The sequence below is a fragment of the Nitrosopumilus sp. Nsub genome (assembly GCF_001541925.1).
Taxonomy (GTDB): domain Archaea; phylum Thermoproteota; class Nitrososphaeria; order Nitrososphaerales; family Nitrosopumilaceae; genus Nitrosopumilus.
This window is the reverse complement of sequence record NZ_LQMW01000021.1, coordinates 1-56,606: the sequence shown is the minus strand read 5'-3', so window position 1 is coordinate 56,606 and position 56,606 is coordinate 1. Positions and strand designations below refer to the sequence as shown.

Below are 56,606 nucleotides of genomic sequence, written 5' to 3'. Positions count from 1 at the left end.
AATTTTTATTCATCTAAACTTTTTCTAGGTTTTACACTTAGATAAAATGCATGTGCACTAATTATGAATGCTGCAAGAAATACTTTAGTTGCAAAAACCAAGTTCCATGGACGATCAGGATCTGGATAAGCTACTAACAATTTATCAATATCTGGTACTATTCCATTTACTACTCCTGCTGTCATTTGTGCATTTAAAACTGTAAAATTGTATAAAACTTCATAAAAAGAAATTATTGCAAATCCAAGTAACATCAATTGAAGTAAAGCCATTCTTGTTCCAACAATTTTGTCACCAGCAGTTCGTCTCCAACCAATTCTAGTACAACAGTACCATCCAATTATTGTCGAAAAAAATATCCAAGTTGAAACTCTAGCAAAATTTTCAAATGGAATAGTTGTATTGTGAATTACTTCTCCCATTACATACGTTCCATGTTCTAACCATTCTAACATTGTAGCATAAACACCAAAAATTAATGATGAAACCATAATTGCACCACAAATATAGAAAATATACAAATAGACTTTGTAACCTGAATCAGTTTTTTCTAAATGTCGTGGTTTCATTCTATGATTTGCCAAATTTTGAAATATAAAAATTCATACCTATTAAACGAGATTTATAGAGTAGTTATTCTACGGCAAATTATTGAAAATACCCATAAACATTCCTTTTGTAGGCAAGGAAGAAATTTCAGTAGTCACTTCTATTCTTAAAAACAGTGCTTTAACTTCTTCAGCAAATCAAGGCGGAAAACATGTTCAAAATTTTGAAAAATCAGTTTCTTCATTTGTAAATTCAAAATATACGATTGCTGTAAATTCTGGAACTGCAGCATTACAAGCAGCACTTTATGCTTTAGATATCAAACATGGTGATGAAGTTTTAATTCCATCATTCACTTTTGTTGCAACTGCAAATTCTGTACTTTCTACTGGTGCAAAACCTGTTTTTGTCGATATTCTAAAAGATAATTTTACAATGGATCCAGATCAACTTGAGAAAAAAATTACAAAAAAATCCAAAGCAATTGTTCCTGTACACCTATATGGGAATGTGGCTTATTTGGATAAAATTTCTGAGATTGCTAAAAAATACAATATACCAATAATAGAAGATTCTGCTCAATCACTTGGATCTACTTTTAAAAATAAACATACGGGAACATTTTTTGAAATGGGATGCTATAGTATGTACCCGGCAAAAGTGATGACTGCAGGTGAAGGAGGATTTATTGTTACAAACAGCAAAAAATTACGAGACAAATTATTGATGATTAGAAATCACGGAATGGTAAAAGGATATGATACAAGAATCCTTGGTCTTAATTTGAGATTACCTGAAATAAATGCGGCAATTGCACAAGTACAAATGAAAAAATTACCAAAATTTTTGAAAGCAAGACAAAAAAATGCAGAACTTTTAACAGAATTACTTTCCAAATCAAATCTTACTTTACCGATTCAAAGAAAACATGAAAAAGTAAATTGGTATCTTTACACTGTTACTTCACCAAAACGTAATACTCTTTTGAAAAAACTTAATGAAAAAGGAGTGGGTGCAGCCTCGTATTATCCAACACCTGTTCACAAAACCCCCTTTTACAAATCTAAAACAAAATTACCAATAACTGAATGGGCTGCTTCAAAAGTACTTTCTTTACCAATACATCCTAAAGTAACTACAAAAAATATTGAATTTATTTCTAAATCAATTTTTGAAATACTTTGAATAAATTAAGTGACGTAATTGGAAAACTTTGTGAGGTTCTTCTACCTATTCCTGAAGAATTCTATATTGGTAACACTAATTCATCAATTTGTATTTGTACACTTTCTAGTATAAAATTACTAAAAGAATTAAAAAACTCTGAAATTATTGAAAATGTTGCAATAGCTGGAAGATTATTTACTGAAAACAAAGGAATTGATTCAATTATAAAATGTGTTAATCAAAATAAAAAAATTAAAACAATTATTGTATGTGGAAAGGAAGTTTGGGGTCACAAATCAGGTCACTCATTATTTCAATTGCATAAATATGGGGTTGACAAGAATTACAGAATTATCAATTCAACTAGTCCTGAACCGATTCTAACTGTTTCAAATTCCCAAATTCAGTATTTTCAAAAAGAAATTACTCTTGTAAATTTGATTAATGAAACAAATATGCAATTAATTATTAAAAAAATTCAATCAAACTAGTAACCGTTTTTTTGTCTTTCATGATTAATTTGGTTTTTTCTTTTGTATTCATCTAAAATATCATCAGGTGTTAATTTCAATTCTAATGATGCCTGAACTACAAAATGCCATATGTCAATTAATTCTTCTCTAGCCTCATTTTGATTAAATTCAGTAGGTGTTTTCCACCATTTCCAATTTGTAGTTCTTTGTAATTCGACTGCTTCATGCATAATTGCAGTACATAATGCTGATACTCTACCTTCAGTATCTTTAGGATATCTATCTAATTTCATTACTTCAGACAGACCTTTTTGAAGTTTGAAAATTTCATCTAATCGATCTTCATTTTTTTCTGACAAGATATTATTAATTTTAAAAATAATTTAACTTAAGTCTTTTTAGAACTGGATCATTTTTTCATATGATTTTAGACGTTTTTTAATATCGCCATTTTTAATTTTGAGTAATCCATCTAAACCATATCTTTCAACTGCAAATGATCCAAGAACATTTCCGTATACCACAGCCTTTTTAATTTCTGAAATTTTTGTTGTTTTTTTACTAGCAAGATATCCAATCATTGCTCCAGCAAATGAATCTCCTGCACCTGTTGGGTCTACAACATTCTCTAATGAGAATCCTGCAGTAGGAAAAACAACATCATCATAAAACATCAAAGAACCATGTTCACCTTTTTTAATTATAATGTATTTTGCACCCCACTGTCTCATTTTTTTTGCACATTTGATTAAATTATGTTCTTTTGTTAGCAGCTTTGCTTCTTCATCATTGATTACAACTGCATCAACATTTTTTATCATTTTAATTACTGCACTTCTTTTTGTTGATATCCAAAAATCTATGGTATCACACATTGAAAATTTCACATTATCAAATTCTTTAATTAATTTTGTATTTTGTTCTGGATCATTATTTGCAAGGTAAACAAATTGTGATTTCTTATATTCGTCAGGTACAATTGGTTTAAAATCTCCTAACACGTTTAATTCTGTTTTTAAAGTAGATCTTGTGCTTAAGGTATTATCATATTTTCCATCATATCTGAATGTTTTACCTTTGCTAATGGTTAATCCTTGTAAATCTAGATATTTTGATAAAATATTATGATTTTTTCTTGAAAAATCTTCTCCTACAACTGCAATTAATCCTGTTTTTACAAAATTACTTGAAGAAATTGCTGCATATGTTGCTGCTCCGCCTAAGACATTTTTTAGAGTTTTAGTTGGTGTTCTAATTGTATCTAGGGCTGTTGAACCAAAAACAGTAAGCATTAATCAAAAAATAATTTTTATTGTATAAATTTCCTTGTTTGTTCTTCATTTGGATAATGATCAAATGAAACATCAATTGAAGTTATCAATAAATCATATTTTGTAATTCCTGAAATCTTTACAGATTTAGACTCATCTGAAATATTTTTTATTGTAAATGTGCCTTCAACTAAACTAGAACTTAGTGAATATAGTGTAAAAGATTCTAATTTACCCTCTCCAACAACTTCATTGTCATAAGAAACAAAAAATTCTATGTTACCTGCTGGAAGTGTTAGCAATGATGGATTTTTAAATTCTAATTCAATTTTGTAATTCGTTTCTATTTTATTTTCATTAATGATCTCATTTTCAGAAAGATTTACAGATATTTGTGATGCTGATTGAATTTATGAATATCCTATTATTCCAACTAATAAGAAAAATACAATTACTGCACTTTTCTTCTTTAATGATGTCATGATAAATTCTCAAAAAATTTTCTTTTAACTTAAAATTAGTAAAAATTCCTAATTATTTGTGTAAAATTTTTGATTTAATCTTAAATCTCATTAGAGCTATCTCAATAAATCAAAATTAACTCAATTATTCTCATTGGCACGAATAAAGCTTAAACTAGGTGAGAACGAAATTGAAGTTGATTCTAGAGATTTCTACGTTGATAATCAAACATTAGGCGAAATAATTGATAATATTTCTCAATATATGCCAGAAAATCAAGCAAAAATTGTATATGAATCTGATTTTAAACAAACTTCCACTAATAATGATACTGGTTTGGAATCATTAGATGATGCAGAAACATTTGAGCCAGAATTTAATGAACCAAAGCATATTCAATCTAGTGAAATTTTGTCAAAACTAAAAATTTTAGAAACCAGTAAATTTTTTGATTCACCACGATCAGTTGGTGAAACTGTTCAACAACTTAGAGAATATGGGTGGGCTACTAGTATATTAGATGTTTCAAAAGCATTAGCAAAAATGGCTTTAACTAAAAAATTCACTAAAATTTCAATTGAAAACCAAATTCGTTATTCAATTGAATCAATCCCTTTATCTAATTAGAAGAATAGTTGCATTTTGAACAATTAGAAAAAATTTCACCATCTAGATGATCAAAATGTGTATTACATTCCTGACACGTGTGATGCATGTCAAAATATCCATCTTTTTCAGTAATTCCTATTTTATGTGATTCTAGATTTGTGCTTTTACACTTTATACAATGACAACCACATTCCATTTTCATGATTTTTCTCAGATAATGTATGTATAGTTTCTATATCTATACAAATCATTGGATAAAAAACGTGAAGTTCCAATAGAAATAGATGATCATTTCAAACTTTTTGGGAAAGAACCATGGGAAGTTGAATATGGTGAAAAATGTCTCATTTGTGATGTTAGAATAGATGAATATGGTTTTTGTTCATGTGGCTCTAGCGGAGAGTAAATTTTCTCATTAATGGAACAGTCAAAATTATCATAAATCCCATTATTAATGGAATAAACATTGAAAATTCTGGAATCACTGTGGTTCCGACTATTGTAATTTGGCCTGGTGTTTCAGGCTTTAAATTTAGTGAAACAATATTTCCTTCTCTAACAAATTTTGAATATTTTATTTTTTCATCATCTAATAATATAACATATGGGCCACCTAACAATTCTTCTGACATTGAAATAGTTACGAATTCGTTTTCATCATTTACTTGAAAACTAATACTTTTTTCTGGTTGATTAAAATTAAAATATTGAATTTCTGAATTTGTAATAATTTCTACATCAAATTCATTTTCTTCCCATGTAACTTTTTTCATTATTTTTGATTCATCATTATAAAATTCAATTTCTGCAATTCCTCCACCATTAATTGAAATTCCTTTTTTATTATCTAAAAATATTAAATTATTATTCACAAAAATCAATTCAACTGATTCATCAAATAAAACACTAAATTTTTTTGGATAAGAAATTTCAGTACTAAATAAGTTGTCATCTAAACTTGCATTTTCTAAATTGTATTCTATTATTGTAGTTAGTTTTGATGGTAAAACAAGTATGGATTCATTTCCAAGTCCATCATTTCCAATTCCAGATTCTATTTTTTCCCCTAACTCATTTGTTACAATCAAATTTGAAACGTCACCAGTAAATAGTGGTACCGAACCGGGCATTTTTGAAGAACTAATTAAATGTCTAACATCAATTTCTCCATCTAAGTTAATTTTTACTTCAATTGATTCTTGCTTTAATTCAGAACCAATTGTTAACTGTCCATAAACTGTTGGAATTACAGTAATTAATCCAAAAATTAAGATTGCAGAAATTATTTTTGTGTTCATTTATTCTAAAGTAATTTTTGTCATTACAACTTTTTCTAGCGGACAATCATTTCCATCTCTATCCATATTGACAATTTTATCTGCCACATCCATACCTTCTTTGACTTGACCAAATACTGTGTATTGTCTATCTAAAAATGCACTATCTGATGTAACAATGAAAAATTGTGAGCCTGCACTATCTGGATCTTGTGCTCTTGCCATAGATACAATTCCTCGTAAATGTGATCTTGAACTAAATTCTGCTTTAACATTATACCCTGGTCCGCCCATTCCCCAAGAACCCTTATTGTCAGTTTTTGTATTTGGGTCTCCTCCTTGAATCATAAATCCAGGAATTACTCTATGAAATAGTGTTCCATCATAAAATCCATCTTTAGCTAATTTTTCAAAATTTCTTACAGTTTCTGGAGCTAAGTCTGGTAATAATTCAAATGAAATTTTTCCATGGTTAGTTTCAATATTTGCAGTTGTCATAAAGTTGAGGAAATTAAATTATCATAAAAGTCTTTTTGATAATTCATCTGAACTTTTTCTATACTAGATTTTTTTAAAAAAATTACAAATTGTTTTTGTATTAACTGTAATAGAAATTAAGATTTTATTTTTTGTTATTAGAGAAAATTATTTCTGATATCCAATTTTTCTAAATTTTCAAGTTATAGTGTTATATAGATCGATGAGAAATATGATCTATTGAGTCGTACCAACCAAAGCACGATAATTAAAGAAGCAATTAATTCCTATTTAGATAAAGGAGTTACTGACAAACAAGACATCTATACCAAAGTAGTTGATGAACTCGGTGTTCCAAGACCTACAGTACGAAGGGTTGCAAGAGATCTAAGAACTGAATTATTACAAAAGATCCAAATCTTACAATCTGATATGCCTAAAATCTCTAGTACTCCTGAAGAATCAGAGTAAAATCAACTCCTTTTCCTTTTTAATTCTTTTATTTTCTGATAACTAGCATTACTATTATAAAGAATGAATTTTTGCATTAAAATATGGGATATTGGAAAAATCATATGGCAACCATCATTACAGCAGGATTTGCTGCAGTATTAACTGGACTTTGGCCACCATTCTATGATTATGCACCAATTCTAAATTTCGTCTTTATCATGGCAGTTCCAATAACATGGTTTTTGGCTTTAACTTGTTGGATATCTCAAAAAAGTGTAGATTATGCAACAAATCATGGTCATGATCATGTTGTTCACCAAAAAAAAAGCTTGAGTAATTCACAAACTGTTCAAGTAGAAGTTCCAAAACAAATTAACTTATCACAAATTCAACAAATTCAAAACGAATTATCTGGAGAATTAGATGAATTAAAATCATCTGTAGAACTAAAAGATGATGAAATTGAAAGACTAAACCAAGAAATTTCTAACCTCAAAACACTTGTACAAATTGAATCACTAAAAGCTGAATTAGCAAATCTAAAGGCTTTATCATCTAAAAGAAAATAATTTTAATCTTTACAGTGGCAAGTAATTATACCGTGATTTCCTTTACATTTAGGACAGCTTACTGCTCCACCATAATGACATTTACATGAACATAATTCAGTTGGATCTTTTTTTAAACTCAATATACTTAGTTAACAAGAATGGTATTTGACTTTTGCAATATTGGAATAAATTTTAATTTCTATTCTTTTTTTAATTTAGATGCAAGTTGTAATGTTTCATCTACCATTTCTTTTAATCTACTTTTTATATCTTCATCTGAAATTTGATTATTTGTAAATATTTCAGTTGTAAGATATACTGCATTTGGATTTGTAATTACTCGAAAGTATGATAACAATTATGTAATCATTGTTTGAACATCAACAAAACCAATATTTCCAGCAGCTAAAATTACCATTCCTGCAATTTTACCTTCAGTTTTTTTATAATCAACATATTCAAAGAGATTTTTTAATGCAGAGCTAAATAACGAGTTATAAATTGGCAAACCAATCAACACATATCTGCTTCCATTATGTCTTTTGCAGCATTCTTTGTTGCTTCATTATTTTCTACATCATCCTCTATAACATTCAATTTCTCCTTCTGAAAGGCTGATGAATTTTGTCTCTGGATTTTTTGATTTTGTATACTCGTTAACATACTTCATAATTATCTGTGTATTGGCAGTTTTTCTTGGACTACCTGAAATGACTACCATTTTCATAATTTTGACTAATGTTCTTTGTATTTGATATCTGCAATTTTTAAAATTAAACGGGCTTGGAGGGCTTCGATCCCTCGACCTGTAACTTAGGAGGCTACTGCGCTATCCATGTTGCGCGTCAAATTTGACTCTGCGCTACAAGCCCAGCAGAAAAAACCTTCTAAATTATTTAAGCCTAATCAAGATTAGTTTGAATCAAATCTTGAATTTCTTTCCAATCCGAATTTTCTTTATCTTCCCAATTTTCGTAATATACAACATCTTTTAGATCTAATCTTGGTAACCATTTTGCAGTTTCAAGATCTGGTTTGTCTGCAAATTCATTGACATATCCTAAACACAAGTATGCCACAGGAACTACGTGCTCTGGTAACTTGAGAGTATCTTTTAGAGTTTCGTTTGATAAAATACTTACCCAGCCTAATCCGACTCCTTCAGTTCTTGCTGACAACCATAAATTTTGAATTGCACAACATACACTGTATAGTCCAGCTTCAGGAATACTAGATCTACCTATTACAAATGGACCAAATTTTGTTGGGTCATATGTTACACAAAGATTAACAGGTGATTCTAAAATTCCTTCTAGCTTAAAGGATATGTATTTTGATTTTTTGGGTTCTTCAACTATTTGTGAAGAACGTCTTTTTTCCTCATCAAATGACTCTTTGATTTTCTTTTTAGTTTCTTGATCTTTAATTAAAATAAAATTCCATGGTTGAGAAAATCCTACTGATGGTGCATGATGTGCAGCATGAAGAATTTTTGATAATTTTTCATCTTCAATTGGTTTTGATATGAAATGTGATCTTACGTCCCTTCTGGAATAAATTGCCTTGTAAAAGCCTCTTTTTTCCTCATCAGTAAATTCCTCTTTCATGTTTATACCTATTTTCTCTTTTTATTCATCTTTTCTTTTTTTAAACGTTAATAATGTCTGAACCTTGATTTTAACTTCAAAGGGCCGGTGGTCTAGTTTGGTTATGATACTGCCTCGACACGGCAGTGACCGAGAGTTCAAATCTCTCCCGGCCCATTTTATCTATTTTTCAGTTCTGAATTCATTTTCACCAACACTCCATGTTGTTTGAGTGGTGATGATGCCTTCAGCAACAAATTTTGTTACTTTGTTATTTGTCATGTCTTCATAAATCGTTGAACTAACATCAACTTTATTCAAAACAAATGTACTTTTCAATGGAACCTCAGAACCTGCATAAAAAATTGCTCTTCCTGGTAAAGCTATATCTTCTGTAGAATATTCTCCAGACCCTAATAGTTGATCATCTCCAAATAATTCATATGCAATTGATGAAACAGTAAATGTTTTCTCACTAGGATTTTTTACAAGAAATGTAATGTTAAATTTTGATTCATTTTCTCCAGATTCTCTTAATGTGATATCTGTTAATTGTATTTCAACTTGGTTTAATGATTCATTATCTAAACTTGCATAATATACAATTCCTCCCATTAAAGCTAAAACTCCAGCTATTGCTGCATAAACTGTTAGTCTACTTTGTAATGCCAACTTAGTTTGACTTTTCATCTACAAGTAAAAAATGTTGTCAAGATCCAAATACATAATATTTGATAGAGTATTTGGTTAAACATGGCTGCAATAGAACATGCAATTCTTACATGGATTCATCTTGTTTGTGCTGCAATATGGGTTGGAGGTTCACTTTTTATTGGAATTGTTTTTTCACCGCTTCTAAAAACTATGACTAATTCTATACAAGAAAGAATGCAAATAATGATTAAAGTTGGAAAACGATTTAACAAAATTGCTGTACCGTCATTAATTATTATGATGGCAACTGGTTTGTATAATTCACATTTAATTTTAGGTAAACCCAATATTCTTTTTGAAACAAGTTATGGTCAATTCTTAATTATTAAAATAATACTTGTTATTGTATTAATTATTACATATGCTGTACATGTTAGAGTGATTCGCAAAGATGTTGAAGAAAAAATCATGTCAAATCAAATGTCAGAACCTGAAATTCAAACATTACGAAAAAAAATTATTATTCTTGGTGAAATAACTGTGGTTCTCTCACTTGCAATTCTATTTTTTGCATCTTTACTTGATGCTGGTGTTTGATACTCCTTCAATTATTACTTCAAAACCATTTGAAATTTTTCCAATACCATACTTACATCCGGTAATTTTTGATGTTACAAACAAATTTGTTTCTAAATGCTTTGTAATTTCCTTAACTTCAAATTTTGTTTTGCCTGAGCCTAAACTTGCAGGTACTACTAACATATCTGCCAGATTTTTATCTGCCCCCAAAGAATTATCTAAAATTTCTTCAATATCCAAATCAAATTTTTGTGTATTTTTATCAAATAATCCATCAACCCCAATAATTGAATTTTCATCAAGACTGTAAATTAGTACCGAAGCTCCAGAATCACTTGCTTCTTCTTCTTTGATTTCAATTTCAATTTGAAAATTATGCTCTTTAATTTTTTCTTCAATTTCTTTAATTTTTTCTTCAATAATTTGTATTGGAATTTTTGAAAATGTACATTTCAATTTCAATTTCTGTTTTTTTCTTTTAGATAATTTAATTGGTTTTATTTTTGATGGTTCTACTTCTAGTTTTATTATTCCTTGACCTTTTGGATAATATCCCCTTTTTGTTATTTCAATTTGAAATCTTATTCCCATTTTAGAATATGCATCTTTGAGTACATATTTTGTATAATTCATTGTTGGACTCCATAAAACATCTGTACCTCCTTTGATTAGCAAATTTAGTTTTTTTTGTGAAATTGAGACTACGGGGATTAAAACTTGTAAAATTAAAGAAATACTTCCAGCTGTTTTTACATCTTCAATTAATTCTAAATTTTTAATTTCTCCTGGAATAAATTTTAATTCTGTTGAGCCAACTGTGTCGCCAATTACTTTTGCATTTGAAATTTTTTGTAAAATTCTAATTGCTGTAAGATGTTGAGGTTTTAGTCCTCCATTTTTTCTATTCTTTCTGATATTTTCTAAATGAATTGGTTGATTTGTAATGCATGATAATGTGATTGCTGAACGTACAATTTGCCCCCCACCTTCTCCATGAGCTCCATTAATTTTTAAAAAATTCATATTTTTTACTTATTAACACTCTTTATGATAGTTTTTTAAAAAGTCATTTCCTATATTTTCTATGAATGGTTTGTTAATAGGAAGATTTCAACCATTTCATTTAGGTCACCTTGCAGCATTACAATTTGCATTATCAAAAGTTGATAAACTTTGGTTAGGCTTAGGTAGTTCAAATAAACCAATGGAAAAAACCAATCCCTTTACTGTTGAAGAAAGACGACAGATGATTTTGTCTTCTATTGATGATTCAATTAAAAACAAAATTTCAATTTATTCAATTCCAGATTTAGATAATCATGTTAAATGGATTGAAAATATTGATACCATAGTTCCAGATTATCAAATTGTTTTTTCAAACGATCCAATGACTGAACATTTGTATTCAAAAAGAAATGTCAAAGTACTTTCAATTCCTTTTTTAAAAAGGAATCAATTATCTGGAACTAGAATTAGAAATTTAATTTATAACGATCAAAAATGGGAAAATTTTGTTCCAGAAGGTACAAAAAATTTTTTACTTAACACTAGTGCTAAAGATCATCTAAAAAATCTCTAATTATAAATACACCCCGACTACATAATTAGATAGATAATAATGGAATATCTTTCTATGCTCCCTGGTCCAACTAATGTACCAAATCGAGTAATGAGGGCTATGCTTGCACCAATTATTAATCATAGAAGTGATGATTTTGTAGAATTATACACTGATGTAGTTGATAAAACTCAAAAAGTATTTCAAACACAAAATGATATTGTAGCACTTTCTGCATCTGGAACAGGTGCTGTTGAAGCAGGAGTAATTAATGTAGTTAAGAAAGGCGATAAAGTAATAATTCCAGTTAATGGTGAATTTAGTACTAGATTATCTCAATTAATTGAGGGTCAAGGTGCAAATGTAATTAAACTTCAGACTCCACCAGGAGAAAATGCAACTTTTGATCAAGTAAAAGAGGCATTTGATAATAATAAAGATGTTAAAGCATTCTATGTTGTTCACAATGAAACGTCTACTGGAACAATGGTAAATTATCTTGATAAAGTATCTGATTTAACATCTAGAAATGATGCAATGTATGTTGTAGATTCTGTTTCTCTACTTGGTGGTGCTAATCTTGAAGTAGATAAATGGAATATTGATGTCTGTCTAACTGGTTCTCAAAAAGCAATTGCAGCTCCTCCTGGAATTTCTCCAGTTTCTGTTAGTGCTAAAGCCAAAAAATACATGATTGAAAATCCTCCACCTACACACTACTTCAATTTAGCAAGATATTTCAAATATTATGATGAAGAAAAACACACTCCATTTACACCTGCATTACCATTGATGTATGCATATCGAGAAGCCCTATCAATAATGTTAGAAGAAGGATTACAAAATGTCTTTAATCGTCACAAAGTTTGCTCTGATGCCTTGTACTCTGGATTAAGTGCAATTGGATTAACACCATTTGCAAAAGAAGAAGATCGTTCAATTTCTATTGTTGCATTAAACTATCTCGATGGATTAGAAGACAAAATTTTCAGAAGCACGCTAGCTGATAAATTCAAAGTGTTAGTTGCAGGCGGTTTTGGCAATCTTAAAGGTAAAGTATTCCGAGTTGGATGTATGGGTGAAGTAAGTCCATATCATGTAATGAGAACTATTTCAGCAATTTCATCAACTTTAGCAATGATGGGATATGAGACTGATGCAGCAGCAGGACTCAAAACTGCAGAAGATAAACTAAAAGCTCTTCCTAACCCTTCTTAAAATTAAGAACGTTTAACTAATATAAGGAAATTCGAAAACGATCACATTGACTTTTGATAAAGGCTCATTAATCTTAGTTGATTATACTGCAAAAGTAAAAGATGATGATGAGGTATTTGATACCACTCTAGAAGCAGATGCAAAAAAATATTCACTTCATGAGGAAAATGCAAAATATCATCCTAAACTAGTTTCAATTGGTGAAACATCTTATCCTGTGTTAAAAGGATTTGATGAAGCATTAGCAAAAACATCAGTTGGAGATAAGCTTACAATTGAAGTAACACCTGACAAGGGTTTTGGTGCAAGAGATTCTACAAAAGTTAGAATGATTCCACTAAGAAAATTAGGTGAAGATGCAGAAAAAGTTTCAGTTGGTGATACAATTGAAGTTGATAATAAAAGAGGAATTATTCGCTTTATTGGTTCAGGTAGAGTTCAAATTGATTATAATCATAGATATGCAGGAAAAACAATTCTTTATGATGTTAATGTACTCAAAGCTTTAGATACACCAAATGATAAAGTTGATGCAATTCTAAAAGAACGACTCCCAGTTGAAGATAGTAAAATTGCTTTTGATTTGAAAGATAAGGAAGCAAGTATTACAATTCCTGAAGATATTTTACGTGCTGATGGTTTACAAATAATGAAACATTTTATCCAAATGGATATTTTCAAATTTGTTAATACATTAGAAAAAATCAGTTTTGTTGAAACTCACATCAACAAACAAGCTCCTGCCAAGAAACCTGAAGCAAAAGAAAAAACTTCTTAAATTAAATAACTTTTGTTGATTTTGCCAGATTCAATGCTGTTTTTTTAGTCATAATTTTTTCTTTTAAGATTGTGTAACGTTGAGGTCTTAATCCTTGCGCCATTATCAAAGCTTCAATAATTTTATCCGATTCTATTCCAATTTGTTTTGCTGTTGTTGGTGCACCTACATCTTTTAACGTTTTAATAATTTTTTTCCAATCTTGTCCTTGTAATTTTGCTATCATAATAGAACCAATTCCACATTTTTCTCCATGAAGTCCAATTCCTGGAGCAATTTTATCAAGTGCATGTGAAAATAGATGTTCTGCCCCAGAACATGGTCTACTGCTTCCAGCAATACATGATGCAACTCCTGCACTAATTAATCCCTCTACAACTACACGATGATCTATTCCTTTACGTGCAAATTCTGAAGAATTTTCCATGACAATTTTTGCACTCATCATTGCCAAGTCTGCAGCATATCTTCCATAGTATTCTTTTTTCTTTTTATGACCTAATTGCCAATCTTTTACAGCTATAATATTTGCAATAAGATCTCCACAACCACTAGCCAATAATTTTGATGGAGCTTTTTTAATTACATCTATGTCTACAAAAACTCCTAATGGAGCTGATGCTACAATTGAATGAGGTTTATCACTTTTCACAGAAACAAACGGACTTGCCATTCCGTCATGTGATGCAGCAGTTGGTAAGCTAACAAATGGTATGGATAAATTAAATGAAACTAGTTTTGCAGTATCTACCGAACGACCTCCTCCGATTCCTATAATTAAATCTGAATTATCTCTCTTAACAGATTTTTGAATTTTATCAATTGATTTTATTTGATTGTCAATTGATGTATGCCAAATATGTTGAATTTTCTTAATTTTTAGTGATTTTTCTATTTTAGATTTTAAAACATTTTGAACATTTGTTCCACTAATCAATGAAACTTTTTTTGGTTTATTTAATGAATATAGGAATTTTCCAAAGTCTTCGATATTTTTTTCCCCGATCTCTATTAGTCTAGGTAATTCCATTGTGTGTGATTGCATGCGATCCTCCTTTTTCTTCATTATTTATCATTTCAATGGATCAAAAAGTTATTTAAAAGGGTGACATGACATTTACTTTATCTTAAGAGGTATATTTTGTCTACAAACGTTGAAGAAAAAATTTTGCATGGGACTACTACAGTAGGTATTAAGGCAAAAGATGGTGTAGTTTTGTGCGCAGATATGAGGGCCAGTGCTGGATACTTTATTGCAAATAATAATACGATGAAAATTCAGCAAATTGACAAGCATGCAGGTTTAACTTTAGCAGGTGGTGTTGCAGATGCACAAAACATTGTAGATGTTTTACGATATCATTCTAATTTACACAGAGTAGATAAACAAAATTCAATATCTATTCATTCTCTAGCAAGACTCTGTTCATTAATCTTCCATCAAAATAGAGGATATCCTTTCATGGCCGATATTTTACTCGGTGGTTATGATGCAAGTGGTCCTGCATTGTTTAATGTTGATATGTTTGGTTCTGTTGAAGAGAAATCTTATGTTACCACTGGAAGTGGCTCTCCAGTAGCTTATGGTTTATTGGAAGAAGAATATCGAAATGACCTCACAGTTGAAGAGGCAAAAAAAATAGCTTTAAGAGCTGTTAAAGCTGCAATTGTTAGAAACATTGGTACTGGTGATGGAATAAACATCGCAGTAATGGACAAAGATGGATTCCGTCTATTAACCGATGAACAAAAGAAAGCAGTTATCGAACTTTGATTTAATGCAAAAAAAACAACCTCCAAAAGAATTACCTCCTAGTAGCCAGAATATAATGGCAACCATACTGCAAAGTATGCCAAAAGAAGCTAGTATCACAAAAATCGAATATGAAGGACCAAGAATTGCACTTTATACAAATTCACCTAGATATCTTTTAGAAAACAATGAAACAATTTCAAAACTTGTTAATATTATCAAAAAACGAATTGTTATTCGAACTGATGAATCCATAAGAAAACCAGAAGATGAATGTAGAAAAATTATTGCAGAGCATGTACCAGAAGAGGCCAACTTACAAGCTACTCTTTTTGATACATCAACTGGTGAAGTATCAATTGAAGCAAAAAGACCTTGGTTGTTACAAAGAAATGCCAAAGAATTCAATCATGCAGATTTAACAGAAAAAATTGGATGGCGATTAAGAATTAGAAAAGCTACTACCGTTCCATCTAGAACTATTCAAACAATTAATGCAACTCTAAAACAAGCTTCTGGTGAAAGAAGTAAACAAATGAAACAAGTTGGTGATGATATTTTTAGACCTCGCTTGTCACAAAGAACTGAAGTATCTCTTCATACTCTTGGTGGTTTTGGTCAAGTAGGTAGATCTTCAATGCTGTTATCTACACCAGAAAGTAAAATTTTAGTTGATTGTGGCATTAATCCTGGTGCACGTTCTCCAATGGACTCATACCCACGACTTGATTCTTTAGATATCACATTAGATGAACTTGATGCTGTAGTAATTGGACATGCTCATTTAGATCATACCGGATTTTTACCTGCCCTATGCAAATATGGTTACAAAGGTCCGATTTATTGTAGTGAACCAACATTGCCTATGATGAACTTAATTCAACTAGATGCAATTAAAGTTGCAGCAGCACAAGGTAGAACCCCAATGTATGCTGAAAGAGATGTAAAGCAAGTAATGAGACAAACCATTACTTTACCCTATGGAACTGTAACTGATATTTCACCTGACATAAAATTAGTACTTGCTAATGCAGGGCATATTCTTGGTTCTGCATTATGTCATTTCCATATTGGTAATGGTGATCACAATTTTGTATATTCTGGTGATATCAAATTTGGAAAAAGTATTTTATTTGAAGCTGCAAGTTGGAATTTTCCTCGAGTAGAAACATTACTAATTGAAAGTACATATGGTCTTAGAGAAGATGTGCAACCTACAAGACAACAAGTAGAATCTTCTTTTATCAACGCAGTAAACAATACTTTGGCAGATGGAGGTAAAGTCTTAATTCCAATTCCTGCAGTTGGTCGTGCACAAGAAATCATGATGGTCATTGATCATTACATGAAATCTGGTGAAATGGTTGAGGCTCCAGTTTTTACTGAAGGCATGATCTCTGAAGCATCAGCAATCCATGAATCTTATCCTGAATATCTTGCACGAGAATTAAAACAGAAAATTTTAGAAACAGATGATAATCCATTTGATTCTGAGTACTTTACAAATATTGAACATGCTGATGCCAGAGAAGAACCAATGAGAGAAAACTCTCCATGTATAATTTTAGCAACATCTGGAATGTTAGAGGGTGGACCAGTTTTAGAATATTTCAAAAATATTGCTCCTGATCCAAAAAACAAAGTCGTGTTTGTTTCTTATCAAGTTAATGGAACTTTAGGAAGACGTGTACTTGATGGTTCTAAACAAGTTTCTATGTTGGGAAAAGAAGGTAAAGTCGAAGTTGTTTCTGTAAATTGTGGAGTTGAAAAACTAGATGGATTCAGTGGACATAGTGATTACAATCAACTAATGTCATTTGTACAAAGACTACGACCAAAACTTCGTCGTGTTTTAGTTAATCACGGTGAACGCTCAAAATCAGAAAACCTTGCTATGAATATTAGAAGAACCTTCAAACTCCCTGCTCATTATCCTCAAGTTCAAGAAGCTATAAAATTATTTTAAATCGTATTCTGGTTTCCAGATCTTTATGCTAGATGGAGTAACAATAATTCTTTCTTCACCTAATCTTGCAATATCTGCATCAGCTGTTTTAGCAATCGAATACAATTCTTCTACAACTTTACGTAATTGATCCACATCTTTTTGTGCCAATGGTGTAACTCTAAGTATCAAAATTATTCCTTTTTTGATATCCTCCTTAATAGAATGTACGTCGCTACTATCTCTAATTGTAATTGCCTTTAGATATGTAGGATTTTCTTGCTTTTGCATTATGATTAAAAATGAGATCTACTCCCTCAAAAACTCTTCCTTAGTTTTAACTAATTTTTCAAATTTTTCACGCCTACATTCTAAATTGAATGTATGATTCTTCTTTTGCACTTTCTGAAGTAATTTCTTCAACTGAATCATTCTGTTTAATCGAAACAATTGCTGTATTGTCATTTGGTGCATCAGAATATCTTAAAGTGACAGATGCTGCAAATTGAAGATGTTTTTTGGAATTTGTTCCGCGTAAAATTGAAACTGGACCAACGAAATCTTTTGCTTCAAGTAATGTGTCATCTGGTAATGCAATTGCTTTTATCATTTCATTTTCATCTTTATTTCTCCCAACAACAAATTTTGTTTCTTGATCTAATCTGAAATGTCTTCCAATTTTTAATAAATCGATATCATTTATTGTTGGATTTTTTGTATGTTCAAACAAATCTTTTGCTTTAATTCCAAATTGTGGTTCTGTTAACAAACAACCACCTCCAGCATTTGGTGGATTTTCAATTCCATATTTTTTTGCCATGTCTAATTGATTTCTTCTTGTTCTTCCTCTAATCATTCCAAGATTTTCTCTTTTGATCAAACCATCTTTTTCAGGATCTGTTTCTGGTAACAATGCAGCAGATAGTGGTCTTACTATTTTTCCAACTAAATCTGATTCTTTTTCAATTGTACGTAATGCAGGTGCATGTTGGCTCATTGGTCTTTGTCCTAATACTTCACCAGAAATAATAAACTCTGCACCAATTTCTTCCATGTGTTTTTTTGCTGCATCAAACATCATAGATCTACAATCAATACATGGATTAAATCCTGCACCAATTCCATGTTTTGGTTTTTTTAACATTTCAATATATTCATCACCTAGATAAACAGTTTTTAGATTTACATCAAGATCATCTGCTCGTTCTCTAATTTCAAAACCGCATCCTCTTCCACAATCAAAATCACAAAATGGAGTTTTTATTGCAACTGCAGAAACATCAAACCCTTGCTCTTGCATCATCTTAATTGCAAGTTGACTATCCAAACCACCAGAAAGTAATGCAACTACTTTCTTTTTCTTTTCTTCAGTCACGATAATGATTTTCCAAATTTCCTTATACAAACTTTGCATCATACATAAATTAAGAAAATACAATCTTTTGTTATGAAACAACGTAGAAAAAATCTTCTAAAATATGCTAAAAAGATAGATTGTGACACTCTAGTAACATTTGAGCCTGAGAATCTCTTCTATATGACTGGTTTTTGGGGCGAAGCTATAGGATTATTAGAAAAAAATGGAAAAACAACCATTATTGCTCCAGAACTTGAGGTTGGAAGAGCAAAGGATGAGTCTGAAGATTGTGAAGTAATAACTGCTGAACGTGGTTCTGGACTAATTTCTACTCTTATTAATAAAATTAAGAAAAATCATGTATGTACTGATTGTAAGGATTACTCTACAATGCTTAGCTTAAAAAAATCAGTATCTCACATAATATCTTCTACAGAACCATTTTACAATGCTCGAATAATAAAAGACGAAAAGGAAATCAAGATCTTAAAAAAAGCTTCAAAAATAATTGATGAAATGTTTGAAATTTGCTCTAAAAAAATGAAAGTTGGACAAAAAGAATCAGAATTACAAACAATTTTGATGACTTATGCCATGGAACAAGAAATGTTTGACACTGGTTACAAATCAACACTTAATCCATTAATTATTGCTGGTGGTCCAAATGGTGCATTACCTCATGCACAAGTAAGTCAACGTAAATTCAAAAAAGGTGATCTTATAGTTACTGATCTAACATTAAGATACAAAGGATATGTTTCTGATGCAACTAGAACCTTTGCACTAGGAAAAATTTCTTCACAAGCTAATGAGGCATATGAAATTGTTAAAGAATCTCAAAAACTTGGTCTAAAATCTGTAAAACCAAATGTAGATTGTAAAGATGTTGATCATGCATGTAGAAAATACATTGAAGAAAAAAATTATGGTAAATATTTTATTCATTCTACTGGACATGGAATTGGATTAGAAGTGCATGAATTTCCAACTGTTTCTTATCGAAGTACAACTGAATTAAAAGAAAACATGGCAATCACTGTAGAACCTGGAATCTATATACAAAATAAATTTGGAATTAGAATAGAAGATTCTCTTATTGTAAAGAATAAACCAATTGTTATGCATAAATTTACAAAAGAACTACTAACAATCTAAATTTAATCGTAAAAATCTACTATATTTATGATATATTTTGATTCAAGGTTATTTGATTTAATTTCTTTAGAATCTATATTTACATTCCAATCATAATTAATATCATTACCTTTATCCGATTTGAAATTTAATATTACTTGATATTCTTCTAAATTGATATTTGTTACGACTACATGTATTCTAGTATTTCTATCATCAAATATTTTCATATTAGGATATTCATCATTTATTTTATTTTCAATCGCATCTTTTACATTTAATCCTGATTCATTAGGACCGTTATATTGCATTAAAATATCTACTACAATTTGTTCCTCCTCTGAAAGATCAATTAAAAAATCATCCAGATGTTTTTCTGATAAAACACCATTTGCACTAATAACAATTAATGCAATTCCTGCAAGATACAATGGAGCTCTTTTTTTAAGAAAAGCTTTGAAATTCTTCTTCTTTGGCTTTTCTTGTTCTTTTTTACCTTTTTTACCCATTTTAATCCCTTTAAGTTATCATAAATCTAAAGTTATTATTAACTAAACTCATTATCGTGATTTTTTTATGAATATGTTGTTTCAATTATCTTTGATTAATGATTTGATACTTGCAATACTGTCAGAATTTAATTCAATTTCTTTATGTTCTGCTAAAACATGTTCTGTAACTTGTGACATTAATTCTTCCACACTTTCTGCTGATGCTGACCAACTACAATCTTTTCCAGCATCTTTACAACTAATTGATTTTGTCATAATTTGGTAATTTTTTACACTTATTTAGGAAATTCGTTAAATTTCATGCCTAGATTTAAAAATATTTTTAATCTTTTTCCTATTAGAGTTTTTTTACTAGAAAAAATTACTAAAAATATTGAATTTTAATTGTATTTTTTCTTCATGTAATTTTAAACAAAACAATATTGAAGAAAAAGAATTTCTCAAACATTTACAAGATGAACATAAATTAGAAATCATAGAAATTTCTAAAAAAGAAAATATGCCAATTAAGACAGTAGAAATGATTACAATATCTAATTCAACCGTTTTTATTAATTCTAATTGATATTGAAAGGGAAGTAATGAGAAGAGGTAAAGGTACTAAAATGACTCCTGTTCTTCTCATCACTATGATCGGTTATTATGATTAAATTCAATTAAGATAATAAGAAATTGGTACATTCTACAAATAAACTAGATATTTTTTTTAAAAATTAATTATTTTTAGCAGTTAAAATTAATACTTGCCAAGGAAAAACAATCTCACCATTCTTTTTTGTATATTGTAGTGTTTTTTCTCTAACAGAATTCCGAAATTCTTTACGTTTAGAGTAATCTAATGCATTTATTTTTTCTTTTAGAGGTTTTGCAATGTATTTGATATAATTTTTCCAATAATCTTCAAATTTTCCTGGATTATAATTAAAAATAAATTCTTTTACAACAACATTTGAGAATCCTGCTTTTTTAATTTCAGATTTTAATGCAGATTTATTTCCAAATCTGTCCAAATTCGGTGTCCCTGGAGGAACATAATCTGGAATGTATTTGATAGCAGAATCCAAAATACTACTAAAAAATGGTACATTGTCGTTACTTCCATGAACTGAAATTCCTATTTTCCCAGATTTTTTGAGGCTATTTTTCATATTTTTTAATGCCTTTTGGGCATTAGGAAAAAAAAATAATGCATATTGGCAAGTAATTATATCAAATTTTTTTGAAAAAGTAAAATTTTCTGCATCTGTATTTATGAAATCTAAATTATTGTTTTTTTCATTCCATTTTTTTGCAATTTTAATTGCAGTTGTTGATGTATCAATTCCTACTACATATCCTGACTTACCAATTTTTTTTTGAATTTGTTTTGTTACTACACCTGTTCCACATGCAACATCTAGGACTAAATTTTTTTTGCCAATGTTTGCCAAATCAATTAATTTTTTTGTACTTTGAAATGGACCCTTATTCACACTTGCCCATCTTTTATGGTATCTTGGAGCGATCTCGTTCCAAATTTTCATATTTCTTTGCTTATATTTTGAATCAATCACTTTCATTATAATTTTAATTCAATCTGTTTTTTTATAATTTTTGCAATTTTTTCTTTTTTCATCCAACTTGAAGTAATACTTGTTTTTGAATCAACGATTATAATCTGATTGTTTTGAGAATTTGTTTTATATCGTTTTGTTCCAATATCGTTTGCTATGATTAAATCTGATGATGATTCTTTCAATTTTCTTTTTGCTGATTTAATTAATTGAGCATTTGAAACATTTGTTTCGGCTTTAAAACCAATTAGTAAAACATTTTTTTGCATTTTCTTAACTTCATCAATTATTTTAGGTGCTTTTTTGAGATTAATTGTAATACTTGATTTTGAGCTTTTAATCTTCTTTTTACTTGGATTTTTTGGAACATAGTCTGACACTGCCGCAGCCATAATTACAATATCAAATTTATTTTTTAATTCTTTTTTGACAACAGTGTGCATTTCTTTACTTGTGACTACGTTGATGATTTTTGCACCCTTAGGCGGTTTTTCACTTCCCGGTCCGTAAACAAATGTAACTTTTGCACCTGCAGAAACTAATTCTTTTGCTAAACTTACTCCTGTTTTACCTGAACTTTGATTTGTAATTACTCTTATAGGATCAATTTGTTCAATTGTGGGTCCTGCAGTCATCAATATTTTTTTCCCACGTAATTTAGGCGATAATCCAAATTTCTTCAAAACATAATCTAAAACTTCCTCTGGTTCTGACGCTTTAGCTTTTCCTTCTATCATATTTGGTGAAATGAAATCAATTTTATTTTTTAAAAATGAAATATTTTTTTTGACAGCAGCATTTTCATACATTGATGCATGCATTGCTAAAGCCATTAAGATTGGTGTTTTAGAACCAAATCCCACAGTTAGTATTGTTGAAATTGGTGTATCATCAATACCGTTTGCAAGTTTTCCTAGTGTGTTTGCAGTTGCAGGATATACTATAATGAGATCTGATTTTTTATAATCTGCAATATTGATATGTTCTAATTTACCTGTTAATTTTGTGATTACATCATTTCCAGTTGCCCATTTCATATAATCTGGCTGAATCATTTTTGTTGAAGCACTACTCATAACACATGTTACTTTTGCACCATGTCTCATCAGCAATCTTGCTAGTTCAATTGATTTGTAAGCTGCAACACTCCCGGCAACACATAAAACAATTTTCCTCCCAGAAAGTCCTGTTCCTTTTGATTCAACAATATCTAATGATGGATGTTCTTGTTCCTTTTTAATCAATTTCATTCCTCAATTCATTATATTCAGATTCATCCATTTGAAATTCATTTTCAATTGATGGAAATTTTTCTTCTTTAACTTCTATTGTATATGATTTTACAGCATTTCTTATTTCGTCAGCTAAAGACAGATATCTTTTTGCAAATTTAGGTTTAATTTTTTCAAATAGCCCTAACATATCATGAACAACTAAAACTTGTCCATCACAAAATTTTCCAGATCCAATTCCAATTGTTGGCACAGAAATTTTTTCTGTAATTATTTTTGCGACTTGACTGGAAACCATTTCTAAAACTATGCTAAATACGCCTGATTTTGTGATTATTTTTGCATCTTCAATCAATTCCATTGCACTATCTTTTGTTTTTCCTTGAACTGTATATTTTTGAGCAGTCTGCGGTAATAGTCCTAAATGACCCATTACAGGTATATGGTTTTCTGTAATTGATTTGATAATTTCTGCAACTTCTTTTCCACCTTCTAATTTTACAGCACCTGCACCAGCCTCAATCAATTTCATTGAATTTTTAACTGCATCTTCTTTGGTGTTGTATGAATTAATCGGCAAATCTGAAACAATTAATGAGTTTTTTCTTCCATTCTTTGCAGCAGTTGTAAATCTAATCATATCTTCCATAGTTACTGAAGATGTATTTTCATATCCTAACATGACCATTCCTGCACTATCGCCTACTAAAATTACATCAACTTGATCACATAGTGTAACCATTGTGGAATCATATCCAGTTAAAACAGTAATTTTTTCTTTACCTTTCATTCCTAAAATATCTTTGAAATTTTTATGCATTTTTTGCCTGCCTCTCTAAATTTTTTTTAATTTCTAAAATTGATACTTTGAGATTTTTATTATTATTATATTTAGAATTCTTTTGTGTTTTCTTTTTTGATTCTACTACTAGTAACTTCATTGCACGTGTAACGTTATCTACAATTGTAATATCAGCTGTTTGTGCAGTTCTTGAAAGTGGATTCAAATCAAATGTAATGATTTTTTTCTTTGATTTTTTTAGTGCAATTGTTCTATCTCCATCCTCTAATGGAACTAATACAACATCTGCTGAAAAAATTCCGTTTTTATCAACAATTCTTCGAGCACTGTCAATTCCTGACAATTTGATAGATGATTTTTCATTTAATCCAAGAATTTCTTTAGCACCTGATTTTTTTAAAATTTTGGTAATTGCTTTTTTACGCTTTTCTGTTGAATAGAATAAATTTACTTCAATTTTTGAATTAGTATAATTTGCTAATTGGATGATTTCTTTTGGACACAAAGCAGCAAAATTTCCATTAACGGAGATAACTGAATTTTGCGCATTTTTGAGCATAAATGCAGCAGCTTTTATCGCCTCTTTAGCAGATTTTGATGTTTTTTCACCTAAAAGATAATCAAATGCTTCTCCTCTTCCGTGAGCTAAAAGACCTTCTTTTGCCACTAAATTATTATCAAATCCTTTAACTAATTTTTCACGAATTAAAAGAGAATTTAATCTAGGATGTGATTTAGGAATTAAAGCCATTTTTAATTGTGAAGAATTCGTGCACCAATTTCATCTAATTCTGATTTAATAATTATTCCATCAGAAAATTTTTCTAAAATTTTCACAACTTCATTTTCTTTTTCTTTTGGAATCATTGAAAAAATTGTTTCACCAAATAATGCAATTCCACATTTAATATTACTCTGAGATAATTCATTAACAACTTTAAGCATTCTTGGTGTCATCACATCTACATACTTTGCAAATTCTAATGACATATCTTGAAAATGTTCATAATTTTTTGATTCTAATAATTGATTAACCATTTTTCCACCTAGACCGTTAATTTGTGGTAATCTCTCTTTGATGAATTTATTTGTAGATATTGGAGAAAAACATATCATAATGATAGAAATTTTATCTAAATCAATTTTTTCAACATGACCAATACCTGGTGCTCCTGGTTTATCTCTAATTTCAAAACCACCATAATATGATGCTAATACATCTCCTAAACCTGTTTTACAATTAACTTCTGCATTATGAGCAATTTGTCCAATTATTTTTTTATCTAATTTTGTTTTAAGAGCTTGATCTAATGCAAATGCAAGTGACAATGCAACAGCACTGCTTGATCCAAGTCCATATCCTACAGGAATTGTTATTTCATGTTTGATATCAAAAAATAAATTTGAAAATTTTCCCAATTTCAAAAATTCTTTTAACACGTATTCTGAAATATTTGTTTTATCAGATTTGTATCCTTTTGTAATGATTTGAAAATTTTCTTTTTCATTATTTTTGATATTAATTTTGACTGAAGTTGTAACTCCTTGTTTGATTGAAAATCCTGCTCCAGTTGAGCCTAAATTTTCTAAAATTGTTTCATCTTGATTTACGTGAGCTTTGAAAAAACCAGTAATATGTGCAGGGCAAAATGCAATAGCTTCCATTATTTTGAGTTTAAATTTTAGACAAAATATAAGAATATGGCTTAAATTAGTTAAATTAGTATAAATTGACTAAATTTATTCGACGCCTACAAAAAATTGGAAGCAGTATCTTAGTTTCATTACCCAAAGAATGGATTGATGCAAATAATTTGGATAAAGGTGCTCAAGTTGAAATTGATACTGCTAATGATAATATTTCAATTTCTACAAATAAAGAAATCCGACCAACAAAAGAACTTGTTATCTCTTATCCTTTACATAAAGAAGAAAATATTGTAGCTGACATTACTGGTGCATATCTATTAGGTTATGATGTAATTGAAATAAATTCAAAATCAATGATATCTGGTGAAGATAGAGAACAAATTCGTAATTCAATGAGAAGATTAGTTGGAATGGAAATAATCGAAGAAGATGCATCTCACATTAACATGCAATTTCTTTTAGATTCTACCACATTAAACCCCGAAAAAATTCTCAAACGAATGAGTTCAATTGCACTTGGTATGTATGATGATGTTACTAATGCATTAATTTCTGACGATAAATCTAATTTGAAATCATTATCTAATCGTGACATTGAGGTAAATCGTCAATACTTTTTACTAGTTCGTTTAATTCGTAGTACACTTGTTGATAGAAGATTAGCTAATACATTTAATTTAGAAAATATTGATATTCTTGATTATAGAGTAGCTGCCAATATTCTTGAAAATGCTGGTGATATCATTGTAGAACTTTCAACTTTGATTTTTAATTCATCTCTACCAAAAGACTATGCAACAAAAATTTATGACGTTGTTAGAGATTTTAATTCAATAGCTGAAAAATCAATTGACGCATTTACTAAACCTGATAGATTATTAGCTATAGAATCTATATCTCTACATAAGGAATATGAAAAAAAACTAGGCTCATTTCGAACAACTTTAGAAAATAAAAAACAAATTCCAATTGATTTTCTTGATTTAATTTACATGTTTGAACGAATTGCACAATCATGGGGTGATCTTGCAGATCTTGTTCAACCTATTTACAATGAATAATTAATTTAGTTTCTTTTTTGAAGCATATGTCAAAATTGCACATATTGTTTTTGAATCTTGAATTTCTCCATTCTTAATCATTCTAATTACTTTTTTTAAATCCATTTTAACTACAGATAAAATTTCATCTTCATCTAATTGCAATTCACCCATTTTCTTTATCCCTGAGGCCAAATAGCAATGAATTACTTCCGCATTATATCCAATTGATGGGTAATATGTTATCAGAGGAATCATTTTTTTTGCATTATATCCTGTTTCTTCTTGTAATTCTCTAAAAGCACATTTTATTGGAGCCTCCTTTTTTTCTAATGTTCCTGCTGGTATTTCTAAAACATATCCGTGTGGAAATCTATGTTGTTTAACTAAAATGACTTTGTCATTTTCATCAAAAGCAAGTATAGCGGCTGCACCTCGATGTTCTATAACTTCTCGTTTGACTTGCCTTCCTTCTATTTTTCCGGTGTAAATACTAAGACCTAAAATTTTTCCTTCATAGATTTTTTCTTTTTTCACAATAATCTTGAATAATATTATTATTTAATTTGTTTGGTATGTTAGGTGTAATTTCTTAGATTTTTTGAATTCAACAATTGCATTTTTTAACCATTTGTTATAAAATAAAATCTTTTTAGGAATAAACAAATCTGCTGATTTAACATTATTGAGATTTCTAACTTTTTGTGTTAATTCATCCATTTTGTAAATATTGTTACTATACAAAAATAAAACAATTTGATTTTTTGCAAGAAATGGAATTTGTAAATAAGTATTAGAGAATTCTTTGTTCATCATGTCTAGTGTTTCTTTTAAATCCCCTTCTATCCATGTAATTATTGCAAATGGAATAAATTTTTTTATTTTTTTAGGATCATACACTGTAGTAAACTGAATCCCTTCATTTGTTTGTAATTTTTCAATACATCTTGTAATTGTTTTTGTTGACATTTTTGTCTCTTTTGCAATTGATTCAATTTTTTGTCTTGGATCTTTAATCAATTGATCTAATATTTGTAAATCTGTTTTTGTTAAATCTGTTTTAAATCCTGAATTCTCAGATTCAAAAATTGATAAAACTTTAAAATCTTTCATTAATTTTTTTGCAAGTTCAATTTTTTGTTCTAACTTTTCTTTTACAGTGATACCACAAACCGTAATCCCACCAACACATGGTATAACATAATTGGGTTCTCCTACTAAACTAACTTGTTCTAAGATTTCCTTCATATTTTCTCCTGAAATAACAAAATACAAAATTCCATAACCCAATACAGGCGGTTCTACTTTCATGACAAATTCTTCAATAATTTCTAACTTTTTCATTTTACGAATTCGCGAGTTAACAGCTCCCCCTGACATCCCTAATTCCATTCCTATTTGTCTGTCAGATTCTCTACAATTGTTGAGTAATTTACTTAGAATTTTAATATCAAAATTGTCCATTATGTAACTTTTCAGGCCTCATAAATTAAATAAATTACTAATATGTTATAAAATTGTCTATAATTTAGCACTAGGAATAAAATATGTTAAATATTAGACTTTTTGTTATATTTTATGGATTACCGAATGAAATTAGCAAAAAGAATGCTTTTCAATAAAAGAGGTAGTTTGATTGGTGCAGTTTTAGCTGTTACAATTGGAATTTTAGTAATTCATGTAAATTTTGTAATTTTTCAGGGACTTTTTGATGCCATAGTTAGGGATATCAGTGAATATAGAAATGGTGACATTCTTGTTACAAATGAAGATGATTACATCGACAAATCTGATTCATCAATTGTTAGTTGGTTTGAAAGAATTTCATATGTTGAAGCGGCGACACCGCGGCTTTCGTCAACAGCTGAAATGGAAATTACAAAAAATGGTCAATTAATTGAAAAAACAAGAATTCCTGTAGTTGGTGTAGATCCATTTAATGATATTAGAGCATCAACTGTTCATGAAACTGTTGCAGAAGGAACTTATGTTTTCTCAAGAAATTCAATTGTTTTAGGAAATAGTGTTTCAGAAGATCTTGGAGGAGCTGTTGTTGGAGATAATGTTAAAGTCACAATTATTGATAAATCAGGTGAAGAACAAACAAAAAGATTTACTGTATCTGGTATTGCAAAATCCCCTGGTGGTCAAGGATTTGATTACAGTGCAGTTATACACATTGACACTTTACGTGATATGACAAATAGAGAAGATCAAACTGGATCAATTATGGTTAAATTAAATGATCCATCTAAAGCATTTGAAGTAAAAGAATTCTTTTTACAATCATTTCCAAATGACGACTTTCTTGCAGAAACTATAGAAGAATCTGCAGAAGAACAACTTGCTGGTTTTAGATCAGGAATAGCTATGATTAACATGATTGGTTACTTTGGAATGATGTCATCAGCATTTGCAATTGTTACAATTCAAATGATGTTAGTTAATGGAAAAACTAAAGAAATTGGTGTAATGAGAGCAATTGGTGCTAAAAGAAAAGATATTTTGATAATTTTCATTTTTCAAGGCATGTTAATTGGAGCAATTGGGGCAGGAGTTGGAACTGTAGCTGGATTAGGATATACATTCTATGCAAAAGAAACGGAAATGTCATTCAATAACAGTTTACCACTTGAAGTTACTTACAATTGGGAAAAAATTATTCAAACAGCTTTGGCATCATTCATTTTGGCTATAATTGCGTCATTGTATCCCTCGTATAGGGCTACAAAATTGCTACCTGTGGAGGCAATGAGGAATGTCTAAAGTATTGGAAGTTAATCATTTAACCAAAATTTTTGGAGATGGTGATGCCGAAGTAAAAGCTCTTGATGATGTATCTTTTTCAATTGAACAAGGTGAAGTTGTTTTAATTGTAGGTGGATCAGGTTCAGGTAAATCTACGTTACTCAATATGATTGGACTTTTAGATAGGCCTACTAATGGAACTGTTTTCATCGATGAAATTAACACTACTACTCTTAATGATGATCAAATATCATCATTTAGAAATAAAAAATTAGGATTTATTTTTCAATTTTCTAATCTTTTAACTGATCTTTCAGTTTTGGAAAATACCATATTACCAAAACAAATTGCTGGAAATAATTTCAGTTCTGAAAAAGAAGCTCGAGATTTACTTAAAGCAGTTGGTTTAGAAGATCAAATTCATAAACGAGCCAATAAAATTTCTGGTGGACAAGCTCAAAGGGTAGCAATAGCAAGAGGTTTAATCAATAGACCTTCAATAGTTTTAGCTGATGAACCTACAGGTAATCTTGATTCAGTTACATCACAACTCATTGTAGATTTGATGAAATCTATGGCAAAAAAATTAAAACAAACTTTTGTAATTGTAACTCACGATAGACAACATTTTGGTGATGTTGATAAAATTATTACAATTAAAGATGGAAAGGCATTTGAAGGCGAGCAACCTCCTTCAACAATGGAGTTAATTGCATAATGAATTCTAAATTATTTATTATATTATTTTTAATTGGAATTTTCCCATTGTTTGTTTCATCTTCATTTGCTGATTGGAAAGATGGACCTATACAATCAGGAAATTTTGGGGATTCAGCATTTGAGAGAGATTTTGGAGATGTAAAATTATTGGATGCATATTTTGGTACGCTTGATAACAAAATAGAAGTTGAAAGTGGCGATAACAATGTTCCATTTACAATTGAGTTTGCAAATGTAGGAACTCAAGATATTACTGGAATTGAAGGAAAACTTGCATTGCCATTTGGGTTTTCAAGCTCAGATGGACCTGGTTCAACAATTGATGCAAACACCAATACTAATTCTTTAGCTGGAACAAATTTCCATTTAACTTTCTATGTTAATCTTGATAAAAATATAGACATACAACAATATTCTGGTACTGTTAAAGTTGATTATTCAAGATTAAGAGAATCTGGTGTTAGATCCTCATTTTCTACTTTTGACTTTAAAGTAACTGGTGACAGTACAATTAACGTTAGAGCATCTGAAACATTTCTTACATCATTGAAATCAAACAATATTGTAATCGATATTGTAAATGATGGAACTGCACCAATGTCTGCTGTAGATGTTACAATAGATAATACACAAACATCGCTTTCATCAAATACTGCATCAATTACAAATGTTGAAAATGTTTTAATTTTAGAATCTAGTTGGGACCTAGACAACATAGAGGCAAAATCCTATAATTCATTTGTTGCAGATGTTTATGTTCCAGAATCACTAAAGGGTGATACTTTACGAATTCCATTGTCTATTTCGTATTATAATACTCATGGTGATAAAGAAACTATTTCAAAAATCCTTGATTTTTACATTCGAGGTTTGATTGATCTAACTGTTTTTAATGTAAAAGTCATTGAATTATCTGGTACTCAAATGGTTATTGGTGAAATAATCAATGAAGGTAATGAGGATGGATTATTTGGATTTGTAACTCTTGAAGCTAATGGAAATTCTAACATAAAATCAAATACTCAATTTATCGATGAGATCGAAACTGATGCTCCTGTACCATTTAACATTCCAGTAGAATTTGAAGGTGAACCACAATACGGTGAACATGATGTAACAATTACTGTAAGATACAAAGATAGTGTTAGAGATGAAATTTTCCTCCCATACGAAACTACAATTTTAGTTAATGAAATTTCTGTTGATAAAGAAACAGAATTTAATCCTGCATATGCTGTAATTCCAATAATTGCTGTGATTGCAATTATAGTATTTATGATTCGTAGGCGTAAAAACCAAAAATAATTAAAAAATCATCATTAATTTTAAATTTGAAAAAAAACATGGTAATAAAATGAAATTGAGATTAACAATTATTGTTTTAATTGTAGTGTTGTCAATAGGAAGCATAATAATTACAACAGGTTTTATTTCAAATTCTAAATTTGTGGATATTCCTAAAATTTCTAATCAATATGATAATTTACTAAAATACAAAAATGAATTAGAGAAAATTAATCAATATAACCAAAAAATCTTAAATGAATTAGAAAATGAAATAAAAAATTCTGATGATGTAAATATAAATCAAATAAATAATGAAATTGAAGTTTTAAAACGAGTTATTGATGAAAATAAATCAGAATTAGAACAAATAATTATAAAATTATCTCAAATGGAAGAGAATCCCTAATTTTGAATTTTCTAAATTCATATAGTAATTAATTATTTGATAATTATTGTTAAACCATAGAAAATTAACTTTTATTGGAGTAATTTTTTTGATACTGACTTTTTTGATTAATCACTATCATGAACAAAATCATCCTGGTGATGGATTTAACTATGCATATGTTTCAGGAATTATAATGTTAATTTCATTTGGAGCTAGTTTTATTTTATTTACTAAAGATAATTTAAAAAACTAAATTATTAAAAATCAATTAACACTAAATCAGGCACAAGAATTTATGATCTAGGATTATAAGCAATTATTGTATATTCATTACATGCCTGGTAAGGAAATTGAAGTTCCAAAAGAATTACGTGAATTTATGTTTGAAGAAGCCAAAGAAACTATTCTTGGACAAAAAAATGGAGCTCTAAAACAATATCGTTATGGTAATTTGCATATTAGAGAATATGCTGATAAATTTTTAGTCCATACTGATAAAATTGATCCTAGAGTAAATCCAATTGGTCATTTAGTATATGATGCACCTGAGGTATTGATTGGAATTGCCTGTGCAATATTTACTGGAGTAACTACTGCAAAAAAGATTACAAATAAAAATTCTAAAAAATTGTCAATAACTAATGTATTAACATCCTCATTGTTATCTGGATATTTAGCATACAATGTAACTAAAAAAATTAAAAAACATTTGGAGTGATTTTTTGTATATACTTAGAACCGTGAAAATTTTGATTAAACTTTTACCATCTATTTTGGCATTACGTAAAGATAGAAAAAAATGGATTAATCAAAATAAAAATGAAATTGATTTAACTCAATTTAAAAAAAATGCAACTAAAGTTTTAGAAACTTTTCTTTCATTAGGACCTGTTTACATAAAATTAGGACAGTGGTTATCATCTAGGGCAGACATTTTACCACAACCATATTTGGAAGAATTATCAAAACTACAAGACAGTGTTCCTGCTGCTCCCTTTGAACAAATCAAACCAATAATTGAAAAAGATATTGGATTGATTAGTGAAAATTTTGATAATATTGATCCAACTTCGATTTCAGGTGCATCCTTAGGACAAGTGTATAGAGGCTCAATATCTGGTCAACAAATAGTAATTAAAGTAAAAAGACCTGGAATTGAAAAAGTAGTTGAAAAAGATATTAAAATTTTAAAAAAAATTCTACCCTTGGCATTAAGATTTATTGATTCTAATTTAAGATACTCTGCAAAAACTATGCTCTCACAATTTATTGAAACTATTCATGAAGAATTGGATTATACTAATGAATCCAAAAATCTCAAAGAAATCAAAAACGATATGGCAAGCAATTCTAAAGTAATTGTACCCTCAGTTTTTGACGATTATTCTTCAAAAAATGTACTCACTATGGAGTATTTACCTGGAATTAAAGTCACAAATGTAGATGCCCTAAACAAAAAAAATATCGACAGACAACAATTAGTCATTGACGTTCATCAGATTTTTTTCACAATGCTTCTGAAACATTCTATTTTTCATGCTGATCCACATCCAGGAAATATTTCAGTTACTGATGAAGGAAAATTAATTCTATATGATTATGGAATGGTTGGAAGAATAAATAATAAAACCAGAATTAATCTGATCAGACTATATCTTGCATTAGTAGAAAAAAATCCTTCTAGAGCTGTTTCTGCAATGGATGATCTAAAAATGCTAACTCCTGGTTACAATAGATCGGTTATTGAAAAAGGGATAGACCTATCAATTCGTTCTATGCATGGTGAAAAACCTGATGAAATGGAAGTAGAAAGTTTAATGGAATTAGCAAATAAAACTATGAGTAAATTTCCATTTATTTTACCAAAAAATTTGGCGTTATATTTGAGAATGACATCAATAATAGAAGGGATTTACAAAACACACGATGTTGATTTTAAATTTTTAAAAGTTTTAAAAAATATTTTACAACAAGAAAATTTAATCACAGGTGCATATATTGAAGAATTAAAAATTTCTTTTGATAGTTTTCTAAAATCAATTAATTCTACTTTGAGAGTTGGTTCAGATATGGAGAAATTAATGAATGAAGTTGAAGTTTATATGAAAAAACGTAAACCTGTTGTATTGATTAGTGGAAGTATTTTTTCTTCTGCTATTTTTATTGGATCTGTGTTATTGTTTCAATCTAATGAATACTTTGGAACATTAGGAATGATTAGTTCTGGTATTATAATGGGAATATCTGCATTATTACGAAAATATTAGATTATTCAATTGTAATATTTTTTGATTTTTTGGTAATTGGAATTATTAATACTAAAACCCCATTTTCATATTTTGCTGATTCAATTTTTTCTTCACCTTCTTTAATTTCAATAGGCAATCTAACTTTTTTATTAATCATATTTGGTCGTTGATTTGAAATTAACGTTTTTGAATCTTTTTCATCCAGAACTTTTTTAGCTTTAATTGATAGAATATTTCCGCATAAAGTTAATTCTATATCTTTTTTTGAAAATCCTGGAATATCAATTATTACTTTTAGATTTTCATCTGTTAGATGCATATCTGTTGGCGGTAAAACAAATTCGTAAAATTCTCTAGATTTATTTCCAATTTCTTTCATCATTTCTTCCATCAATCCCATTTTGTCATAACTGGTAAATTTTTAGATATAAACCTTGACTGACATTTAATTAAAATCAATCTTTAGGAAAAAAATGACAGTGTAAAAATACCACCAACAATCATTACAGAGATAATTAATCCAACTACTAGAATTTTTGGTTTTACAGACGGTTTAGTAAATACACGAATATGTCCACACTTTGAACAAATCATGTGATTTTCTTTATTTTTGAAAGTGTGCGTACAAGTCATAGATTCATTTTTGATTCATTTGTTTTAAGTCTTGAATTCATGCCTAATTTTTTCGATAATTCATTCATTTGATAATATCAAAAATATCATCATCTTGATAGATTTTTAATCAATTAATTCCTCTGTTTGGATAACTTATGATAATTGTTATTGAAGGTGGAGATCAGGCAGGAAAATTAACTCAATCAGTCTTGTTACAAAAATTTCTTAGAAAACAAAAAATCAAAACAAAATTATTTCATTTTCCTGATTATGAAACTCCAATTGGTAAAGAAATTAGAAAATATCTGGATGGAAAACGTAAATTTCCTCCACAGGTAATTCATTGTCTTTTAGCAGCTAATAGATGGGAAAAACTAGATGAAATAATAAAATCAAAAGAAAAAAATTCTGTTTTAATTATGAATAGATATTATCATTCTAACTTAGTTTATGGATTGGCAAATGGCTTAAAACAAAAATGGCTTGAAAGTCTTGATAATGGTTTACCAAAAGCTGATCTTGTTATCTTGCTTGACGTAACACAAAAAGAATCTTTTTCACGTTCTCCACGAAACGAAAAAGGAAAAATAATGAAACGAGATGAATTTGAAAAAAATGAATCATTTTCAAGAAAAATATCTAAAATTTATCGTATCACAGCAAAGAAAAAACACTGGAAAATTATTGACGCATCAAAAACTAAATTAGAAATTCATGAAGAAATTGTTAAAGCATTTTCAAAGAAACTGGGAATATGAAAAAAAATTACTTAGACATTATTGATCCAATTCATGATTTTATTCGTGTATATGATTATGAGCTTCCAATTATTGACAGTCCTATTTTTCAAAGGTTAAGACGTATCAAACAACTTTCTGGTGCACATTTGACTTATCCTTCTGCTCAACATAGTAGATTTGAACATTCCCTTGGTGTTATGCATATTGCTACAGAAGCTGGATTTGCATTAAATGAAAAAGAATTTCTAAATTCTGATGATGTTCAGATTTTACGCCTGGCAAGTCTTTTGCATGACATAGGACATGGACCTTTTTCTCATTTATTTGAAGAAGTAATTCAAGAAAAAAAAATTTCACATGAAGATTTTGGCAAAAAAATTATCTTAAAATCTGAAATTGGTGATATTTTATCAAAAACCGGATTTAATAAAAAATTAATTGCACAAATCGCATTTGGAGAATCAAAATTTCAATATCTAAATGAAATTGTTTCTGGTGCATTAAGTGCAGATATGATGGATTATTTGCTAAGAGATGGTTATTTTACTGGAGCAGAACATGCAAAAGTTGATCATAAAAGAATAACTCAATCACTTAACGTGCATAAGAAAAAAATTGCATTAGAACGCTCAGCATTATATTCTTTTGAATCTATGATGCATTCAAGATACCAAATGTTCAAAGCAGTATATTTTCATAAAACAGTTCGTGCTGCAGAAGTCATGTTAATTCAAGCATTAAGATTATCTGATGATGAATTTGGTTTTACATCTTTTAATCTAAATGAATATGTTGAATTAACTGATGAATTTGTTTTATCATCCATTATTTCATCCCAATCTTCAAAACTTAAACAAGCTAGGAAATTAGCTAATGATTATCAAAATAGAAAATTACTCAAATGCGTATTTGAGAGAATTCTAACAAGTCAAAAAAATTTGAAAAAAACTAGAACCGATGAATTACGTCTTGAAATTTCAAAAAAATCCCATGTTGATGAAAATGAAATATTTGTTGATAGTTCAGTTACGCCTTCTATTCCTTTAGCACCATCAAAAAATGAATCCAAATCAATAACATTGATTTCTACTGAAAATGGGAAAGTTTCTGCAAAAGAACTCCCAATTTCTGAAATACCTGTGGTTTCAGCCATTTCAGGCTTTATGAACATACTTAGAATCTATACTCATAATAAATACAGGAAAAAAGTTGAAATTGCAGCAAAATCGATACTAGGTAATTTAGAATGAAGAAAAAAATTGTGATAAAACTATCGGGAAAAGTTTTTGGTATGGACAATGCCAAAATTATCCAAAAATATGCTGATTTTCTAATTAAAATCAGTAAATTTTGCCAACCTGTTGTAATTGCAGGTGGTGGAGTAATTGCTAGACATTACATTTCCCATGCTAGAAATTTTGATGCTGATGAATCAACATTAGATGAATTAGGAATCGAAATTTCAAGACTTAATGCAAAATTGTTAATTTATGCACTAAAAAATAAAGCATATTCACATCCTCCAACTACTTTACCAGAAGTCAAACATGCAGTAAATGATGGATTAATTGTCGTAGCTGGTGGTTTACATCCTGGTCAAAGTACTAATGGTACAGCTGCATTAATTGCTGAAAAAATTAAAGCAGAACAATTTCTTAATGCTACTGATGTTGATGGTGTTTATGATATGGATCCAAATAAATTCAAAAAAGCAAAAAAATTTAAAAGTATTGAACTAAAAAATCTAAAAAATATTTTGGTTCATGAGGATTCTGTAGCTGGAGGCTATGATTTGATGGATATTGTTGCTCTAAAAATCATAGAACGTTCTAAAATTAAAACCAGAATTTTAAAAGCAGAACCAAAAATTATTGAAAAAGCCATAAAAGGTGGAAAAGTAGGAACTGAAATTATCTTACCCTCTAAAAAATAATTAAATTTGATTTTGTATTGTAGGTCTGGTTTGAGACCAAATTTGTATCTCTTTTTTTGAGTGTTCAGGGATTCCTGAATCTATGAGTTTTTTAAATATTGAAATGGCTTCTTCTTTTTCTACTGCTTTTGATTGAGCTTTAGTAAACCCATCATTATCTACAATTACAGCAACATGTCCATCTTCAGATTCAATTACAGCTGTAAATTCTTCTTCTCCAACAGGAAAGAATTTTCCATCAATTTTTTTGGTTGTTAAAGTCAACATTGAAAATCCAGCCACATTAAACATTTTCATTTGTGATTTACTTGCTCTTTCCTTTCCTTTTTGAACAGCTTGAAAATATTGCATGATTTTTCCCTTCTGGAATGATATAATAACTATCTAATATTTGGTATATTTGAGGTAAAGTTAAGATGAATCCAAAAATTTTTGTTTTTGCTGCAGTTTTAGGGCTAGGTGCAATATTGGGTGCAATTCTTCTTGCTGGACCTACTATGGTAGCACCAACTCCTGGAAACAGTAATGTTGCTACAAATGCTCCAACTATTGAATTACTTGAAGTTGAATTGGCAGAAATTTCTGTTACAAAAATCAATGAACGTTCAGCAACTATTGAAATTGCATTTGAAATTTTTAATCCTAATCCACGTGCCGTGATTGTACAAACTATGGATTATAATCTATTTGAGACAGGCTTTTCAAGTTCTGAACAACTTGCTGGTGGAACTATAGGAAGTAGACCTGAAGGAATGGTGGAGTTTGGCTCAAATTACTATACGCTATTAGGTGATAATTCAATTGTTCTAAAAAAGAAAATGACTATCAAAAATACTGCTACTTCTAGTGAATTATGGGACTCATTGAAATCTGAATATGAAAATGGTGAATCAGGTAGTGCAAAATGGTGGGTTTATGGAACCGTTTACTTTAATCTAAGTTCCATGACAAGTGGACAAGAAAATACTGTATCCTTTGAATTCTTCAGATAGTATCATAAAATTATATAATTATGATAATATGTTTTTAGAAAAAAATTATTGATATATGCTATAAAAGGACGTATTGATGTTTTTTATCAAATGGCAGAAGCAGGAATGGCAGCTTATGGCGCCGCAGCAGGTGTAGCAATCGCACTAGCAGTAGTGTGTTTCGCTCTTCGTGGTAAAGGACACCCTGAACCACTAGATTAATCCAACAAAGGAATTTCCTTTGCAATATTTTTCATTTCTTTTACTAATTTTTGCTGCCGAATTTTCCTAAACCTAACATTTCTCCAATGTCGACATGTTTACTATTCTTCTTTTTCATAAAACATCTTTCAAAATATTGACATTCAGAACATTCTGTCGATGGCTCTAAAATTGGTGCTTTTTGTTCTTTGAGAAGATTATTTAGTACTCTTACTCTTCTAACCACTTCTTCAAACATTTTCTTATTTCGTGTAACTGAAAATGTTGTCTCTTTTCTATCTCCACTAACGTATACAATAATTCCATCATGTTTATCATATATCCATAGACATGCATTAAGATATAGGACATCATTTGCAAGTGGGTTTTCTATTTCTTTTTCAGCTGATCTAAAAATTAATACAATATCATCAACGAGCATGTCTGTTTCTCCTTTTAGTTTGATATCTCCAATTTCGAATTCTTTAGGTTCACTTCCATACTTTTGTTTTCTTAATAATCCTGATAGGAGTTCATTGAAACCCCTTCTTTCTATTTCTAGGGGGTCAATTCGGTCAAAATATGAGCGTCTTAAACACTGAACAACTTCTTGTAAATGAATAGTTTGAAGATTTTCTGAATCTATGTCTAATTGTAATTCCCTTCCAATTGAATCCAACGAATTTTGAATAATTGCTCTAAAATCTCGATCTCCCATCATGATAGATTACCTCGTTTTTTACCCTCTTATACTTTAGCTCATTATTTGAGTTAAAAATTTAGAGATTCTACTTGAAAATGCTAATGTCACAAAATGAACTCCAAATCCAAGAACTGCCCCAACAATCAAATTTCCTGTACCAAAGTAAATTCCTAAGAAAATTCCTAATGGCGGTAATGAGAAAATCATGCCCATAAATGTACTGACCCAGATTGTATTAATCATAGTCTCTGTTGAAATATCGTTTTTCTTTTTAGGAAATCTAATCATTTTACTAATTATTCTTCTTGTACGATTAATTTTGACATTGTTACATCCGTAGGTATTTTTTGCTCAACTGCATATGCTATTGCAGCTAAATTTCTAACCTCAAATGATGTCAATTTTGTAATTCCTACAATTGTAGCAAAACTAAACATTTTTGAAAATGATCTAGTTGAAGCGGTATAAAGTGCCATTTCAAATGATCTTTCAAATTCAGCTACAGCGTCTAATTCATTTTCATTTTGGGAAATCAAATTTTTGTATTTTGTATTTGATAATTCAGCAAATGCATCTCTAATTGATGCTGCAGAAATCATTCTTCCCAACAATTCTTTTGTAATTGTTGCTGTTTGTGTAACAATCAAATCTTGAATTTGTGCTTCTTCCAAACCCCATAATTTTCCTCTAATTACACTTAGAAGATTATAGAAATCAACATCCATTCCAACTAATTTAATCACATCTCTGTCTCTAGTATTTTTTAAGGCACGACCTAATTGGAGATATAGAATTTTATCAAAATATGTATCAAAAATCTGAAGATTTTTCTGTTCGTTATACAATGCTGCAGCTTTTGAAATTTCTTCACCAAATTGAACTGAATTCAAACTAGCAACTGTTTCTTCAAGGTCTTTAGAGACTAGTGCTTTGATTATGATGTCTCTTTGCTTGATTAATTCTTCAGCATGTAAATTAATGTGAGTTTCAATTTCTTCTTGTGATTTCTCTAATACTTTTCCTTTCAAAATTAACTTCAAATTTGATATAATGAATTTCATGTAATATGCATCTAAAATTGGTGAATCTCCAGCTGTTTTAGCAATTGAATAATGAACATCTGCTAGATGTCCTCGTAAGCCTGATTCTATTCCTTGTGATGTATATGGTTTTTGAACATCTGCAACTGCATCACCATAAATTGTATTTTTGATTCTAGTCATTAATTCTTCAAGATCTCTTGATTCTGCCAATGTCTGAAAATCGGATCTATTAAGTAATTTTCCTCTTTGACTGTATGATTTGACTGATGCATAGACGTTTTTGCCCATAATGATGCATCATGAATTACGGATTTTAATGTTTGGCGATCTCAATTAGGCTGAATTTTTACCCAATTTTATCTAAAAATGTAGTTGCTTCCTTTTTTTCTGGATTTGTAAATTTCAAAAATGCTGAAAGAATTTCTTTTTGAATCAGTAGATTTTCATCTGAAATATCTTTTAATTTTGTGAGATCAAATGGTAATAATTTGTTAATTTTATCTTCACAAAATGCTTTTACATATTTTTGAAAAATCGAATAAGTGAAATTTGGACTATTAGTCATGAATTTTCTCAAAATCTTCTCAAATTCCTTTTCTTTTGAATCTGATTTTGAAAAAAATTCTTCTAATTGTGATCCCATATTCTCAATTCCATTAATTGCCAATCCCACTAGAATCCCTTTTTTTGTTAAATGATAATATGGAATTCCTTTTTCTTGTAATGCTTTTGGCCCTCTCTTTAATGGTAATCTGCCATCTTCTTCTGCGATCTCCATTGGAAGTAAAATTTCGTCTAGATCTCTGAAAATTCCAGAGTAGATATTCTTCCAAGCTATTTCTTGCTTTTTTGCAATTTTTTGTGAAATACCTGTCCTTGTTCTTCCAGCTGGATTTCCACCACTTCCAAGAATTGTTATGATCGCTCTTTGTCTTTTTGCTTCTCCTGTTAGATCGTTATCTTTAGTCTTGAATGTGTCAAAAATCGCTAATTTTCCCTTTGATTTTGCCTTCATTTAATCACCTTTAACATAAATTTCATTTTCTATGTTACTATCATAATATTTCATTATATAATAAGTTACTTTTTGATTAATTTTAGTGTCCTCAGTGCTTTAATAATATTCAATTTCGTTAAAATCTAATGAATTCTAGAAACTACAAGTATGCTCTATTACTTGTAGCCGCAGTATCTATCACAGCAACTGGTGCTATGTCACAAGCATATGCACAAAGCGTTGATGATGGTATGGACGGATACGTCAAGGGAACTAGTGGAATTTACACTGGTAACCCTAACGAATGTTGGTATGATGATGGAGAAGGTGGATATCTACCATGTCTTATAGACACTGGTGATACAGCATGGATGCTCACCGCTACATCAATGGTACTTCTCATGTCACCTGGAGTCGGTTTCTTTTATGGCGGATTAGCCAGATCAAAGAACATCGTCAACGTACTCGGTATGACCTTAATTGTAATGGGTCTCATGTCAGTACAATGGGTTCTATGGGGATACTCACTAGCATTTGGTGGAATTGATTCTGACGCAAATATGTTCATGGGTAACTTGGATTATGTTGGCTTCAACATGGTATCAGCTTGGGCACCGATAGGTGAACTTGGTGCATGTGCTGACACATGGTCTGCAGCTTACCAGATGAATGAATTTAAGGACGGCGAATATTGTAGTCAAAGTTGGCCTGGTACAGTACCACACCAACTCTTTGCAATGTTCCAGGGAACCTTTGCAATCATCACACCAGTACTCATTATTGGTGGTTTGATTGACAGAATCAAATTCAGCGCATTGATGATATTCGTACTCTTATGGGGAACCTTCGTTTATGATCCAATAGCACACTGGGTCTGGGGAGGCGGATACATAGGAGGAGGATCATTAGACCTTGATCCAGAACTATCGCCATCATACGCATTAGACTTTGCAGGTGGTACTGTAGTACACATTTCTTCAGGATTTGCAGCATTGGCCGGAGCTTTAGTCCTAGGCAGACGTCTTGGATATGGCAAAGTCCCAATGGAACCACACAACATCCCAATGGTAGTCCTCGGAACAGGAATACTCTGGTTTGGATGGTTTGGATTCAACGCAGGTAGTGAAGTAATGGTAGACGGCATTACCGTCAGCGCATGGACTGTTACAAATACCGCAACTGGTATGGCTGCAGTTACTTGGGTGCTCATGTCTTGGGCACATACAGGAAAACCAAGTATTGTAGGAGCCGCATCAGGAGCAGTAGCAGGATTGGTAACAATCACACCAGCCTCAGGTTGGGTAGGTCCAATGGCTGCAATTATTATGGGAATTGCCGCTGGTACAGTTTGTTATGCATGTGTAGCATTCAAGAACGCACGCAAATGGGACGACGCATTAGATGTATGGGGAATACACGGAATGGGTGGTCTTACAGGTGCAATTTTGACTGGTACATTAGCTAGCCCACACGTTTGGGATACTGGAGACGGTATCGGAGCATGGACTGGCACCGCAGAAGGAATGGAACAGCAAGCAATCAGCATCATAGGTGCAGTAATCTCAATCGGATATGCATTTGGTGTAACCATCGTAATTCTAAAAGTAATGGATGCCGTTTGGCCTGGCGGAATCAGAGTCACTCCAAAAGAAGAGGAGATTGGTCTCGATTTGGCACAACATGGCGAAAGAGCATACGTAAACGAATAGAAAAAACACCCTTTTTTCTTCTTTTTATTTAATTATCCCTTACACTATGTGTAAGGAATTTTCATTAAAATTATCTTGGGCTATTTTGGACACTAATGTGATTTATTTATCATTGAATTTTTATCAAAAACATGTTAATTTCAACATCTGAATTAAATTCAATTTTTGAAAATTCTGATGTAATAATTGCAGATACTCGCTCATTCAAAGAATACTCTGAAGGACATATTCCCGGAGCTGTTCATTTAGACTTGTTTGCATTTCATTGGATTGATACAACAAAAAATGGAATTAAGAATTTCAATGATCAAGCAAGAAAATTATTTTCATTTCTTGGTGTTACCCCAGAAAAAAAAGTCATCTTTTATGATTCTGTTTCTGGAATGCTTGCAGCAAGAGGTGTATGGATGTTGATGTATTTTTCACATCAAAATGTCTCTATGTTAAATGGGGGAATTACAAAATGGAAAAAAGAAAATCTCTCAATTGAAACAAAAGCAAATAATTTCAAACCAACAAAATTTTTAGGAAAAATCAATTCTAATATTATAACTGGATTTGAACATATTAGAGATAATTTAGATAATTTGAAAATTATTGATGCTCGTTCTACTGGTGAATATGATGGAAGTGTAGTGAGAGCTGCTCAAACTGGCCATATTCCTAATTCTATCAATATTGATTGGAATCAAAATCTCTCTGAAGATGGTACTTTCAAAAATGATGACGAATTATCCAAAATATATGATCTTCCAAAAGACTCTGAAACTGTTACTTATTGTCAAGGAGCATACAGAGCTGCCAATTCCTTTTTGGTTTTAAAAAAACTTGGATTTCAAAATGTTAAACTCTATTTGGGATCTTGGGGTGAATGGGGAAATGACATTACACTTCCTATAGAATGAATTAAAGTATGGTTTTGAAATTATTTTGAAATATGGATAGTTCCATCAAAGATGAAATTAAAAAAAAATATTCCAAGATAGTTGTTTCTGGAAATGATGATTGTTGTTGTATGCCTGGAGAATGTGATTCAGGAGATTCTCCCATAGATGCAACAAAACTAATTGGCTATGATCAAAAGGAACTTGAATCGATTCCTCAAGAAGCAATTTTGGGTGTTGGTTGCGGAGCACCAATTAACCACACTCAACTCAAAGAAGGTGAGACTGTAGTTGATTTGGGTTCTGGTGCTGGAATTGATATTTTTTTAGCTGCAAGGAAAGTTCTTGATTCTGGAAAAGCAATTGGAATTGATATGACTGATGATATGTTACAAAAAGCTCGTGAAAATGCAAAAAAAGGCAATTATCCAAATGTTGAATTTAAGAAAGGTGATATTGAAGAAAATATTCCATTAAATGATAATTCTGTTGATGCTGTTATTAGTAACTGTGTCATTAATTTAACTACAAACAAAACAAATGCATTCAAAGAAGTATTCCGAATTTTAAAAAATAATGGACGTATGGTTATTTCTGATCTAATTACTGATCAAGAATTATCTGTAGATCAGATTAATTCAGATAAATGGTGTGAGTGCATTGATGGTGCATTAACAAAAGAAAATTATCTTTCATGTATTAGAGGTGCTGGATTTGAAAAAATTGATATTTTAGAACAACGAGCATATATGGATGGAAAAAAAATTAACGGCAGAAAAATTTCAAGTTTAGTGATTAAAGCAATTAAATAATTTTAAAAAATTTATTTTTTCTTCCAAATGAATTGGTTGTAAATTAGTTCTGGTCTAATTTGTCTAAATGGTTGTGAACCACCATTGTACCATTTTGTAAAGAATTCATACAAGTGCAATCTGAGAGATTGGATGTATACAATTAATCCTTCAATCATCATAATTCCCAAGTTTCCTCCAATAATCATTGCCATTGCTGCACCTGATTCAGCACCGCCTAGAGAAACAAATGCGTTGTTAACTGTCATCAATAACGCAGCATGCACAAGTAACATAATTCCGAGTCTGGCATAACTGATTGTGTGAGCTAACGCTTCTACTGTTTTTCCTAGGAAAACTTCCATTACAACATTTGCTGCAGAACCTCCATCTTCAGGATGTTTCTTTGCATGCATAATTCCTCCAATCATCATCATTGTCATTGATACAAGTACGATAATTACTGCAATTCTTGAGACAATCCAAACTTGAGCCCAATCTCCTAAGAAAACTGTTACCCAAGGAACTGCTTCTGTATGCACTTTAGAATACATGTTCATCACATCATAGTTTGCACCAATTGCACACATCATAATTACTACAATTCCGCCGTATAGTGTGATGTTTGGAATTGCCTCCATGTACATTACAAATTTTTTACCTTCTTGAGCTAATCTCTTAACATGTAGAATCATTGCCCAAACTAAATGTACAATTCCGATGAATAATGATACTTTGAGAATATTGATTACTTGTTCAAATGTTAATTCTGCAACACTGATAATTCCTACAAGCCAGCTTATTGAATGCAAAGCTCCTCCTTCTTCTAATAATCCTTCTAATGGTCCCATATGATCTAGATGGAATCCAAACGCTTCACCCGCTCCGACACCCGCAATAGCTGCAGATGCTCCAGAGATTGCAATTAACATTCCCCATCTCGAAAGATTACCTTGTCCTTTGAATTTGAATAATAATCCCATTCCCATTAACAATAATCCGTGACCCACATCTGCAAACATTAATCCGTAGAAAATTGGCCACATCAAAGCAATCATAGGTGTTGGGTCAGCTTCTCCTTTTCTTGGAATTCCCTGACTTTCTGTAATTACTTCAAATGTTCTAACAAATTTCTTGTTATCAAATAGAGTTGGAACTTGTTCTTTTAATTTAGGATCTGTAATATCCTCAGATACAGACATCCATTGTTTTGTTGCATTCTTAAATTTCTCTTCCATCTTTACTGGAATGAATCCTTGAATTACTGCAAAGTTTTTGGTTCCACCTGGTTTTCTTAGTGTTTCAAGTACATCTTTTGCAACTTGGGCTTCTTCATGGATTGCTAAAATATCACGTCTAATCTTCTTTGTAATTTTTGCAACTTGTTTTGAGAGTGTTGATTGCTTTGCAGTCAATTCTTTAATTTTAGCCTCAGCCATTGAATATGCTTCAGATGGAACTTGAGGAATTCCTTCAGGAATGGAAAATGGATTTGCATTAAAACCTCTGAGTACTTTGAGTGCTTTATCAGAATCTTCTGTACTGGCAATTACTAGGATTGCAGATTTTTCTTTAAGTGCTAAATCATATTTGTAAAATGTAATGCCATCTAATGCTCTGCTAATTTCCTCATAATCTTTTGAATCAACAACAAATAGATTTGTGTAAAAATATTTCATTAATCCAAATCCTGAAAGATCAATGTTTAGCTTTTTTGCAACTTCTAATGTTTCTTTAAGTGATGTATATTCTTCAAGTGAGCGTTTTGTATCAGCTTGGTCTTCTAAAAGTTTGGCAGGTTCATCAATTATTGATGGTGTTCTTTGAATCAAATCTTTTACCATGTCTTCAATTTCACCAACTTCATAGTCTTTCTTTTTGATCATTGTTCCTTTGAACATAATCTCAAGAATTCCTACCATAGGTGGCACTCCTAGGCCTTTGATTACATCGTCAATGGATTGGTATGTTTTTTGGGCCTCTAACAACAAATCATCAATTTCAGGAGTTACTGTGTCGTTATCAGTATCAATTTTGTGAAACCATTCAAACTCAGTTAATCTAGAAATGGCTTTTGGCGACTCAGATCTGGGTAAAATTATACTTCCAAGTTTCAGATCAGCTATTGCCAAGTTAATCCTGTGAAAATTTCTTAGTTTTTAATATCTTTCTCAACGGAATTTTCTTTTCCAAACATTAAAATCTATTATGGGTAGACGCGTGATATTGGCAAATTCTTCTCTTGAAAAGACGATTGATAAGATTCTCGATCAGACTGAACAAGATGTATTGGCCAGCTTAGATGGTGCACTTAGCGATTCTCATCAAGCTCTTGATGATTCTGTGACTAAATTAGAAGATGAATATGACAAAATTGTTGCAGATGGACGAAAAGAGGCAGATAAACTAGAAAAACAAATCGTTGGAGGTTCTGACATTGAAGCAAGAAACAAACAACTTTTGGCTGTTGAAGACGCTGTTTCTAGAGTTTTCACAAAAGCAGTTGAAGAAATTTCAAATTCTGATCGCAGTGGCGACTATGCAAATCTCATTAAAACATTATTAGATGAATCTACCCAAGTTTTGGGAACATCTGAAGTTATAGTATTTACAAACTCTAAAGATCGAGATGTAGTTCAGTCAACATTGGCAAATTTTGCTGGCTCTGAATTATCATCTGAAACAATTGAATGCATTGGTGGTGTTAAAATTCAGTCCAAAGATGGAGCTATGAAATTCGATAACACAATTGACGCAAAGATAGATCGATTAAAGCCTTTAATTAGGAAAGAAATTGCATCAAAATTCGGGGTAAAAGAATAAGATGACAGCACAAGGCAGAATTGTATGGGTAAGCGGTCCAGCAGTTAGAGCTGATGGAATGGCTGATGCTAAAATGTATGAAACTGTCACAGTTGGAGATTCAAAATTAGTCGGTGAAGTAATTAGATTAACCGGAGATGTTGCATTTATTCAAGTTTATGAATCAACTAGTGGATTAAAACCAGGTGAACCAGTAATTGGAACTGGAAACCCACTTAGTGTATTATTAGGTCCAGGAATTATTGGACAACTTTATGACGGAATTCAAAGACCACTAAAAGAATTATCAAAAGCATCTGGATCATTCATTGGTAGAGGTATCACAACTACCCCTGTTGATATGGAGAAGACATACCACTTTGTTCCAGTTGCAAGCAATGGTGATGAAGTTTTACCAGGTAATGTTATTGGAACTGTTCAAGAAACTGATCTTATTGAACACTCTATTATGGTTCCACCAAACCATCCTGGCGGAAAAATTTCAAATCTTGTATCAGAAGGAGATTATAATTTAGAAACTGAATTAGCAACTGTCGAAAAAGATGGTGAAAATGTACCACTCAAAATGTATCATAAATGGCCTGTACGAAAACCACGTCCATATAACACAAGATATGATGCAACAGTTCCATTACTTACTGGACAACGTGTAATTGATACATTCTTCCCAATTGCAAAAGGAGGAACTGGTTCAATTCCTGGAGCATTTGGAACTGGAAAAACTGTTACATTACACCAAATTGCAAAATGGGCTAACTCACAAGTTGTTGTTTACATTGGTTGTGGAGAAAGAGGAAATGAAATGACTGAAGTATTAGTTGAATTCCCACATCTTAAAGATCCACGAAGTGGAAAACCTCTAATGGATAGAACTGTTCTTGTCGCAAATACTAGTAACATGCCAGTAGCAGCAAGAGAAGCAAGTATCTACACCGGAGTTACAATTGCAGAATATTATAGAGATATGGGTAAAGACGTCGTTCTTGTAGCAGATTCTACAAGTAGATGGGCTGAAGCATTAAGAGAAATGAGTGGTAGATTAGAAGAAATGCCAGCAGAAGAAGGTTATCCATCTTATCTCGCATCTAGATTAGCAGAATTTTATGAAAGAGCAGGTCGTGTAAGAGCAGCTGGAAGTCCAGACCGTGATGGTTCTGTAACTTTGATTGGTGCTGTTTCACCATCTGGTGGTGACTTTACAGAACCAGTTACAACACACACAATGAGATTTATCAAGACTTTCTGGGCATTAGATGCAAAACTTGCATACTCTAGACACTACCCATCAATTAATTGGATGAACAGTTATTCTGGTTATCTTGGTGATATTGCAAAATGGTGGGGTGAAAATATTAGTGAAGAATGGTTTGGAATTAGAAATGAAGCTTATGGAATTTTACAAAGAGAAGATACTCTAAAAGAAATTGTAAAACTCTTAGGTCCAGACGCATTACCTGATGAAGAAAAACTCATTTTGGAAATTGCAAGAATGGTAAAAATTGGTCTACTTCAACAAAACTCATTTGACGATGTTGATACATACTGTAGTCCAGAGAAACAATTCAAATTATTGAAATTAGTTGTTGATTTCTATAAACTAGGACAACAATCACTAAAGGAAGGAGCACCACTTGCTTCAATTCGTGAATTACCTGTTGTAACATCATTACTTAAAGCAAGAATGGATATCAAAGATGATGAGATGCCAAAACTTGATCAATTAGAAAGTGATATGAAAGAACAATTCAAAAATATTTCAGGAGTGAAAGTTACAAATTGACCACTGAAGGCGGAGTTCAATACAGCAAAATTGCTGAAATTAAAGGACCTCTCGTAGTTGTCGATGATGTTGAAAATGCAGCATTTGATGAACTTGTAGAAGTTGAAACTAAAGATGGCGAAAGAAGATTAGGTAAAGTTCTTGAAGTTGGAAATGGTAAAGCAATTGTCCAAGTCTTTGAAGGAACTACTGGATTATCTATTTCTGGAACAAATGCAAAATTTGTTGGCAAAGTTATGGAAATGCCAGTCTCTAAAGAAGTACTCGGTAGAGTCTTTGATGGATTAGGAAGACCAAAAGATGGATTGCCTGATCCAATTGCTGATCAATTTATTGATATTAACGGTGAACCAATGAATCCAGAACAACGTGAATATCCAAAAGATTTCATTCAAACTGGTGTATCTGTAATTGATGGATTAATTACCCTTGTAAGAGGACAAAAACTTCCAATCTTTTCAGGTTCTGGTATGTCTCACAACTTACTAGCAGCACAAATTGCAAGACAAGCATCAGTAGTTGGTACTGATGATGACTTTGCTGTAGTTTTTGCAGCAATTGGTGTGCAATACAGTGAAGCAGAATACTTTAGAAAAAGTCTTGAAGAATCTGGTGCGCTAAAAAGAAGTGTTCTATTTTTGAATACAGCAGATGATCCTGCAATTGAAAGAATTATCACACCTCGTGTAGCATTAACTGTTGCAGAGTATTTGGCATTTGAATTAGGAATGCACGTTCTTGTTATTCTTACAGATATGACAAACTATGCAGAAGCATTAAGAGAAATTAGTGCAGCAAGAGAGGAAGTTCCTGGAAGAAAAGGATATCCTGGTTATCTTTACACTGACCTTTCAACACTTTATGAAAGAGCAGGAAAACTAAACGGTAAGAAAGGAAGTGTTACACAAGTTCCAATTTTATCAATGCCATCTGATGATATTACTCACCCAATTCCAGATCTTACTGGTTACATTACAGAAGGTCAAATTGTAGTTGGTAGAGACTTGTTCAGACAAGGTGTATATCCACCAATCAACATTTTGATGAGTCTTAGTAGATTGATGAAAGACGGAATTGGTGAAGGAAGTACTAGAGATGATCACAGTGAAATTGCTAACCAAGTTTACGATGCTTATTCTAGAGCACAAGAAGTTAGAGCATTAGCAGGAATTGTAGGTAAAGCAGGATTAACTGAAATTGATTTGAAATACATGGATGTTGGTGATGTCTTTGAGAAAGAATTCCTTTCACAAGCAACTGATGAAAATAGAACAATTGAAGAAACACTTGCAATCTTGTGGAAGATTGTATCAAAACTTCCAAGAAATGAGATTACCAAGATTAAAGATAAATTCGTAGATCAGTATTATCAGGGCGAGTAACAAAATGTCATTTGGACAAAATGTTGCTGCCACAAAAATTGAACTTTTCAAATACAAAAAATCAAGTCAAGTTGCTGTAATGGTACAAGGTATTTTAGATGATAAACGTAAAGTCCTGTTAAAAAATATTGAAGAAATGATTGAAGAAGCTTCAAAAGCAAGAGGTGGAATTTGGGATCCATTACAAGATATTTACAAATCTGTTAATGAAGCATATTTAGCTCTAGGTACTAACACAGTTGATTCTGTTGCAGAATCTACCCCTCCTGTAATGGAAGTTGATGTTAATGTAAGAAGAGTTGTTGATGTAAAAATTCCTGCATTGTCAGTAACTGAAAAAGATACAAAATCAATGCCATATGGATTTGCTGATACCAATTCATCAATTGATAGAGGTGCAAAACAAATCAAAGAATTATTGCCAAAAATCTGTAAAGCAGCAGAATATGAAAATTCTATCTTTAGCCTTGCAAAAGCACTAGAAAAAACACAAAAGCTGCTAAATGCACTAGAAAATGTAATTATTCCTCAATATCAGCATAAAATTAGATTTATCCTTGCTACTCTTGAAGAAAGAGAAAGAGAAGAATTCGCAAAGTTAAAAAAAGTGAAGGCTAAGATGGAGAGTAGAGATAATGGCTAAAGAAGAAATTAAAAAATTAATTGAAGATTCAAAGAAAACAATAGATCAGGATAAAGATAATTTTTCAAAATCGATCAAAGACGATCTATCTAGTTTCAAAAAGAAAACACTATCCAAAATTTAATTCAAATTCTTATCATGATTTAAATAAGGAACTTATGGAGTGCAAAATACAATGAAAACTATTGTCTTGTTACTTTTGGCAGCAGCAGTAATCTCAGTATTTGGATCAACTGGTGTTGCATTTGCAGAAGACGGTGCATCCAGTGATGGATCATTGAAAATTCTCGGTGCAGGTTTAGCATTTGGTCTTGCAGCATTTGGTGCAGGTATCGGTTTAGGTCAAGTCGGTGCAGCAGGTCTTGCAGTAATCAGTGAAAATCCAGCATTGCAATCAAAAGTATTCATCTTCGTAGGTATGGTCGAATCAATCGCAATCTACGGTATAGTTATGATGTTTATCATCTTAGGACAATAGTCCTTACTACAAACTTTTCAATTTTTAATTTTATTTTTTAGTTATACTTTACTTTACTTACATCTAGTATTCTTGCACAATATCTGCATTTGAGAACCATTCCTTCTTTATCGATTACATCCATAATTGATTCGATATGTTCTGTACTGTTTGTAATGCAATCAGGATTAGTACAACGAAATATTTTATCAATTTCATTTGGAAGTGCAACTCGCCTTTTTTCAATCAACTTGTAATTTTTTATAATATTGATAGTTGCTTTAGAAGCAATTATTGCAATTTTGTTTGTATCATCATCTTTTAGAAACTTATTTTCAACTTTGATAATGTCCTTTTTCTTTGATTTTCCACTTGGTACATTCATGGCTAAAGTGATCAAACTACCATCTTGACCATCAATTCTTAAAGCATCGAGAACCTGTAGACCCTTTCCTTCATCAATATGATCAATAACTGTGCCTTCTTTGATTCGTCGAACCATTAGTTCAGACTGTTCCATCAGAATACTTTGTATAGTCACTTGTATATATTATTGAAAGAATGAATGAATTCTTCAATAAGGATATAATTTCAATTAAGGATTTTAGTAAGGATCAATTAGAAAAAATCTTTACATCAACTGATAAGATAATTCAATTAGATCCTTTTCAAAGACGGGAAATTTGTAAAGGGAAAACTTTGGGATATTTGTTTTATGAACCAAGTACTAGAACTCGTCTAAGCTTTGAATCTGCTATGGCATCAATTGGTGGTAGCTCATTAGGAATTTCAGACATTTCATCTTCATCAACTCAAAAAGGTGAGAGTCTTGCAGATACTGTAAAAATAATGTCGATATATTCAGATGCTCTTGTTTTAAGACATCCGTTGGATGGTTCAAGTAGATTTGCTTCAGAAATTTCAGACAAACCAGTAATCAATGCTGGTAGTGGAACTGAAGAACATCCTACTCAAGCAATACAAGATTTGTATACAATAAAAAAAGAAAAGAAAAAGATTGATGGATTAAAAATTGGTATTGTTGGAGATTTGAAATATGGAAGAACCGTATACTCTCTATTGTATGGTTTAGGAAACTATGATGTTGATGTTCGATTAATATCACCAGAATCTTTGAGAATAAGATCTGATTCTACTTATGACATTAAAAAAAATATTAACTTTACTGAATCAACTCAACTTGAGGATCATATTGATGAGTTGGATGTTTTGTATGTAACACGAATCCAAAAAGAGAGATTTCCAGATGAAGAAGAATATCTAAAAGTTAAGGGTAGTTATGTTGTTGGATTGGATTTAGTTAATCAGATGAAAGATGATTCAATTATTTTACACCCATTACCCAGAATTGATGAAATTTCTACTGAAGTTGACAACACAAAAAATGCTAAATATTTCAAACAAGCTGAATATGGAAAGTACACACGTGCAACACTGTTAGGTCTAACATTAAATGAAAATGGGTTTTAATTTTCCTAGTTTCCGTATTCCATATATTTAGAAACCATACAAGATGATTAAATGAACGAGACTAAAATTATTCCAATTTTCCCATTAGACTTAGTTTTATTTCCAAGACAAGAATTGCCTCTTAGAATTTTTGAGCCTAGATACAAACAACTTGTAGATGATTGTATGCTTGGAGATGGTCAGTTTGGTGTTTGTTTGATTGATGAACAAAATTCAGTTAATGGATGGAATTCACCAAAATTGGTTGGAACAATTGCTAAAATTAGTAAATGTGAGGATGTTGAACTTGATGGATTACAGCTTCATATTGAAACAATGGGCAGAAATTCATTTAGAATAAAAAGAATAATCCCACCAGCCATTTCACAACCTGATAATTATGATCCACTTTCAGTTGAAGGCCATGAAGAAATATCAAAAATTCATGAAAAAATTGGTACTGAAGAAAAAATGTACATCCAAGCTGAAGTAGAATTAATTCCTGAAATTGATGAAAATATTTCTCTAGTAAGATGGAATGGATTGGTTGAATTATGGAAAAAGAAAATCATACATCAAGCATTGCCACAAGTAGTTGAATCTCATGCTCTTGATCATGTTTTACAACAATACTATCTGACTAGTGACTCGCCAACAATTGATTATATCTATTCTCTAGCTGCACTTGGTGCAAAAGATCCTAATGATCTACAACCCCTTTTAGAAGCAACAACTATGGAAGATCTTATTGAAAAAACTAAGGAATTACTGACAGTAAAATAGGACAATAATTTGAGAATATTGATGTCTGCAAAGAATTTTTTGATTTTATCGATGATCTTTTGTTTACTTTTTCCAGCAAGTAGTGTTTATGGACATGGTTTGGGAATTGATACAATATCTTCGATAAATATTCAAGAAAAACAATTTTCTGTTTCAATTGAAATGCCTATGTATTTTGAAAATGAACAAGAGCAAATTACTATCACTGCAACAGATAATGAAACTGATGAAAATGTAAATAATGTAACCTATCTTATTGGCGTTTTTTATAAAGATGAAATGATTTTACGAAACTACTTTTTTGCTGAAAATGGAATTTTGCCAATAACTGTAAAACCCACAAATAATGAAGATATTACAATTGTGGGAGAAAAGGATTCTTTACTTGGAGCATGGCATGGAACTGAATCAAAACCCCTAGAAATCACAGGTCCTATTTTTAATTCAGGAGGATTGTATACTTTTGAAATTGAGATAAGAACAATTGATGAACCTACAAACATCATAGAAGATTCTGGTGTTTACACTGCTGATTTAACTATAGTTGAATCCAAATCTTTTCTACAAAAAGATCAAAATAATCAAGATGTAGAATTTGGTACTAAATCCTATTTTGATTCAATTTCTAATTTTCAATATGATTATGATGATAAAGAAGTAACTTTTGAAATGCCTTTTGATTGGAATGAAAGTCAAATGTCTCACGTTAATGTTATTCATGTTGAGACACAGTTTCCAAAAGATTTTGAAGAATTTTTGAGTCCTAGCTATACTGGTTATGTTAATGATATCAAATTATTCAAATCTTCAGTTACTGTTGATGATTATACCTATGATGATGATCGTACAGTTCACTTTGTTTTGTTGCAAGATCACCTTCGTCATTTGAAAAATGAAATGAGAAAATCTGAACAACCATTACCTGATAAAATTGAATTCAAACTAATTGCAAGTCAAGAAACTAAATTTCCATTGATTGCATATTCTGCAAGTGAAGAATTCAAAGTCAATTTGGCATGGGATCCTAAGGATATTGAGGTTGGGGTTCCAACAAATTTTGTTTTTACAATTAGAGATAGTTATACTGATTCACCAATGAGATTATCTGATTATACATTTGTAATAATTCAAAACAATGAAGAAATCCATAGAGTAAGTGATAACGCTGAAGTAGGTGGAGATTTTGAAAAATTTACATTTTCTGAAGGTCAGACAGGACCTACAATAGTTAAATTTGAAAATATTCGAAATACTGGACAAGAAACAGAATTTGCTTTTGTTGTTGTTGAGAAAACATTTGGAGAAAAGAAAGTTGAACAAGTTGTAGAAGAACCAGTTGCAGCACCTCAAGAATCCTCTGAAGAAGGCGGCGGTTGTCTAATTGCAACAGCAACTTATGGTTCAGAACTAGCACCACAAGTCCAAATGCTTAGAGAAATTCGTGACAACCAATTAATGAATACAGAATCTGGAAAATCTTTCATGAGCGGATTTAACGAATTGTATTACACATTCAGTCCAACAATTGCAGACATGGAACGACAAAGTCCAGTGTTCAAAGAAATTGTAAAAGCTGGCCTAACTCCAATGATTAGCACTTTGTCAATCATGGAAAACGCTGAAACTGAGTCAGAAGTTTTAGGACTTGGACTCTCAGTAATTGCATTGAATTTGGGAATGTACATCGGACTTCCAGCATTTGGAATTGTAAAAGCAATTCAGTTTAGAAAAAAACTGGTTCATGTATAGAAATTCTAGCGAAGTTTTTATGTATGCAAATAAGTAACTTGTTTAATGAAGACTAAAGTAATAAGCTCAATCTTTCTATTATTTACTATTGTGACAGGAACAATTGCCATGTCACCTGCAAGTTTTGCAGATTATCTTCATCCTATACACGCTGCATATGCTGATCATCATGAAGTTACAATTACTCCAGTATCTGGTTCAGGTTCTGGTCCAGGCTGTGAACTAACCGACGATGGTTGTTTCAGTCCAAATACTGTAACAGTTTATGTCGGTAGTCTCATAGTATTTTCAAATACTGATAATGTTAAACACACATTCACTTCAGGTTCACCATCAAATGATGTAATTGGAACTGAATTTAATTCAGGAATGTTAGAATCAGGTGCTTCTTTTGAATGGACTGCTGAAAATGTGGGAGAATTTCCTTATTTTGATATGATTCATCCTTGGATGCAAGGAACAATCATTGTACAAGAAGCAGGTGATAAAACACACTCTGAAATGGAAACTCACACTGAAGAAGTAATTGAAGAACCAGTTGTAGTTGAAGAAGTAATTGAAGAACCAGTTAAAGTAGAAGAAGTTATGAAAAATGTAGCAGTAGTTGAACAAGTTGTAGAAGAACCAGTTGCAGCACCTCAAGAATCCTCTGAAGAAGGCGGCGGTTGTCTAATTGCAACAGCAGCATATGGCTCAGAACTAGCACCACAAGTCCAAATGCTTAGAGAAATTCGTGATAATCAATTAATGAATACCGAATCAGGTTCAGCATTTATGAGCACATTTAACGAAGCATACTATTCATTCTCACCATACATTGCAGACATGGAAAGAGAGAATCCAGTGTTCAAAGAAATTGTAAAGGCTGGCTTGACTCCAATGATTAGCACTTTGTCAATC

Annotated in this window: 70 protein-coding genes, 2 tRNA genes and 1 pseudogene; 40 read left to right on the top strand and 33 right to left on the bottom strand. The window is 30.9% G+C overall.

The genetic code is table 11. From position 1 onward, the window contains the following. Positions 1–5: 5 nt before the first annotated feature. Positions 6–569, bottom strand: coding sequence for a hypothetical protein (locus tag AW732_RS06115; RefSeq protein WP_067960097.1), 564 nt, complete (start codon positions 567–569; stop codon positions 6–8). An 82-nt stretch (positions 570–651) separates the two neighbouring features. Between AW732_RS06115 and AW732_RS06110 the strand changes: the two genes are divergently transcribed. Together AW732_RS06110 and AW732_RS06105 are read left to right on the top strand one after the other, a co-directional pair. Continuing rightward, the gene (locus tag AW732_RS06110) at positions 652–1,734 is read left to right on the top strand and encodes a DegT/DnrJ/EryC1/StrS family aminotransferase (protein WP_067960035.1); all 1,083 of its coding nucleotides are present in this window, start codon (positions 652–654) and stop codon (positions 1,732–1,734) included. Further along, complete coding sequence (locus tag AW732_RS06105) at positions 1,731–2,207, top strand: hypothetical protein (RefSeq protein WP_067960032.1); 477 nt, start codon at positions 1,731–1,733, stop codon at positions 2,205–2,207. The genes AW732_RS06110 and AW732_RS06105 overlap by 4 nt, the downstream gene beginning before the upstream one ends. Here AW732_RS06105 and AW732_RS06100 read toward each other — a convergent pair. The 3 genes from AW732_RS06100 to AW732_RS08945 are packed head-to-tail and all read right to left on the bottom strand — an operon-like array spanning position 2,204 to position 3,762. Beyond that, a complete protein-coding gene (locus tag AW732_RS06100) occupies positions 2,204–2,548 on the bottom strand; it encodes a dUTPase (protein WP_067960029.1) in 345 nt (114 codons plus the stop codon). The genes AW732_RS06105 and AW732_RS06100 overlap by 4 nt on opposite strands. A 39-nt stretch (positions 2,549–2,587) precedes the next feature. Further along, positions 2,588–3,481, bottom strand: a complete 894-nt coding sequence (locus AW732_RS06095) for a PfkB family carbohydrate kinase (RefSeq protein ID WP_067960026.1) — start codon at positions 3,479–3,481, stop codon at positions 2,588–2,590. Between the two features lie 17 nt (positions 3,482–3,498). After that, the gene (locus tag AW732_RS08945) at positions 3,499–3,762 is read right to left on the bottom strand and encodes a hypothetical protein (RefSeq protein ID WP_253805583.1); all 264 of its coding nucleotides are present in this window, start codon (positions 3,760–3,762) and stop codon (positions 3,499–3,501) included. Between the two features lie 313 nt (positions 3,763–4,075). Here AW732_RS08945 and AW732_RS06085 point away from each other — a divergent pair, with 313 nt between their 5' ends. Together AW732_RS06085 and AW732_RS08765 are read left to right on the top strand one after the other, a co-directional pair. Beyond that, complete coding sequence (locus tag AW732_RS06085; RefSeq protein WP_067960023.1) at positions 4,076–4,549, top strand: hypothetical protein; 474 nt, start codon at positions 4,076–4,078, stop codon at positions 4,547–4,549. A gap of 232 nt (positions 4,550–4,781) precedes the next feature. After that, entirely contained in the window at positions 4,782–4,937 is a 156-nt protein-coding gene (locus AW732_RS08765) for a hypothetical protein (protein WP_172790408.1), read from the top strand. On the opposite strand, the gene AW732_RS06075 is transcribed toward AW732_RS08765, so the two are convergent. Together AW732_RS06075 and AW732_RS06070 are read right to left on the bottom strand one after the other, a co-directional pair. Continuing rightward, complete coding sequence (locus tag AW732_RS06075) at positions 4,924–5,829, bottom strand: hypothetical protein (RefSeq protein WP_067960016.1); 906 nt, start codon at positions 5,827–5,829, stop codon at positions 4,924–4,926. The two genes, AW732_RS08765 and AW732_RS06075, sit on opposite strands and share 14 nt — an antisense overlap. Further along, positions 5,830–6,306, bottom strand: coding sequence for a peptidylprolyl isomerase (locus tag AW732_RS06070; RefSeq protein ID WP_067960013.1), 477 nt, complete (start codon positions 6,304–6,306; stop codon positions 5,830–5,832). 219 nt (positions 6,307–6,525) lie between these two features. On the opposite strand from AW732_RS06070, the gene AW732_RS06065 reads away from it, so the two are divergent. Together AW732_RS06065 and AW732_RS06060 are read left to right on the top strand one after the other, a co-directional pair. Further along, positions 6,526–6,756 carry a hypothetical protein gene (locus AW732_RS06065; protein WP_067960010.1) on the top strand — a complete coding sequence of 77 codons (231 nt, stop codon included), beginning with the start codon at positions 6,526–6,528 and terminating at the stop codon, positions 6,754–6,756. Between the two features lie 83 nt (positions 6,757–6,839). Further along, positions 6,840–7,307: a hypothetical protein gene (locus tag AW732_RS06060; protein WP_067960007.1), complete on the top strand. Its 468-nt coding sequence runs from the start codon at positions 6,840–6,842 to the stop codon at positions 7,305–7,307. Between the two features lie 181 nt (positions 7,308–7,488). Here the strand turns inward: AW732_RS06060 and AW732_RS08940 are convergent, their stop codons facing one another. From AW732_RS08940 to bluB, 4 genes and pseudogenes are all read right to left on the bottom strand, one after another. Next, entirely contained in the window at positions 7,489–7,647 is a 159-nt protein-coding gene (locus AW732_RS08940) for a hypothetical protein (RefSeq protein WP_253805582.1), read from the bottom strand. Beyond that, positions 7,648–8,010: pseudogene (locus tag AW732_RS09070) on the bottom strand (NAD(P)H-dependent oxidoreductase). It abuts the gene before it with no gap. 57 nt (positions 8,011–8,067) lie between these two features. Then, a tRNA-Arg gene (locus tag AW732_RS08570) sits at positions 8,068–8,161 on the bottom strand. Positions 8,162–8,191: 30 nt separating this feature from the next. Continuing rightward, entirely contained in the window at positions 8,192–8,896 is a 705-nt protein-coding gene (gene bluB / locus AW732_RS06050) for a 5,6-dimethylbenzimidazole synthase (protein ID WP_067960004.1), read from the bottom strand. Positions 8,897–8,977: 81 nt separating this feature from the next. On the opposite strand from bluB, the gene AW732_RS06045 reads away from it, so the two are divergent. Beyond that, positions 8,978–9,052, top strand: a tRNA-Val gene (locus AW732_RS06045). 6 nt (positions 9,053–9,058) lie between these two features. Here AW732_RS06045 and AW732_RS06040 read toward each other — a convergent pair. Further along, complete coding sequence (locus AW732_RS06040) at positions 9,059–9,565, bottom strand: hypothetical protein (RefSeq protein WP_067959999.1); 507 nt, start codon at positions 9,563–9,565, stop codon at positions 9,059–9,061. Between the two features lie 63 nt (positions 9,566–9,628). Between AW732_RS06040 and AW732_RS06035 the strand changes: the two genes are divergently transcribed. Next, positions 9,629–10,126 carry a CopD family protein gene (locus tag AW732_RS06035; protein ID WP_067959996.1) on the top strand — a complete coding sequence of 166 codons (498 nt, stop codon included), beginning with the start codon at positions 9,629–9,631 and terminating at the stop codon, positions 10,124–10,126. On the opposite strand, the gene rtcA is transcribed toward AW732_RS06035, so the two are convergent. Next, a complete protein-coding gene (rtcA, locus tag AW732_RS06030) occupies positions 10,106–11,131 on the bottom strand; it encodes an RNA 3'-terminal phosphate cyclase (RefSeq protein WP_067959993.1) in 1,026 nt (341 codons plus the stop codon). The two genes, AW732_RS06035 and rtcA, sit on opposite strands and share 21 nt — an antisense overlap. Positions 11,132–11,192: 61 nt before the next feature. Between rtcA and AW732_RS06025 the strand changes: the two genes are divergently transcribed. Genes AW732_RS06025 through AW732_RS06015 form a run of 3 tightly spaced genes read left to right on the top strand, consistent with a single transcriptional unit; the run spans position 11,193 to position 13,662 of the window. Next, a complete protein-coding gene (locus AW732_RS06025) occupies positions 11,193–11,687 on the top strand; it encodes a nicotinamide-nucleotide adenylyltransferase (RefSeq protein WP_067959990.1) in 495 nt (164 codons plus the stop codon). A gap of 39 nt (positions 11,688–11,726) precedes the next feature. Next, positions 11,727–12,884, top strand: a complete 1,158-nt coding sequence (locus tag AW732_RS06020; protein WP_067959988.1) for an alanine--glyoxylate aminotransferase family protein — start codon at positions 11,727–11,729, stop codon at positions 12,882–12,884. Positions 12,885–12,930: 46 nt separating this feature from the next. Further along, entirely contained in the window at positions 12,931–13,662 is a 732-nt protein-coding gene (locus tag AW732_RS06015) for an FKBP-type peptidyl-prolyl cis-trans isomerase (protein WP_067959985.1), read from the top strand. A gap of 1 nt (position 13,663) precedes the next feature. Here AW732_RS06015 and AW732_RS06010 read toward each other — a convergent pair whose 3' ends face one another. Then, positions 13,664–14,728, bottom strand: coding sequence for a sn-glycerol-1-phosphate dehydrogenase (locus tag AW732_RS06010; protein WP_067959982.1), 1,065 nt, complete (start codon positions 14,726–14,728; stop codon positions 13,664–13,666). A gap of 75 nt (positions 14,729–14,803) precedes the next feature. Between AW732_RS06010 and psmB the strand changes: the two genes are divergently transcribed. Further along, a complete protein-coding gene (psmB, locus tag AW732_RS06005) occupies positions 14,804–15,436 on the top strand; it encodes an archaeal proteasome endopeptidase complex subunit beta (protein ID WP_067959979.1) in 633 nt (210 codons plus the stop codon). A gap of 4 nt (positions 15,437–15,440) precedes the next feature. Beyond that, the gene (locus AW732_RS06000) at positions 15,441–17,381 is read left to right on the top strand and encodes a beta-CASP ribonuclease aCPSF1 (protein WP_067959976.1); all 1,941 of its coding nucleotides are present in this window, start codon (positions 15,441–15,443) and stop codon (positions 17,379–17,381) included. Here AW732_RS06000 and sepF read toward each other — a convergent pair. Both sepF and AW732_RS05990 read right to left on the bottom strand, forming a co-directional pair. Next, the gene (sepF, locus tag AW732_RS05995; protein WP_067959973.1) at positions 17,373–17,651 is read right to left on the bottom strand and encodes a cell division protein SepF; all 279 of its coding nucleotides are present in this window, start codon (positions 17,649–17,651) and stop codon (positions 17,373–17,375) included. The genes AW732_RS06000 and sepF overlap by 9 nt on opposite strands. Positions 17,652–17,724: 73 nt before the next feature. After that, on the bottom strand, positions 17,725–18,735 hold the full coding sequence (locus AW732_RS05990; protein ID WP_067959971.1) for a DUF814 domain-containing protein: 1,011 nt from the start codon (positions 18,733–18,735) through the stop codon (positions 17,725–17,727). 72 nt (positions 18,736–18,807) lie between these two features. Here AW732_RS05990 and AW732_RS05985 point away from each other — a divergent pair, with 72 nt between their 5' ends. Continuing rightward, positions 18,808–19,872 carry an aminopeptidase P family protein gene (locus AW732_RS05985; RefSeq protein WP_067959969.1) on the top strand — a complete coding sequence of 355 codons (1,065 nt, stop codon included), beginning with the start codon at positions 18,808–18,810 and terminating at the stop codon, positions 19,870–19,872. A gap of 2 nt (positions 19,873–19,874) precedes the next feature. Here AW732_RS05985 and AW732_RS05980 read toward each other — a convergent pair whose 3' ends face one another. Together AW732_RS05980 and AW732_RS08440 are read right to left on the bottom strand one after the other, a co-directional pair. Beyond that, positions 19,875–20,360 (bottom strand): hypothetical protein, encoded by a 486-nt coding sequence (locus AW732_RS05980; RefSeq protein WP_067959966.1) that lies wholly within the window; start codon positions 20,358–20,360, stop codon positions 19,875–19,877. Positions 20,361–20,441: 81 nt separating this feature from the next. Beyond that, entirely contained in the window at positions 20,442–20,618 is a 177-nt protein-coding gene (locus AW732_RS08440; RefSeq protein WP_082697430.1) for a DUF1059 domain-containing protein, read from the bottom strand. Positions 20,619–20,736: 118 nt separating this feature from the next. Between AW732_RS08440 and AW732_RS05975 the strand changes: the two genes are divergently transcribed. After that, entirely contained in the window at positions 20,737–20,928 is a 192-nt protein-coding gene (locus tag AW732_RS05975) for a hypothetical protein (protein ID WP_067959963.1), read from the top strand. Positions 20,929–21,076: 148 nt separating this feature from the next. Here the strand turns inward: AW732_RS05975 and AW732_RS05970 are convergent, their stop codons facing one another. The 5 genes from AW732_RS05970 to AW732_RS05950 are packed head-to-tail and all read right to left on the bottom strand — an operon-like array spanning position 21,077 to position 25,615. Then, positions 21,077–21,922 (bottom strand): methyltransferase domain-containing protein, encoded by an 846-nt coding sequence (locus AW732_RS05970; protein WP_067959960.1) that lies wholly within the window; start codon positions 21,920–21,922, stop codon positions 21,077–21,079. After that, positions 21,922–23,166 (bottom strand): bifunctional phosphopantothenoylcysteine decarboxylase/phosphopantothenate--cysteine ligase CoaBC, encoded by a 1,245-nt coding sequence (coaBC, locus tag AW732_RS05965; RefSeq protein ID WP_067959958.1) that lies wholly within the window; start codon positions 23,164–23,166, stop codon positions 21,922–21,924. The genes AW732_RS05970 and coaBC overlap by 1 nt, the downstream gene beginning before the upstream one ends. Further along, a complete protein-coding gene (panB, locus tag AW732_RS05960; RefSeq protein WP_067959956.1) occupies positions 23,153–23,968 on the bottom strand; it encodes a 3-methyl-2-oxobutanoate hydroxymethyltransferase in 816 nt (271 codons plus the stop codon). Before panB ends, coaBC begins: the two co-directional genes overlap by 14 nt. Next, positions 23,961–24,701 carry a phosphopantothenate/pantothenate synthetase gene (locus AW732_RS05955; protein WP_067959952.1) on the bottom strand — a complete coding sequence of 247 codons (741 nt, stop codon included), beginning with the start codon at positions 24,699–24,701 and terminating at the stop codon, positions 23,961–23,963. The genes panB and AW732_RS05955 overlap by 8 nt, the downstream gene beginning before the upstream one ends. A gap of 2 nt (positions 24,702–24,703) precedes the next feature. After that, complete coding sequence (locus AW732_RS05950) at positions 24,704–25,615, bottom strand: GHMP kinase (protein ID WP_067959949.1); 912 nt, start codon at positions 25,613–25,615, stop codon at positions 24,704–24,706. A gap of 65 nt (positions 25,616–25,680) precedes the next feature. On the opposite strand from AW732_RS05950, the gene AW732_RS05945 reads away from it, so the two are divergent. Further along, the gene (locus AW732_RS05945; protein WP_067959946.1) at positions 25,681–26,661 is read left to right on the top strand and encodes a phosphate uptake regulator PhoU; all 981 of its coding nucleotides are present in this window, start codon (positions 25,681–25,683) and stop codon (positions 26,659–26,661) included. Here AW732_RS05945 and AW732_RS05940 read toward each other — a convergent pair whose 3' ends face one another. Both AW732_RS05940 and AW732_RS05935 read right to left on the bottom strand, forming a co-directional pair. Continuing rightward, positions 26,662–27,177, bottom strand: a complete 516-nt coding sequence (locus tag AW732_RS05940; protein ID WP_067959943.1) for an NUDIX hydrolase — start codon at positions 27,175–27,177, stop codon at positions 26,662–26,664. Positions 27,178–27,201: 24 nt separating this feature from the next. Next, positions 27,202–28,104 carry an AsnC family transcriptional regulator gene (locus tag AW732_RS05935; RefSeq protein WP_067959941.1) on the bottom strand — a complete coding sequence of 301 codons (903 nt, stop codon included), beginning with the start codon at positions 28,102–28,104 and terminating at the stop codon, positions 27,202–27,204. A gap of 114 nt (positions 28,105–28,218) precedes the next feature. On the opposite strand from AW732_RS05935, the gene AW732_RS05930 reads away from it, so the two are divergent. The 7 genes from AW732_RS05930 to AW732_RS05900 all read left to right on the top strand — a co-directional run bounded on the left by AW732_RS05930 (position 28,219) and on the right by AW732_RS05900 (position 34,050). Next, positions 28,219–29,406: an FtsX-like permease family protein gene (locus AW732_RS05930; protein WP_067959939.1), complete on the top strand. Its 1,188-nt coding sequence runs from the start codon at positions 28,219–28,221 to the stop codon at positions 29,404–29,406. Further along, complete coding sequence (locus AW732_RS05925) at positions 29,399–30,106, top strand: ABC transporter ATP-binding protein (protein WP_082697429.1); 708 nt, start codon at positions 29,399–29,401, stop codon at positions 30,104–30,106. Before AW732_RS05930 ends, AW732_RS05925 begins: the two co-directional genes overlap by 8 nt. After that, the gene (locus AW732_RS05920) at positions 30,106–31,413 is read left to right on the top strand and encodes a hypothetical protein (protein ID WP_067959937.1); all 1,308 of its coding nucleotides are present in this window, start codon (positions 30,106–30,108) and stop codon (positions 31,411–31,413) included. Before AW732_RS05925 ends, AW732_RS05920 begins: the two co-directional genes overlap by 1 nt. Positions 31,414–31,462: 49 nt before the next feature. Beyond that, the gene (locus tag AW732_RS05915; protein ID WP_348625418.1) at positions 31,463–31,801 is read left to right on the top strand and encodes a hypothetical protein; all 339 of its coding nucleotides are present in this window, start codon (positions 31,463–31,465) and stop codon (positions 31,799–31,801) included. An 88-nt stretch (positions 31,802–31,889) separates the two neighbouring features. Beyond that, complete coding sequence (locus AW732_RS05910) at positions 31,890–32,036, top strand: hypothetical protein (protein ID WP_253805579.1); 147 nt, start codon at positions 31,890–31,892, stop codon at positions 32,034–32,036. A gap of 81 nt (positions 32,037–32,117) precedes the next feature. Continuing rightward, positions 32,118–32,501 (top strand): hypothetical protein, encoded by a 384-nt coding sequence (locus AW732_RS05905; protein ID WP_067959929.1) that lies wholly within the window; start codon positions 32,118–32,120, stop codon positions 32,499–32,501. 4 nt (positions 32,502–32,505) lie between these two features. Next, positions 32,506–34,050 carry an AarF/ABC1/UbiB kinase family protein gene (locus AW732_RS05900; protein ID WP_067959927.1) on the top strand — a complete coding sequence of 515 codons (1,545 nt, stop codon included), beginning with the start codon at positions 32,506–32,508 and terminating at the stop codon, positions 34,048–34,050. Position 34,051: 1 nt separating this feature from the next. Here the strand turns inward: AW732_RS05900 and hsp14 are convergent, their stop codons facing one another. Together hsp14 and AW732_RS08565 are read right to left on the bottom strand one after the other, a co-directional pair. Then, on the bottom strand, positions 34,052–34,432 hold the full coding sequence (hsp14, locus tag AW732_RS05895; protein ID WP_067959923.1) for an archaeal heat shock protein Hsp14: 381 nt from the start codon (positions 34,430–34,432) through the stop codon (positions 34,052–34,054). A gap of 62 nt (positions 34,433–34,494) precedes the next feature. Further along, positions 34,495–34,665, bottom strand: a complete 171-nt coding sequence (locus AW732_RS08565) for a hypothetical protein (protein WP_156416075.1) — start codon at positions 34,663–34,665, stop codon at positions 34,495–34,497. Between the two features lie 137 nt (positions 34,666–34,802). Between AW732_RS08565 and tmk the strand changes: the two genes are divergently transcribed. Genes tmk through pyrH form a run of 3 tightly spaced genes read left to right on the top strand, consistent with a single transcriptional unit; the run spans position 34,803 to position 37,320 of the window. Next, positions 34,803–35,405, top strand: coding sequence for a dTMP kinase (gene tmk, locus AW732_RS05890; protein WP_067959920.1), 603 nt, complete (start codon positions 34,803–34,805; stop codon positions 35,403–35,405). Next, positions 35,402–36,637 (top strand): HD domain-containing protein, encoded by a 1,236-nt coding sequence (locus tag AW732_RS05885; protein ID WP_067959917.1) that lies wholly within the window; start codon positions 35,402–35,404, stop codon positions 36,635–36,637. The genes tmk and AW732_RS05885 overlap by 4 nt, the downstream gene beginning before the upstream one ends. After that, a complete protein-coding gene (gene pyrH / locus AW732_RS05880) occupies positions 36,634–37,320 on the top strand; it encodes a UMP kinase (RefSeq protein ID WP_067959913.1) in 687 nt (228 codons plus the stop codon). The genes AW732_RS05885 and pyrH overlap by 4 nt, the downstream gene beginning before the upstream one ends. Here pyrH and AW732_RS05875 read toward each other — a convergent pair whose 3' ends face one another. Beyond that, on the bottom strand, positions 37,321–37,671 hold the full coding sequence (locus AW732_RS05875) for a hypothetical protein (RefSeq protein ID WP_067959911.1): 351 nt from the start codon (positions 37,669–37,671) through the stop codon (positions 37,321–37,323). 65 nt (positions 37,672–37,736) lie between these two features. Between AW732_RS05875 and AW732_RS05870 the strand changes: the two genes are divergently transcribed. Beyond that, positions 37,737–38,312, top strand: a complete 576-nt coding sequence (locus AW732_RS05870; protein WP_067959908.1) for a hypothetical protein — start codon at positions 37,737–37,739, stop codon at positions 38,310–38,312. A gap of 244 nt (positions 38,313–38,556) precedes the next feature. Here the strand turns inward: AW732_RS05870 and AW732_RS05865 are convergent, their stop codons facing one another. Genes AW732_RS05865 through AW732_RS05850 form a run of 4 tightly spaced genes read right to left on the bottom strand, consistent with a single transcriptional unit; the run spans position 38,557 to position 41,253 of the window. Further along, a complete protein-coding gene (locus AW732_RS05865; protein WP_067959906.1) occupies positions 38,557–39,213 on the bottom strand; it encodes a Dna2/Cas4 domain-containing protein in 657 nt (218 codons plus the stop codon). 33 nt (positions 39,214–39,246) lie between these two features. Further along, positions 39,247–39,483 carry a hypothetical protein gene (locus AW732_RS05860; RefSeq protein ID WP_067959903.1) on the bottom strand — a complete coding sequence of 79 codons (237 nt, stop codon included), beginning with the start codon at positions 39,481–39,483 and terminating at the stop codon, positions 39,247–39,249. A gap of 8 nt (positions 39,484–39,491) precedes the next feature. Then, complete coding sequence (locus tag AW732_RS05855; RefSeq protein WP_067959900.1) at positions 39,492–40,526, bottom strand: V-type ATPase subunit; 1,035 nt, start codon at positions 40,524–40,526, stop codon at positions 39,492–39,494. 58 nt (positions 40,527–40,584) lie between these two features. Continuing rightward, on the bottom strand, positions 40,585–41,253 hold the full coding sequence (locus AW732_RS05850) for a hypothetical protein (RefSeq protein ID WP_067959898.1): 669 nt from the start codon (positions 41,251–41,253) through the stop codon (positions 40,585–40,587). Between the two features lie 128 nt (positions 41,254–41,381). On the opposite strand from AW732_RS05850, the gene AW732_RS05845 reads away from it, so the two are divergent. The 3 genes from AW732_RS05845 to arsM all read left to right on the top strand — a co-directional run bounded on the left by AW732_RS05845 (position 41,382) and on the right by arsM (position 44,640). Next, a complete protein-coding gene (locus tag AW732_RS05845) occupies positions 41,382–42,944 on the top strand; it encodes an ammonium transporter (RefSeq protein WP_067959894.1) in 1,563 nt (520 codons plus the stop codon). A gap of 131 nt (positions 42,945–43,075) precedes the next feature. Beyond that, positions 43,076–43,849: a sulfurtransferase gene (locus AW732_RS05840; RefSeq protein WP_067959891.1), complete on the top strand. Its 774-nt coding sequence runs from the start codon at positions 43,076–43,078 to the stop codon at positions 43,847–43,849. A gap of 32 nt (positions 43,850–43,881) precedes the next feature. Further along, positions 43,882–44,640 carry an arsenite methyltransferase gene (arsM, locus tag AW732_RS05835; RefSeq protein ID WP_067959888.1) on the top strand — a complete coding sequence of 253 codons (759 nt, stop codon included), beginning with the start codon at positions 43,882–43,884 and terminating at the stop codon, positions 44,638–44,640. Positions 44,641–44,651: 11 nt separating this feature from the next. Here arsM and AW732_RS05830 read toward each other — a convergent pair whose 3' ends face one another. Next, complete coding sequence (locus AW732_RS05830) at positions 44,652–46,751, bottom strand: V-type ATPase 116kDa subunit family protein (protein WP_067959885.1); 2,100 nt, start codon at positions 46,749–46,751, stop codon at positions 44,652–44,654. An 88-nt stretch (positions 46,752–46,839) separates the two neighbouring features. On the opposite strand from AW732_RS05830, the gene AW732_RS05825 reads away from it, so the two are divergent. From AW732_RS05825 to AW732_RS05805, 6 genes are read left to right on the top strand one after another with little or no spacing between them, the layout of a single operon-like run. Then, on the top strand, positions 46,840–47,442 hold the full coding sequence (locus AW732_RS05825; protein ID WP_253805585.1) for a V-type ATP synthase subunit E: 603 nt from the start codon (positions 46,840–46,842) through the stop codon (positions 47,440–47,442). A gap of 1 nt (position 47,443) precedes the next feature. Beyond that, positions 47,444–49,222 carry a V-type ATP synthase subunit A gene (locus AW732_RS05820; RefSeq protein ID WP_067959878.1) on the top strand — a complete coding sequence of 593 codons (1,779 nt, stop codon included), beginning with the start codon at positions 47,444–47,446 and terminating at the stop codon, positions 49,220–49,222. Next, positions 49,219–50,604 carry a V-type ATP synthase subunit B gene (locus AW732_RS05815; RefSeq protein WP_067959876.1) on the top strand — a complete coding sequence of 462 codons (1,386 nt, stop codon included), beginning with the start codon at positions 49,219–49,221 and terminating at the stop codon, positions 50,602–50,604. The genes AW732_RS05820 and AW732_RS05815 overlap by 4 nt, the downstream gene beginning before the upstream one ends. A 4-nt stretch (positions 50,605–50,608) precedes the next feature. Beyond that, positions 50,609–51,247, top strand: a complete 639-nt coding sequence (locus AW732_RS05810) for a V-type ATP synthase subunit D (protein ID WP_067959874.1) — start codon at positions 50,609–50,611, stop codon at positions 51,245–51,247. Next, a complete protein-coding gene (locus AW732_RS09005; RefSeq protein WP_256381647.1) occupies positions 51,240–51,371 on the top strand; it encodes a hypothetical protein in 132 nt (43 codons plus the stop codon). Before AW732_RS05810 ends, AW732_RS09005 begins: the two co-directional genes overlap by 8 nt. 51 nt (positions 51,372–51,422) lie before the next feature. Further along, positions 51,423–51,725, top strand: coding sequence for an ATP synthase subunit C (locus tag AW732_RS05805; protein WP_172790407.1), 303 nt, complete (start codon positions 51,423–51,425; stop codon positions 51,723–51,725). Positions 51,726–51,762: 37 nt separating this feature from the next. Here the strand turns inward: AW732_RS05805 and pyrI are convergent, their stop codons facing one another. After that, positions 51,763–52,224 (bottom strand): aspartate carbamoyltransferase regulatory subunit, encoded by a 462-nt coding sequence (gene pyrI, locus AW732_RS05800; protein ID WP_067959872.1) that lies wholly within the window; start codon positions 52,222–52,224, stop codon positions 51,763–51,765. 41 nt (positions 52,225–52,265) lie between these two features. Here pyrI and pyrB point away from each other — a divergent pair, with 41 nt between their 5' ends. The 4 genes from pyrB to AW732_RS08920 all read left to right on the top strand — a co-directional run. After that, the gene (pyrB, locus tag AW732_RS05795) at positions 52,266–53,195 is read left to right on the top strand and encodes an aspartate carbamoyltransferase (RefSeq protein WP_067959869.1); all 930 of its coding nucleotides are present in this window, start codon (positions 52,266–52,268) and stop codon (positions 53,193–53,195) included. A 51-nt stretch (positions 53,196–53,246) separates the two neighbouring features. Further along, positions 53,247–53,957, top strand: coding sequence for an LON peptidase substrate-binding domain-containing protein (locus tag AW732_RS05790; protein ID WP_067959866.1), 711 nt, complete (start codon positions 53,247–53,249; stop codon positions 53,955–53,957). 21 nt (positions 53,958–53,978) lie between these two features. Next, entirely contained in the window at positions 53,979–55,706 is a 1,728-nt protein-coding gene (locus AW732_RS08925) for a CFI-box-CTERM domain-containing protein (protein WP_253805578.1), read from the top strand. A 45-nt stretch (positions 55,707–55,751) separates the two neighbouring features. Then, on the top strand, positions 55,752–56,606 hold an 855-nt coding region (locus tag AW732_RS08920), incomplete at its 3' end, for a CFI-box-CTERM domain-containing protein (RefSeq protein ID WP_348625417.1).

What these genes read in the sequence shown, in the direction of transcription:
- AW732_RS05870 (WP_067959908.1), top strand. Translation starts at nt 37,737, where the DNA reads ATGAATCCAAAAATTTTTGTTTTTGCTGCAGTTTTAGGGCTAGGTGCA.
- AW732_RS05970 (WP_067959960.1), bottom strand. Translation starts at nt 21,922, where the DNA reads ATGAAAGTGATTGATTCAAAATATAAGCAAAGAAATATGAAAATTTGG.
- AW732_RS05820 (WP_067959878.1), top strand. Translation starts at nt 47,444, where the DNA reads ATGACAGCACAAGGCAGAATTGTATGGGTAAGCGGTCCAGCAGTTAGA.
- AW732_RS05925 (WP_082697429.1), top strand. Translation starts at nt 29,399, where the DNA reads ATGTCTAAAGTATTGGAAGTTAATCATTTAACCAAAATTTTTGGAGAT.
- AW732_RS05950 (WP_067959949.1), bottom strand. Translation starts at nt 25,615, where the DNA reads ATGGAAGCTATTGCATTTTGCCCTGCACATATTACTGGTTTTTTCAAA.
- AW732_RS05855 (WP_067959900.1), bottom strand. Translation starts at nt 40,526, where the DNA reads ATGGGCAAAAACGTCTATGCATCAGTCAAATCATACAGTCAAAGAGGA.
- AW732_RS05790 (WP_067959866.1), top strand. Translation starts at nt 53,247, where the DNA reads ATGAACGAGACTAAAATTATTCCAATTTTCCCATTAGACTTAGTTTTA.
- AW732_RS05980 (WP_067959966.1), bottom strand. Translation starts at nt 20,360, where the DNA reads ATGGGTAAAAAAGGTAAAAAAGAACAAGAAAAGCCAAAGAAGAAGAAT.
- AW732_RS05850 (WP_067959898.1), bottom strand. Translation starts at nt 41,253, where the DNA reads ATGAAGGCAAAATCAAAGGGAAAATTAGCGATTTTTGACACATTCAAG.
- pyrI (WP_067959872.1), bottom strand. Translation starts at nt 52,224, where the DNA reads ATGGAACAGTCTGAACTAATGGTTCGACGAATCAAAGAAGGCACAGTT.
- AW732_RS05915 (WP_348625418.1), top strand. Translation starts at nt 31,463, where the DNA reads ATGAAATTGAGATTAACAATTATTGTTTTAATTGTAGTGTTGTCAATA.
- coaBC (WP_067959958.1), bottom strand. Translation starts at nt 23,166, where the DNA reads ATGAAATTGATTAAAAAGGAACAAGAACATCCATCATTAGATATTGTT.
- AW732_RS05985 (WP_067959969.1), top strand. Translation starts at nt 18,808, where the DNA reads ATGAAACAACGTAGAAAAAATCTTCTAAAATATGCTAAAAAGATAGAT.
- AW732_RS05860 (WP_067959903.1), bottom strand. Translation starts at nt 39,483, where the DNA reads ATGATTAGATTTCCTAAAAAGAAAAACGATATTTCAACAGAGACTATG.
- AW732_RS06075 (WP_067960016.1), bottom strand. Translation starts at nt 5,829, where the DNA reads ATGAACACAAAAATAATTTCTGCAATCTTAATTTTTGGATTAATTACT.
- AW732_RS05865 (WP_067959906.1), bottom strand. Translation starts at nt 39,213, where the DNA reads ATGATGGGAGATCGAGATTTTAGAGCAATTATTCAAAATTCGTTGGAT.
- AW732_RS05840 (WP_067959891.1), top strand. Translation starts at nt 43,076, where the DNA reads ATGTTAATTTCAACATCTGAATTAAATTCAATTTTTGAAAATTCTGAT.
- AW732_RS06115 (WP_067960097.1), bottom strand. Translation starts at nt 569, where the DNA reads ATGAAACCACGACATTTAGAAAAAACTGATTCAGGTTACAAAGTCTAT.
- sepF (WP_067959973.1), bottom strand. Translation starts at nt 17,651, where the DNA reads ATGCAAAAGCAAGAAAATCCTACATATCTAAAGGCAATTACAATTAGA.
- AW732_RS05955 (WP_067959952.1), bottom strand. Translation starts at nt 24,701, where the DNA reads ATGGCTTTAATTCCTAAATCACATCCTAGATTAAATTCTCTTTTAATT.
- AW732_RS05885 (WP_067959917.1), top strand. Translation starts at nt 35,402, where the DNA reads ATGAAAAAAAATTACTTAGACATTATTGATCCAATTCATGATTTTATT.
- AW732_RS06095 (WP_067960026.1), bottom strand. Translation starts at nt 3,481, where the DNA reads ATGCTTACTGTTTTTGGTTCAACAGCCCTAGATACAATTAGAACACCA.
- AW732_RS09005 (WP_256381647.1), top strand. Translation starts at nt 51,240, where the DNA reads ATGGCTAAAGAAGAAATTAAAAAATTAATTGAAGATTCAAAGAAAACA.
- tmk (WP_067959920.1), top strand. Translation starts at nt 34,803, where the DNA reads ATGATAATTGTTATTGAAGGTGGAGATCAGGCAGGAAAATTAACTCAA.
- AW732_RS05920 (WP_067959937.1), top strand. Translation starts at nt 30,106, where the DNA reads ATGAATTCTAAATTATTTATTATATTATTTTTAATTGGAATTTTCCCA.
- bluB (WP_067960004.1), bottom strand. Translation starts at nt 8,896, where the DNA reads ATGAAAGAGGAATTTACTGATGAGGAAAAAAGAGGCTTTTACAAGGCA.
- AW732_RS06010 (WP_067959982.1), bottom strand. Translation starts at nt 14,728, where the DNA reads ATGAAGAAAAAGGAGGATCGCATGCAATCACACACAATGGAATTACCT.
- AW732_RS08440 (WP_082697430.1), bottom strand. Translation starts at nt 20,618, where the DNA reads ATGACAAAATCAATTAGTTGTAAAGATGCTGGAAAAGATTGTAGTTGG.
- AW732_RS06040 (WP_067959999.1), bottom strand. Translation starts at nt 9,565, where the DNA reads ATGAAAAGTCAAACTAAGTTGGCATTACAAAGTAGACTAACAGTTTAT.
- arsM (WP_067959888.1), top strand. Translation starts at nt 43,882, where the DNA reads ATGGATAGTTCCATCAAAGATGAAATTAAAAAAAAATATTCCAAGATA.
- AW732_RS05930 (WP_067959939.1), top strand. Translation starts at nt 28,219, where the DNA reads ATGGATTACCGAATGAAATTAGCAAAAAGAATGCTTTTCAATAAAAGA.
- AW732_RS05805 (WP_172790407.1), top strand. Translation starts at nt 51,423, where the DNA reads ATGAAAACTATTGTCTTGTTACTTTTGGCAGCAGCAGTAATCTCAGTA.
- rtcA (WP_067959993.1), bottom strand. Translation starts at nt 11,131, where the DNA reads ATGAATTTTTTAAAAATTAATGGAGCTCATGGAGAAGGTGGGGGGCAA.
- AW732_RS05810 (WP_067959874.1), top strand. Translation starts at nt 50,609, where the DNA reads ATGTCATTTGGACAAAATGTTGCTGCCACAAAAATTGAACTTTTCAAA.
- AW732_RS05845 (WP_067959894.1), top strand. Translation starts at nt 41,382, where the DNA reads ATGAATTCTAGAAACTACAAGTATGCTCTATTACTTGTAGCCGCAGTA.
- panB (WP_067959956.1), bottom strand. Translation starts at nt 23,968, where the DNA reads ATGCATAAAAATTTCAAAGATATTTTAGGAATGAAAGGTAAAGAAAAA.
- AW732_RS06025 (WP_067959990.1), top strand. Translation starts at nt 11,193, where the DNA reads ATGAATGGTTTGTTAATAGGAAGATTTCAACCATTTCATTTAGGTCAC.
- pyrB (WP_067959869.1), top strand. Translation starts at nt 52,266, where the DNA reads ATGAATGAATTCTTCAATAAGGATATAATTTCAATTAAGGATTTTAGT.
- pyrH (WP_067959913.1), top strand. Translation starts at nt 36,634, where the DNA reads ATGAAGAAAAAAATTGTGATAAAACTATCGGGAAAAGTTTTTGGTATG.
- AW732_RS06060 (WP_067960007.1), top strand. Translation starts at nt 6,840, where the DNA reads ATGGGATATTGGAAAAATCATATGGCAACCATCATTACAGCAGGATTT.
- AW732_RS05935 (WP_067959941.1), bottom strand. Translation starts at nt 28,104, where the DNA reads ATGGACAATTTTGATATTAAAATTCTAAGTAAATTACTCAACAATTGT.
- AW732_RS06035 (WP_067959996.1), top strand. Translation starts at nt 9,629, where the DNA reads ATGGCTGCAATAGAACATGCAATTCTTACATGGATTCATCTTGTTTGT.
- AW732_RS06070 (WP_067960013.1), bottom strand. Translation starts at nt 6,306, where the DNA reads ATGACAACTGCAAATATTGAAACTAACCATGGAAAAATTTCATTTGAA.
- AW732_RS05905 (WP_067959929.1), top strand. Translation starts at nt 32,118, where the DNA reads ATGCCTGGTAAGGAAATTGAAGTTCCAAAAGAATTACGTGAATTTATG.
- AW732_RS08565 (WP_156416075.1), bottom strand. Translation starts at nt 34,665, where the DNA reads ATGACTTGTACGCACACTTTCAAAAATAAAGAAAATCACATGATTTGT.
- AW732_RS06000 (WP_067959976.1), top strand. Translation starts at nt 15,441, where the DNA reads ATGCAAAAAAAACAACCTCCAAAAGAATTACCTCCTAGTAGCCAGAAT.
- AW732_RS05875 (WP_067959911.1), bottom strand. Translation starts at nt 37,671, where the DNA reads ATGCAATATTTTCAAGCTGTTCAAAAAGGAAAGGAAAGAGCAAGTAAA.
- AW732_RS08925 (WP_253805578.1), top strand. Translation starts at nt 53,979, where the DNA reads ATGTCTGCAAAGAATTTTTTGATTTTATCGATGATCTTTTGTTTACTT.
- hsp14 (WP_067959923.1), bottom strand. Translation starts at nt 34,432, where the DNA reads ATGGGATTGATGGAAGAAATGATGAAAGAAATTGGAAATAAATCTAGA.
- AW732_RS06020 (WP_067959988.1), top strand. Translation starts at nt 11,727, where the DNA reads ATGGAATATCTTTCTATGCTCCCTGGTCCAACTAATGTACCAAATCGA.